The 50,376-nt window shown below is 37.3% G+C and carries 50 protein-coding genes and 1 other annotated feature; of the genes, 44 read left to right on the top strand and 6 right to left on the bottom strand.

Features of this window, described 5'->3' with window-relative positions; all coding sequences use genetic code 11:
- The first annotated feature begins 676 nt into the window (after positions 1–676).
- The 4 genes from N782_RS11835 to N782_RS11820 all read left to right on the top strand — a co-directional run bounded on the left by N782_RS11835 (position 677) and on the right by N782_RS11820 (position 3,045).
- Complete coding sequence (locus tag N782_RS11835) at positions 677–1,753, top strand: CAP domain-containing protein (protein WP_036820060.1); 1,077 nt, start codon at positions 677–679, stop codon at positions 1,751–1,753.
- A gap of 84 nt (positions 1,754–1,837) precedes the next feature.
- The gene (gene ylbD, locus N782_RS11830) at positions 1,838–2,302 is read left to right on the top strand and encodes a spore coat protein YlbD (RefSeq protein WP_052111309.1); all 465 of its coding nucleotides are present in this window, start codon (positions 1,838–1,840) and stop codon (positions 2,300–2,302) included.
- A gap of 12 nt (positions 2,303–2,314) precedes the next feature.
- On the top strand, positions 2,315–2,548 hold the full coding sequence (locus N782_RS11825; RefSeq protein ID WP_036820057.1) for a YlbE-like family protein: 234 nt from the start codon (positions 2,315–2,317) through the stop codon (positions 2,546–2,548).
- Between the two features lie 56 nt (positions 2,549–2,604).
- Positions 2,605–3,045 carry a YlbF/YmcA family competence regulator gene (locus N782_RS11820; RefSeq protein ID WP_036820055.1) on the top strand — a complete coding sequence of 147 codons (441 nt, stop codon included), beginning with the start codon at positions 2,605–2,607 and terminating at the stop codon, positions 3,043–3,045.
- A 1-nt stretch (position 3,046) separates the two neighbouring features.
- Here the strand turns inward: N782_RS11820 and N782_RS11815 are convergent, their stop codons facing one another.
- Complete coding sequence (locus tag N782_RS11815) at positions 3,047–3,367, bottom strand: hypothetical protein (RefSeq protein WP_036820053.1); 321 nt, start codon at positions 3,365–3,367, stop codon at positions 3,047–3,049.
- Between the two features lie 284 nt (positions 3,368–3,651).
- Between N782_RS11815 and N782_RS11810 the strand changes: the two genes are divergently transcribed.
- Entirely contained in the window at positions 3,652–3,930 is a 279-nt protein-coding gene (locus N782_RS11810; protein ID WP_036820050.1) for a YlbG family protein, read from the top strand.
- 649 nt (positions 3,931–4,579) lie between these two features.
- Here the strand turns inward: N782_RS11810 and N782_RS11805 are convergent.
- Positions 4,580–4,969, bottom strand: a complete 390-nt coding sequence (locus tag N782_RS11805) for a DUF7147 family protein (protein ID WP_036820047.1) — start codon at positions 4,967–4,969, stop codon at positions 4,580–4,582.
- 160 nt (positions 4,970–5,129) lie between these two features.
- Here N782_RS11805 and N782_RS11800 point away from each other — a divergent pair, with 160 nt between their 5' ends.
- The 3 genes from N782_RS11800 (at position 5,130) to coaD (ending at position 8,048) form a co-directional block, all read left to right on the top strand.
- A complete protein-coding gene (locus N782_RS11800) occupies positions 5,130–6,569 on the top strand; it encodes a hypothetical protein (protein WP_036820044.1) in 1,440 nt (479 codons plus the stop codon).
- 381 nt (positions 6,570–6,950) lie between these two features.
- Positions 6,951–7,505, top strand: coding sequence for a 16S rRNA (guanine(966)-N(2))-methyltransferase RsmD (gene rsmD, locus N782_RS11795; RefSeq protein WP_036820042.1), 555 nt, complete (start codon positions 6,951–6,953; stop codon positions 7,503–7,505).
- 51 nt (positions 7,506–7,556) lie between these two features.
- A complete protein-coding gene (gene coaD / locus N782_RS11790) occupies positions 7,557–8,048 on the top strand; it encodes a pantetheine-phosphate adenylyltransferase (protein ID WP_036820039.1) in 492 nt (163 codons plus the stop codon).
- Positions 8,049–8,056: 8 nt separating this feature from the next.
- Here coaD and ylbJ read toward each other — a convergent pair whose 3' ends face one another.
- Positions 8,057–9,277, bottom strand: a complete 1,221-nt coding sequence (ylbJ, locus tag N782_RS11785; RefSeq protein ID WP_152600765.1) for a sporulation integral membrane protein YlbJ — start codon at positions 9,275–9,277, stop codon at positions 8,057–8,059.
- Positions 9,278–9,453: 176 nt separating this feature from the next.
- Between ylbJ and N782_RS11780 the strand changes: the two genes are divergently transcribed.
- Together N782_RS11780 and N782_RS11775 are read left to right on the top strand one after the other, a co-directional pair.
- Positions 9,454–10,251, top strand: coding sequence for a patatin-like phospholipase family protein (locus tag N782_RS11780; RefSeq protein ID WP_036820037.1), 798 nt, complete (start codon positions 9,454–9,456; stop codon positions 10,249–10,251).
- Complete coding sequence (locus N782_RS11775) at positions 10,238–11,257, top strand: SepM family pheromone-processing serine protease (protein ID WP_036820035.1); 1,020 nt, start codon at positions 10,238–10,240, stop codon at positions 11,255–11,257. The genes N782_RS11780 and N782_RS11775 overlap by 14 nt, the downstream gene beginning before the upstream one ends.
- Before the next feature lie 59 nt (positions 11,258–11,316).
- Here the strand turns inward: N782_RS11775 and N782_RS11770 are convergent, their stop codons facing one another.
- On the bottom strand, positions 11,317–11,691 hold the full coding sequence (locus tag N782_RS11770; protein WP_036820033.1) for a hypothetical protein: 375 nt from the start codon (positions 11,689–11,691) through the stop codon (positions 11,317–11,319).
- A 151-nt stretch (positions 11,692–11,842) separates the two neighbouring features.
- Positions 11,843–13,069: a nucleotidyltransferase gene (locus tag N782_RS11765; protein WP_036820031.1), complete on the bottom strand. Its 1,227-nt coding sequence runs from the start codon at positions 13,067–13,069 to the stop codon at positions 11,843–11,845.
- A gap of 297 nt (positions 13,070–13,366) precedes the next feature.
- On the opposite strand from N782_RS11765, the gene N782_RS11760 reads away from it, so the two are divergent.
- The 4 genes from N782_RS11760 (at position 13,367) to N782_RS11745 (ending at position 15,697) form a co-directional block, all read left to right on the top strand.
- A complete protein-coding gene (locus N782_RS11760) occupies positions 13,367–13,882 on the top strand; it encodes a YceD family protein (RefSeq protein ID WP_036820027.1) in 516 nt (171 codons plus the stop codon).
- 48 nt (positions 13,883–13,930) lie between these two features.
- A complete protein-coding gene (gene rpmF, locus N782_RS11755) occupies positions 13,931–14,104 on the top strand; it encodes a 50S ribosomal protein L32 (RefSeq protein WP_036820025.1) in 174 nt (57 codons plus the stop codon).
- Positions 14,105–14,374: 270 nt separating this feature from the next.
- Positions 14,375–15,145 (top strand): enoyl-CoA hydratase/isomerase family protein, encoded by a 771-nt coding sequence (locus N782_RS11750; RefSeq protein WP_036820022.1) that lies wholly within the window; start codon positions 14,375–14,377, stop codon positions 15,143–15,145.
- A 60-nt stretch (positions 15,146–15,205) separates the two neighbouring features.
- On the top strand, positions 15,206–15,697 hold the full coding sequence (locus tag N782_RS11745; protein ID WP_036820019.1) for an RsfA family transcriptional regulator: 492 nt from the start codon (positions 15,206–15,208) through the stop codon (positions 15,695–15,697).
- A 51-nt stretch (positions 15,698–15,748) separates the two neighbouring features.
- Here the strand turns inward: N782_RS11745 and N782_RS11740 are convergent, their stop codons facing one another.
- Complete coding sequence (locus N782_RS11740; RefSeq protein WP_036820066.1) at positions 15,749–16,249, bottom strand: N-acetyltransferase; 501 nt, start codon at positions 16,247–16,249, stop codon at positions 15,749–15,751.
- A 275-nt stretch (positions 16,250–16,524) separates the two neighbouring features.
- On the opposite strand from N782_RS11740, the gene N782_RS11735 reads away from it, so the two are divergent.
- From N782_RS11735 to ileS, 30 genes are all read left to right on the top strand, one after another.
- Entirely contained in the window at positions 16,525–17,412 is an 888-nt protein-coding gene (locus tag N782_RS11735) for a 2-dehydropantoate 2-reductase (protein WP_036820016.1), read from the top strand.
- Entirely contained in the window at positions 17,409–17,792 is a 384-nt protein-coding gene (locus N782_RS11730) for a DUF3397 domain-containing protein (protein ID WP_036820014.1), read from the top strand. The genes N782_RS11735 and N782_RS11730 overlap by 4 nt, the downstream gene beginning before the upstream one ends.
- 90 nt (positions 17,793–17,882) lie before the next feature.
- On the top strand, positions 17,883–19,508 hold the full coding sequence (gene bshC, locus N782_RS11725) for a bacillithiol biosynthesis cysteine-adding enzyme BshC (RefSeq protein WP_036820012.1): 1,626 nt from the start codon (positions 17,883–17,885) through the stop codon (positions 19,506–19,508).
- 383 nt (positions 19,509–19,891) lie between these two features.
- A complete protein-coding gene (gene mraZ / locus N782_RS11720) occupies positions 19,892–20,323 on the top strand; it encodes a division/cell wall cluster transcriptional repressor MraZ (protein WP_036820010.1) in 432 nt (143 codons plus the stop codon).
- Between the two features lie 118 nt (positions 20,324–20,441).
- On the top strand, positions 20,442–21,422 hold the full coding sequence (gene rsmH / locus N782_RS11715) for a 16S rRNA (cytosine(1402)-N(4))-methyltransferase RsmH (RefSeq protein WP_036820007.1): 981 nt from the start codon (positions 20,442–20,444) through the stop codon (positions 21,420–21,422).
- Positions 21,419–21,799, top strand: a complete 381-nt coding sequence (gene ftsL / locus N782_RS11710; protein WP_036820004.1) for a cell division protein FtsL — start codon at positions 21,419–21,421, stop codon at positions 21,797–21,799. The genes rsmH and ftsL overlap by 4 nt, the downstream gene beginning before the upstream one ends.
- A gap of 18 nt (positions 21,800–21,817) precedes the next feature.
- A complete protein-coding gene (locus N782_RS11705; protein WP_036820001.1) occupies positions 21,818–24,052 on the top strand; it encodes a penicillin-binding protein in 2,235 nt (744 codons plus the stop codon).
- 85 nt (positions 24,053–24,137) lie between these two features.
- Positions 24,138–26,099, top strand: coding sequence for a stage V sporulation protein D (locus N782_RS11700; protein WP_036819998.1), 1,962 nt, complete (start codon positions 24,138–24,140; stop codon positions 26,097–26,099).
- Positions 26,100–26,174: 75 nt separating this feature from the next.
- Entirely contained in the window at positions 26,175–27,641 is a 1,467-nt protein-coding gene (locus N782_RS11695; RefSeq protein ID WP_036819995.1) for a UDP-N-acetylmuramoyl-L-alanyl-D-glutamate--2,6-diaminopimelate ligase, read from the top strand.
- Positions 27,642–27,656: 15 nt separating this feature from the next.
- Positions 27,657–29,024, top strand: a complete 1,368-nt coding sequence (locus tag N782_RS11690) for a UDP-N-acetylmuramoyl-tripeptide--D-alanyl-D-alanine ligase (RefSeq protein WP_036819993.1) — start codon at positions 27,657–27,659, stop codon at positions 29,022–29,024.
- 39 nt (positions 29,025–29,063) lie between these two features.
- Entirely contained in the window at positions 29,064–30,050 is a 987-nt protein-coding gene (gene mraY / locus N782_RS11685) for a phospho-N-acetylmuramoyl-pentapeptide-transferase (RefSeq protein ID WP_036819991.1), read from the top strand.
- The gene (gene murD, locus N782_RS11680; RefSeq protein WP_036819988.1) at positions 30,047–31,396 is read left to right on the top strand and encodes a UDP-N-acetylmuramoyl-L-alanine--D-glutamate ligase; all 1,350 of its coding nucleotides are present in this window, start codon (positions 30,047–30,049) and stop codon (positions 31,394–31,396) included. The genes mraY and murD overlap by 4 nt, the downstream gene beginning before the upstream one ends.
- 67 nt (positions 31,397–31,463) lie before the next feature.
- Positions 31,464–32,582 carry a stage V sporulation protein E gene (spoVE, locus tag N782_RS11675; protein ID WP_036819985.1) on the top strand — a complete coding sequence of 373 codons (1,119 nt, stop codon included), beginning with the start codon at positions 31,464–31,466 and terminating at the stop codon, positions 32,580–32,582.
- Between the two features lie 627 nt (positions 32,583–33,209).
- Positions 33,210–33,998, top strand: a complete 789-nt coding sequence (locus N782_RS11670; protein WP_036819982.1) for a cell division protein FtsQ/DivIB — start codon at positions 33,210–33,212, stop codon at positions 33,996–33,998.
- A complete protein-coding gene (locus N782_RS11665; RefSeq protein ID WP_036819979.1) occupies positions 33,982–34,683 on the top strand; it encodes a DUF881 domain-containing protein in 702 nt (233 codons plus the stop codon). Before N782_RS11670 ends, N782_RS11665 begins: the two co-directional genes overlap by 17 nt.
- 5 nt (positions 34,684–34,688) lie before the next feature.
- Positions 34,689–35,408, top strand: a complete 720-nt coding sequence (locus tag N782_RS11660; protein WP_036819976.1) for a DUF881 domain-containing protein — start codon at positions 34,689–34,691, stop codon at positions 35,406–35,408.
- Positions 35,408–35,776 (top strand): small basic family protein, encoded by a 369-nt coding sequence (locus N782_RS11655; RefSeq protein WP_036819974.1) that lies wholly within the window; start codon positions 35,408–35,410, stop codon positions 35,774–35,776. Before N782_RS11660 ends, N782_RS11655 begins: the two co-directional genes overlap by 1 nt.
- A gap of 224 nt (positions 35,777–36,000) precedes the next feature.
- Entirely contained in the window at positions 36,001–37,296 is a 1,296-nt protein-coding gene (ftsA, locus tag N782_RS11650; RefSeq protein ID WP_036819972.1) for a cell division protein FtsA, read from the top strand.
- Between the two features lie 75 nt (positions 37,297–37,371).
- A complete protein-coding gene (gene ftsZ, locus N782_RS11645) occupies positions 37,372–38,544 on the top strand; it encodes a cell division protein FtsZ (protein ID WP_036819968.1) in 1,173 nt (390 codons plus the stop codon).
- A gap of 575 nt (positions 38,545–39,119) precedes the next feature.
- The gene (spoIIGA, locus tag N782_RS11640; RefSeq protein WP_036819965.1) at positions 39,120–40,040 is read left to right on the top strand and encodes a sigma-E processing peptidase SpoIIGA; all 921 of its coding nucleotides are present in this window, start codon (positions 39,120–39,122) and stop codon (positions 40,038–40,040) included.
- A 30-nt stretch (positions 40,041–40,070) separates the two neighbouring features.
- Positions 40,071–40,790 carry an RNA polymerase sporulation sigma factor SigE gene (gene sigE / locus N782_RS11635; protein ID WP_036819962.1) on the top strand — a complete coding sequence of 240 codons (720 nt, stop codon included), beginning with the start codon at positions 40,071–40,073 and terminating at the stop codon, positions 40,788–40,790.
- Positions 40,791–41,311: 521 nt separating this feature from the next.
- Complete coding sequence (sigG, locus tag N782_RS11630; protein WP_036819960.1) at positions 41,312–42,091, top strand: RNA polymerase sporulation sigma factor SigG; 780 nt, start codon at positions 41,312–41,314, stop codon at positions 42,089–42,091.
- A 369-nt stretch (positions 42,092–42,460) separates the two neighbouring features.
- The gene (locus N782_RS11625) at positions 42,461–42,730 is read left to right on the top strand and encodes a YlmC/YmxH family sporulation protein (RefSeq protein WP_036819957.1); all 270 of its coding nucleotides are present in this window, start codon (positions 42,461–42,463) and stop codon (positions 42,728–42,730) included.
- 69 nt (positions 42,731–42,799) lie between these two features.
- Positions 42,800–43,621: a peptidoglycan editing factor PgeF gene (gene pgeF / locus N782_RS11620; protein WP_036819954.1), complete on the top strand. Its 822-nt coding sequence runs from the start codon at positions 42,800–42,802 to the stop codon at positions 43,619–43,621.
- Positions 43,622–43,642: 21 nt separating this feature from the next.
- Positions 43,643–44,323: a YggS family pyridoxal phosphate-dependent enzyme gene (locus N782_RS11615; RefSeq protein WP_202595694.1), complete on the top strand. Its 681-nt coding sequence runs from the start codon at positions 43,643–43,645 to the stop codon at positions 44,321–44,323.
- Between the two features lie 12 nt (positions 44,324–44,335).
- On the top strand, positions 44,336–44,788 hold the full coding sequence (locus N782_RS11610; RefSeq protein WP_036819950.1) for a cell division protein SepF: 453 nt from the start codon (positions 44,336–44,338) through the stop codon (positions 44,786–44,788).
- Between the two features lie 9 nt (positions 44,789–44,797).
- Positions 44,798–45,079, top strand: a complete 282-nt coding sequence (locus N782_RS11605; protein WP_152600766.1) for a YggT family protein — start codon at positions 44,798–44,800, stop codon at positions 45,077–45,079.
- A 231-nt stretch (positions 45,080–45,310) separates the two neighbouring features.
- A complete protein-coding gene (locus N782_RS11600; protein WP_036819947.1) occupies positions 45,311–46,084 on the top strand; it encodes a YlmH family RNA-binding protein in 774 nt (257 codons plus the stop codon).
- Positions 46,085–46,200: 116 nt separating this feature from the next.
- Positions 46,201–46,728 (top strand): DivIVA domain-containing protein, encoded by a 528-nt coding sequence (locus N782_RS11595; protein WP_036819944.1) that lies wholly within the window; start codon positions 46,201–46,203, stop codon positions 46,726–46,728.
- Between the two features lie 81 nt (positions 46,729–46,809).
- Positions 46,810–47,038: a binding site (T-box leader), on the top strand.
- A gap of 89 nt (positions 47,039–47,127) precedes the next feature.
- Entirely contained in the window at positions 47,128–49,884 is a 2,757-nt protein-coding gene (gene ileS / locus N782_RS11590; RefSeq protein ID WP_036819941.1) for an isoleucine--tRNA ligase, read from the top strand.
- Positions 49,885–50,376: the final 492 nt, after the last annotated feature.

Here is a 50,376-nt window from a genome sequence, read left to right as displayed (position 1 = left end):
AAGCCTCTTTTGGAGAGGCTTGCGGACATATGGTATCTTATTTGTGAAAAAACACACTACATTAAGGTGATTTAGGCCAAATAGCGTACTGGATGTCCGTCACGATTGCAAAATAGCCTTCAAATCGAAGAATAAGAGACAATATGTCCGCGAGCATAGCATCGCTTTGTGTCCTAAACCATTTTTCGCTTCGGGGATACCACGATTCAGAAAACGTCCCCTTCTAACCGGGCCATGTTTCCGTTCCTCCCTACAACAGCAAAGGTGGCCGTGGAACAAGGAGACTCCCGCCGGAGAAAGAGGTAGGCGAGACCCCGGAAAGCCCCGACCTTGGGCTTGAGGAGGCTTGGAAGGGGAAGTTCGACTAAGATCGTCACATCGTGTGACAACGTCGAACGACCCTACATCGTGTAGGGCCGCCGGCAGGACGCGAGTTGTTCCACGGCCAACTTTATTCCATTTAAAGAAACGGAAACATCTCTCATCCAAAACATATCTCGAATCCAAGTCTTCAATATAATGGTGCTATTATGGAGGAACATAAAACTTTTTCATTATTATATCAACACCAAACTTTAACACAGCCTTTTTCTAAGAAAGTAAAGAGATACATTCATTCATATTTGCTAGGTTGTCCTATTATAATAGAAATAATAGTAGGTAGGGGAGATAAAATATGAAACGATTAAACGTACTATTTTTAATTATAATTGTCGGTATAGCGTTATATCCATTTTTGAACCAAAAGGATAACGGTATAAATGTTTCTCCAACGATAGAAGAAAAACCAATCCCTAAAACAGCCGCAAAAGAAGCTAAAGCTATCAATTCTACATCGCCCTCTAATAATGTAATTGATTCCACAGATGATGTAACTTTATTTGATTATATGGGTGTGTCAGATAACGAACTCCTTAAACAAATGGGAGAACCTGTTAGAAGGGACGAAACCCCATATGGGTACACATGGTGGATTTATAAAAAAGATAATCAGTACATCCAAGTTGGAGTAGAAAAAGGAGAGGTAGTTACGGTGTATGGAGTTGGTTCTAACATCTCCATAAATCCTTATACTATAGGTCAGGCATACAGAGATATATCATTGCAATTGGATTTAAAGGAAGAAGTGCAGGTTTCTTACGATGGTGGAACATATGAATTTCACTTATCAAAGGAGGATCTACTTAAACGACCTATAGTGCATGTTGATAATGGCCAGTATATGCAATTGTATTTTGATAATTTTAAACAAGAGTTATCCTCTGTAAGACTTCTATCCTCAAGAGTATTACTGGAACACCGACCTTATGAAGTATATTACAGAGGGGAACTACCTGAAAAAGGCCTTATTCTAGAACAAGATTGGGCCACTATTGAAGATGGCATGGAAAAGCAAATTTTTGATATTACTAACATGATTCGTGAGCGGTTCTCCCAAAAGCAGGTAGAGTGGGATGAAAAAGTGTCTTCAGTAGCTTATGGTCATAGCAAAGACATGGCTATCCATAATTACTTCTCTCACATTTCTCCTCAAGGGGCTGGCCTTAAAGAAAGATTACAAGCAAAGGAAGTTCAATATTTTTCAGCAGGTGAAAACATAGCTGCTCAATATCCAGATGCTCCCTCTGTAGTAGAAGGTTGGTTGAACAGTGAAGGTCACAGGGAGGCTCTTTTAAGTGAGGTGTACACTCACTTAGGTGTAGGAGTTTATCGCTACTATTACACTCAAAATTTCCTTGAAAAACCTTTATAGAACTCAGTGTCTTTTTTGCACGTCAATTAGGTTACTGTCATATATGTATTGTATGACATGTGTGTAAAAAAGAGGTGAGTACCCATGGGTTCAAAAGAGTTACATCCATCTGTACAGCAGTTTAAAGAGTTTGTAAAGAAGTATCCAAAACTAATGGAAACGGTCAAAAAGAACGGTGAATCTTGGCAACCTTACTTTGAAAAATGGGTGTTACTTGGTGAAGAAGATGAATATTGGAGTAGTTTTAAGGGGGATGCGAACACAACGGATTCATCCAAAAAATCAACAGAATCTACCCAAGAAGACCAATCACAAGAGGATGCAGAAGAAGCCTCTGCAGAAGACAAAAGTCAGTTAATGGGCCAGTTAATGGGAATGATAGAGAATGTTGATTTAAATAAAGTTCAAGGCCATATAACGCAACTAAATGGTGCTATTCAAAATATACAGACATTAGTTTCTCAATTCCAGGATATGAAAAAATCCACACCTAATCAATCGAACTCCTCTTCAAATCGTCGTTCCCCATTTCAATTCGGTCGTGATTAAGGAGAGAGTACCATGCAACCAGGTGTATATCAGTATTTAGAAAGCCGAGAGGACTTACTCAAATTTATGAGGATGAATCCAAAGTGGTATCGAAAGGTAACAAGAGATCCAAGCGTTCTAAGCCAAATGGAACAAGAGTCCAAATATTACTTTGGGAAAACTACTACACAGCGTATAGAACGCTTTAACAATCAGTTACAAATGGTTCAAATGCTTATGCAAATGGCTCAAGCAATGAAAGATTAAATTCAATATTTCGCTTCTAGAATAAAATTTGATATGATAGAAGTGGAGGTGGATTTATGATAGCCACTAGCGAGTCTGTAGAAATTTTAGAACAAAGTGAACAGCTTGGGCAACTGGTATTGCAATCTGAAGTATATGAGCAATATTTACAGGCCAAGAAGGACCTTGAACAAAATAAAGAAGCACAACGCCTGATTAAAGCTTTTCAGGATAGTAAGGATCAGTATGAGGATGTTCAACGCTTTGGACGTTATCATCCTGACTATAATCAAATCATGAAGGCAGTCCGTGAGAAAAAGCGTGATATGGACATGAATGATATTGTTGCTGCTTATAAAGTGGCAGAACGTGAGTTGCAAAAACTTTTAGATGAAGTTAGTCAAATTGTTGCAGAAAGCGTTAGTCCACAAATAAAAGTCCCTAAAGACGGATTAGTATTTAAAGAAACAAGTCACGGTGATGGCTGTGGTAGTGGTGGAGGATGCGGTTGTTCGTAGGCTAACATTCAAGCCTAATACAATCAACACACATATTTCCACAGCAAAACATTTTTTGTTGAGGGACTAAAAACCTTACATGATAAACATAGTACGCCTCATTTTCTCTAACGTAGTACATGGAGAGAGTGAGGCGTTTTCCTTTCATTGCTTTCGCCGCAGCTAATTTCAATATCTCTTCCAATTCGTTACGACTTATGGATGTGACTTTAATATAAATAAAAGGAATGCCAGTAACATGCTTATAATAACAATATTCAATACTTGGGTGTTTTGACATATAGCGGATAAATTTATCCCATGCTTGCTCTAATTCAGACATGATTTCACCTTCCTTTAATTATACTTATGAGAATATAAGACATAGCGCTTACATGTCTATCACTAACGCCCAACGACTAATACGTCATACTCCTCCTAACCTAACCTTAAAGTTTAATAATGGACGCTTTCTATATCCATGATTCTTTTCAGGTTACGTCCCTTAGGAAGAAGCTTGTATGTTGTAAGCAGTAGGCTAGAGCTTTTGTTACGTATTTCCTTTATTGATGGAAATAGAAAAGTTTGCTAAACTTATCAAAAAGACGAAACGAAAGAGGATAACATATGTTTACGAATAGACAAGGTTTAATTATCTGGTTTCAGCACATGAAACATGTAAGACATATTAAGAGATATGGTCATCTCATTTATGTGTCAAAAAAGTTAAAATATGCTATGATCTATGTAAATCAAGATGAACTAGAAGATACTATGAATAAACTATCCCGTTTAAATTATGTTTCCAAGGTAGAGCCTTCTTATAAACCTTTTATTAAAACGGAATACGAGAATTCCAAACCTGATAAGGCGAAGGAATACGATTATAAATACGGTAGTTTATAAACAAAAATAGATAATACTAACAAAAACTTCCATAACCAAATACTAAAACTTATTCGCATGTGACTTCACATGCGAATTTTTTATTGTATAGCGTACAAATTATAAAATTCAATGATTGTGTATAACTAAAAAAGTGAAGTGGCCACGTTCAGCTCCAGCGCCTACCCCCTCGGGGTCTTAAGGCAAACCTCGATGTGTCAAAAAACGCCACTTCGAGGTTTGCCTTAAGCCTGTCGGGGGGTGACCAAGGCGCTTGCGCTTATGCATCGTCCAGCTCCAGCGCCCAGCGACTAGCAAACTTCCTGCTCCTCCTTACGATAAGTCAACATCGAATCGCTTACGCTCTTCGTGTTTCCTTTATCTCCTGAAACTTAAAGGAAGTTCGATTAAGAACGCTACATCACGTAGCAACATCGAACCAACCTACGTCGTGTAGGCCGCAGCATATACGTCGCTTATCTGGCGCTTGCGCTTTTGTTCGTATTAGTGAAAATGCCAAATCAATTCTTTAATCTCTTTAGTCAGATTGATATTTTTTGTCTATAGGCTTCGAATACACCTAAGCTTTTAATTCCTCAATAGCCTATAAGAGCCATTGCTTAAACTGATGGGGGCGATTTTGGCTAGTATCATTAATCATTCGTTTATATTATTTCATAGGTGGGATATAATTGTTCATCCTTAAGATTCCTGTTAAATGTTGGTAGTAAATGTCGGTTTCACCAAAATAGTTGCTTGGACGCACAGTTAGTTCAATTAGTTCCTTATCTAACTCAATAGCTAATTGAGAGATCAAATCAAACCGTTTATTTGGCTTTTCGTGTGGATAAGGGATTCCTTCTCTGCAAATATATATAGGTTGGAAATCTCCTGGCTGAGTTGGTTCCATTGCTATGGCAACGGAGGTTCTTTTCTCTTCCCCAATTACGGTATGAAACGCAAAAATATGTTTCACTCGGTGGGACATGCTTTGCCCAAGTGTGCGTAATTCATACAAATCTGAATAACCTTGGCCTAATTCAATAAAACGTTGTATCAATATTTTTCACCTCTATTGCATATTCTTTACGTTACTGTAGCATGAAGGAATAAGATTGTGAATGGTTACAACTTGGTTGATAATAAAATTCACCCTAATAAAAACTCCATAGGTTTGATAGAATAAAAGAAGTTGAGTTGGATAAGAGGGGGGAGGTCAAATGCGTCGTAGATTATTTGTTTGGGCTACTCCTATGTTGTTGCTGGTTACATTTCTTCTTACTTATCAATGGAGTATGTTTCAGTATGGTGATGCTGCTAAATCAAGCAGAACCTATCATCACCCCATAACCAATGTGGATGTAACCCATTCTCAAGGGATATTACATATCACCCAAACGATAGAACAATTAAACGAACAAGCCTACAAACTTGAATTTCCTAGCAATGCGAGGGATATATCTTGTCAGTATAATGAGAATGAAACGTGTTTGATAGAGAAGCGGGAAGGTAATCAATGGGTTACAGTTCGAAAAGATGAACCTCTTAAATTCCAATACTACCTAAATACTGCAGGAAAAAACATAGTACTTAGTAATTGGTTTATTCAACTCTCTGAACAAGACGCTATGCTTCCATATGACATGAATGTGAATTTCACTGAAAAGCAAAATCCATCTGTTCAATGGTCAGCTCCGGCTAATTTAGAAGCGGACATAAAAAAAGAATATATACGTTATTATCAATGGGAAAAGAATAAAACAACCAGCTTTCCTTTATTGCAATTCCAACCACAAGAGTACACACAAATAATTGCGAATGATTTGTACATTGTAAAAAATGGTGATTTCAATCTTTCAGTGGAATCAATCCAAAAAGAATGGAAGGATTCCATGTTTACAGGACCATATGTACTTGTATTGAATCATTCACTAAAAGACCAAACAGGAAATGACTATATGATACGTTCTAATGCTAACTTATCTACTATAAAAGCTGGATGGATGCAAAGCTATCTAACTTCTAACTATAAGATACCTGAAGATCAAACATGGCTTATACAGATTGTGCAACAAGTTTTTGAACCTCGCGAGGATGTTCCAGAGAAAGTGAAGTTTGCAGCCGATGAAATAACTTCTGTCCTATCTTCTGAACAAATTAAATTAATGAAGAACGAGATTTTCTCTTCTGGGAAGAGGGTAGACCCACTCGATGAGACATTAAATCATGTACTACAGAAAGTGTATGGTCACCCAACTCCTTATTTTGAAGAACTTAAACAGAATAGTAAGGAAACGCCCCCTTTATACTTTATTGATACAAGCTCTTTGTACAAGAATGATAAACCACTAAATGTTGAGTGGAGTCCTATCTTCCTGAATAACGAACGGTTTTTTCCGATAGCTGGAATTGCCCAACAGTTTAATATGGAACTTGTAGCACTCCCAACTGAGTCTATGTATATAATCCGTAGAGGTGGGGAATCTTGGCGTCTCTATCTTAATAAGAAAACATTTGTTCATAATGAAGAAAACTTCGGTGTTGCAGCAGAAGTACTTACGAAATTTAAGGGTGAAGTTTTTATTCAAGAAAAGTTTATAGAGGATTTATGGGGCATTTCTGTTAAAGATGTTAGCAGTAGTATATATCTACAGGAGTAAATAGCAAATCTCACACAAAAAAGCCTGCAGATTAGAAATCTGCAGGCACCTTTTTTGAATTGATTCTCATCAAAACAAAAAGGCAAAGGGAGAGGAGAAACCGGAGGAAGAACTTATGGGGAACGTAAGTCTTCTCCGTCTTCAAAGTAATCAGTGGAATACTGATCACTCGATAGTATTATGTACGTAGCTATAAATAGATATACATGAAATGGATAATCTTTTGGGAAAATAGTCTGTACTCTAAAAAAATAACAAAGTTAAGCTTAAAATAAAGCATAAGAAATCATGTAGGAGTGCTTTACTCGCAAAATGATTTTCGTTTTCTTTTTTTTGTGATAGGATTATGACGAAAAATGGATGTGAAGGAGGGAAAGCTTTATGAGAGTGATTTCTGGTACATATAAAGGAAGAAGTCTTCAACCTGTTCCACATAAGTTAACACGGCCTACTACAGACAAAGTTAAAGAAGCTTTGTTTCATATGATTGGACCTTATTTCGATGGTGGAATAGGATTGGATTTATTTGCTGGAAGTGGTGGTCTAGGCATTGAGGGATTGAGTCGTGGAATGGAGCGAGTTATCTTTGTAGACAAACATCCGAAAGCGATTTCAGCGATATATGAAAACGTAAAATCATTAAATGTAGAAGATCAAGTAGAAGTATTCCGGAATGACGCATTTCGTGCATTGAAAGCTGCTAGCAAGAGAGGACTTCAATTTAGCTATATTTTTTTAGATCCCCCGTATGAGAAAGTATCGTTTGAAGATTTATTTGAGTCAATTCATTCGTACAATCTTTTAACGGATGATGGGATGGTAATCTGTGAACATTCAGCCGACCAATCACTACCAGAAGAGATAGGTGAGTTTACCCAATTACGAACGGAAACTTATTCAAGTATAATAACGATTAGCCTTTATCAATACCAATGACTAGGATTATTTCTTATTGGTTAAGGTAGGGGGAAGAAAGGAGCCAATTCCATGTCCACATTAGCAATTTGCCCTGGAAGTTTTGACCCTGTAACATATGGTCACTTAGATATTATAGAAAGAGGTTCTAAAGTGTTTGATCATGTCATTGTAGCTGTATTCAATAATCGTTCAAAAGATCCTCTCTTTAGTGTTGAAGAAAGAATGGATCTACTGAAAGAAGTTACGAAAGATATGGACAATGTGACGATTGATTCAAGTAGTGGATTATTGATGGATTATGCTGCGGAGAAAGGTGCTAATGTTATTGTAAGAGGTTTGCGTGCAGTAAGTGACTTTGAATATGAGATGCAAATCACTTCAATGAATAGAAAGTTAAATGAGGATATTGAAACCTTTTTTGTAATGACAAATAATCAATATTCATTTTTAAGTTCTAGCATTGTAAAGGAAGTTTCGAAATACGAAGGTGCTGTTACAGATTTAGTTCCACAAGTTGTTGAAGAAGCACTTAAAACAAAATTTACTCAACAAGCCCGATGATCTATTGATCAAACGGGCTTGTTTTCCGTCAGTATTCGTCTAAAAAGAATTAGAACTGCTAACCCTAAGGATAGTACTGTAATAAGTGGTCCATAATCTGACAGCCATAATAAGCAATCATACCAGAATGAGGGTGTTTCTTTTGGTGAAAACACAGGTGCTTCATGATGTTTAAATGCTTGCCTATCTACATAAAGAGGTTTGAAGAGAAACAAAGCTAACATTGCAGCAAATACACCATGTAAAAGTCTTGCAAAAAAATAAGGTGCAAAGCGGATATCTGTTTCCGATAAAATGCTAGCTACTTGTGCCTGAACAGAAAAACCATTAAAGGCAAGTATGAAACTTACACAGATTACTTGTTGTAGTAATGTGGTATGTTCTACTTGAGAAGTTAATTGTGATCCTAACGTGATTTCAAATAAACCTGAAATGAATGGAATGGATAAATCACTTGGTAGGCTCAACATATTAAAGAATATGTTGAGAAAACTGGCTAAAACAGGTGTGATGCCTATTAGAAACAATAACTTATTAAAGACTGAAAATATTATAATAAATCCACCAATCATTAATAGAGTTTGAATCGATGTGAGTATTGCATCTCCAAATAGTTTCCCAAATGGTCTTCCATCATTAATTCTGGTCTCATGCAAGATTTGAAAGGCTCTGGTTATTGAAAAACCAGGCCTGTAACGTTCCGTTGTCTCTGTGCCTCTTCTTCCATAAAAACGCATGCATATACCTACTAGCGCATTACCAACGTAGTGACTTACTGCTAAGAGAACCCCTAATGTAGGGTTGTGAAAGAAACCAACAGAGATAGCACCAAATATAAATAAGGGGTTAGAAGCATTTGTGAAAGATACTAGCCTTTCAGCCTCGATTTTAGAGAGCTGACCTTCTTGTCTTAATCGAGCTGTTAATTTTGCTCCGGAAGGATATCCGCTTGCCATACCCATAGCCCAAACAAAACTACCAACCCCAGGTACTTTAAAGATAGGTCGCATAAAAGGCTCACAAAGTAATCCAATAAACCTTACTACTCCAAATCCAATCAGTAATTCTGCAGTTATAAAGAACGGAAGTAAGGATGGGAAAACAATCTCCCACCACATATTCAATCCTCTTATCGATGCCTCTAATGATTGATCAGGATAACGAATTAATGCAGAGGCTATAAAAAGTGCCATACAAGCAAGTACGATGGATTTAAACATAGATTTCATAATACAGCCTCCCAGACATATCAGTGCAGTCATGAGCCTGTACTTCTCATTATGTACATAGTAGAATGTTCATAAAAACGTCCAAAAGTACAAGCGTTTCTCTATCACTATACGCTCATGAGAAATGGATTTATGCCATAAAATGATAAAAGAATCACGTGAAGGGGGAGGCGTAAGTGGTAAAGCCAACAATTGGAATAGCATTAGGTTCAGGTGGGGCAAGGGGCTTTGCTCATTTAGGTGTTTTAAAGGCATTAAAAAAGGCAAACATCCCAATAGATGTGGTGGCTGGTAGTAGTATGGGGGCGTTAGTTGGATCACTTTATTGTGCAGGGCAAGACTTGTCTCACATGCATAAATTAGCAAGTACATTTAAACGAAAATATTACTTAGATTTCACTGTCCCAAAGATGGGATTTATTCAAGGGAACAGAATTAAAGAATACATGCGCATGTTTACGTATCGAAAAAATATAGAAGACTTGCCGACTCCACTCTCGATTATAGCTACAGATTTATATACAGGTGAGAAAGTTGTATTTACTAAAGGAAGTGTAGCAGACGCTGTGAGGGCCAGTATTTCTATCCCTGGAATTTTTGTCCCTGAAAAAATCGGAGAGAGACTGTTTATAGATGGAGGGGTCGTTGATAGAGTACCTGTCTCAGTAACAAGACAAATGGGGGCAGATATCGTAATTGGGGTGGATTGTGCCCATTTTAAAGCGCAAAATGAAGTTACCTCCATTTATGATGTGATTATTCAAAGCATTGACATTATGCAGGATGAATTTATTAGGCAAATAAAACTCGATGCAGATATTATGTTACGTCCAAATGTCGCACAATATAGTTCAAGGGCTTTTACAGATACAGAAGAAATTATCAAACAGGGGGAAGTGGAAGCTGAAGCTCATATAGACGACATTTTACAATGTATACACAATTGGAAGGAGCCCAAGGATGAATCAGAATAAAAGGTATTTACTTTTTGGGGCTATAGTTGCAGTACTTGTTTTTTTCTTATCTTTCTATAGGTTGCCCTATTACATTTATCAACCAGGTTCTGCTGATGATTTAAATCCGGTCGTTCAGGTAGAGGGGGGATATAAGAGTGCAGGTGAAATGCACCTAGTTACAGTACGGGGCGGGCAAGCCACCCTCTTACAATATGGAATGGCAAAACTACGTCCCTATCATGAAGTTTATGAAAAAGAAGACATTATTCCTGAGGGTGTAAGCCAAAACGAATATAGACATGCACAAATTCAAATGATGGAATCGTCTCAGGAAGCAGCGACTGTAGTAGCGTATGAAGCAGCAGAGAAAGAAATTGACATAAAATACGAAGGTGTATATGTCATGCATGTTATGGCAGACGTCCCAGCCAAGGATGTTCTAAAGGTAGGAGATCGAATCATTAAAGTAGATGACAAAGATATCGAAAAATCTGAGGATTTGTTGGAATATGTTAAGAAAAAGAACTTAGGTGATGAAATAACAATCACTTTTGAACGGAATGATGAAACTATAACCGAGACGGTGGAGATGGTGAAACATCCTGAAGAGGATCGTGCTATTATCGGAATTACCCTTGTAACTGACCGGAATGTTAAGGTTGATCCTCCAGTCAATTTTAAGAGTGGCGAAATAGGTGGTCCAAGTGCAGGGATGATGTTCTCTTTAGAAATTTATGATCAATTAACAGAACGTGATATTACCAAAGGATATCAACTTGCAGGGACTGGTGAGATGTCTTATGACGGAAAAGTAGGAAGGATTGGAGGCATCGATAAGAAAGTAGTTGCAGCTGATAATGAGGGTGTTGATATTTTCTTTGCACCTAATGAAGAGGGTGCTGAAGGTTCAAATTATCAGGTAGCCAAACAAACTGCTGAAGATATTGGAACAGATATGAAAATAGTTCCTGTTGATACATTTGAGGATGCTTTATCTTATTTGGAAGAGTTAGAAGCAAAATAAAAAAAGCGGAAGCGCGTATCGAGCGCTTCCGCTTTTGTTTATTCGTTTTGCCTTTGCTTTCAAGCAGTAACATCGAAGATATAATAATCAGAAGTGTACATGACTGTTTTAACAACTGTTTTGTTTTGATCTTTTGTAAATATCAGGTCATTTCCTAATTTTTCTTCAAATGTCCAGCCTTTGTCTCCCATATATCGTTTTACTTCGTTATAAGGCTGCTTTTCTTTGGGGTTGTTAGAAGCGATGTACCGGTTTTGTTTCTGATCAATAGGTACATATAAATCCTCCCCAATTTGAAGCTGGACGATTCCCTTTAATATAGGAATTGGATTCCCTTCCTGAAATAACGTATCAGAAAACTTAAAAGCAACAGCTCCAATGACAATCAAAAAACTTAGTAAAGGGACTAAGAACCATCGGAGTATCTTTTTCAACCTTATGTCTCCCCCTATTTCTAAAATACTACTGTCACTTAGTAGACGATTTCAGTTTGAGTTAAGTTTCAATTTTTTTCTAATCCAGTTTGAGCCTTATGAAAATTATATAGGCCCATGTTTATCCCTCCTTAGGAAGGTGTGACCAATATTAACGTTCAAGATGAACTGGTAATATAGGTGGCTTGAATTCCCTATTTCGAAATTCTTTTTTTAGAGAAGGGTGTAAGACAGAGTAATAGCTATCTATAGATTTTTCTTCTATATCTAAATAGATGTGATTTCCTCTTTGTGGTTGATTAATAAGAGGAGTGTCCATCTCTGATTTCACATGATGTAAATAGCTTTTTCCTGTTTCCGTCATCCCTAATATTCTAACATATGGTGCTTGATTTGTTTTAGTGATATTTTTAAGTTCTTGCTTTTTTGTGTTCGTTAATATATGGCTGATCATACGCTGTAAACGGGTCCATGTGTACCGTTTAGATTTCAGTAAATTCACCCATTCTTCAAATGTTGTAGCAGAATTTATTGTTTTTTTAATACGATACTCCAATCCTTCTTCAACACCATGTATGGCTTTTAGCTCATCTAATGACATTGTGTTTATTTTATATTGGAGGAGGGGGAAATATAGTTCCCAACCATGCCAAGTTCCAGTTTGGTTATAATAACGTTGCATGATTTCAGTAGACTCTGGTGGTAATGATTTTTTAGATTCCTCAGATAAACCTTTGTGTTGAAAGATAGATTTACGAATGCTAGTTGCACTTGCGATTTTGTGAGTTATCGTTTCATCATGATAGCCGCTTTGTTTTCGTTCAACGGTTAATGGTCGGATATTTAATTGATAGTCTAATATGGTTTTTACGTAGCTAAATCCCAATATATTGTTAGGCTGAGACAAATCAATTGCACCCGTAGTTAATCCGATGTGTTCATAAGCCATTCGACTAGCTTGGGGAAAAGCATTTCCCTCTTGTAAGTATTCTTTTAAAACGATATTGTACTGATCTGTTTGAGTAGAAAGCGTCTCATATGCATCTAAAAAGGGCTCTATATCCCCTTGTTCACTACCAAAACAAATCGATTCTACATTCATTGCATCCAAAGTAAGTACTGCACCTCTTGCAAACAGGTCACTATTCTGTACTGCATAGACATATGGCAATTCAATGACAAGGTCTACTCCTGCACGTAGTGCTATTTCAGCTCGATGCCATTTATCAATTATAGCTGGTTCCCCGCGTTGTAAGAAATTCCCGCTCATTACAGCAATCATACAATCAGCTTCCGAAGCAATCCTAGCTTGTTCTAAATGATAGAGATGCCCATAATGAAAAGGGTTATATTCTACAATCAATCCACTTGCTTTCATGTATAATCTCCTTTATACTTACTTTTCCATTGAATTCACTAGTGTAGGTTTAGCCATTCTACAACTTAGTTATACTGAACAATAGTACATTTGTTATATAAAACATATCTAGAACAAAGAGGAAAATCAACTGGTGCTATTGTATTTTTACAGATTAACTTGAAATCGTTTATTCTAATATGGCATGTTAATATATAGAGTACACTACTATTAATAAGATATAAGACTGTAAAGAAAAAATATTGACAAATTGTTATTTTCCTTTTAAAATAACTTTTGTTGCCTTGAGGTGATTACATGAAATTTCCCTTACAGAAATTGAAGGCTGCTACTGATGCAGAGCCCCTTCGATTTGAAAATGATGTTGATATTTCAGAGCTTGAACAAATGAACAACGATATTCGATCCATTCCACCTGTACATGTTAAAGGAAGTGCAGTGACACGTGGTGAAGAGATAACATTTACCTTCACGGTTGCTGGATCTATGACATTACCATGTGCACGTACGCTTACAGATGTGGAATATCCATTTTCCTTCGAAGTGAGCGAAGTCTTTTCCCTTTCTCGTTATCATCAAGAAGGAGAAGAAGAGATTCACGAAATTGATGGAGAAATCCTTGACTTAACGCCTTATATAAAGGAAAATGTAATATTGGAAGTTCCTTTGCAAGTATTTGCTGATGAAAAGGTGTTAGATAACGCACCTGAAGAAGGACAGGGCTGGCAACTGGTTACGGAGCAAAAGCAGGAAGAGAAAGTTGATCCGCGCCTTGCAAAGCTTCAGAACTTATTAAACGAAGAGAATGAGTAAGAGATCCATCACATAGAATCTGGATCGTGCAAGAAGGAGGTGTAAGACATGGCAGTACCAAAAAGAAGAACGTCTAAAAAGGTGAAAAACCAACGTCGTACTCACAAGAAACTACACTTACCAGGCTTGGTTGAGTGCCAAAACTGCGGTGAATACACTAAGCCACACCATGTTTGCAAATCTTGTGGACAATACAATGGTAAACAAGTGGTTGAACAATAAACCGTTATTAAAAAAACACCCTAACATGTTTAGGGTGTTTTTTATTTATATTGAAATTTTATAGAAGCCTCGTATAGTTCAAATCTTCAACCTCCTATTTCTCAATTCTTAATAACACTACTACGGGAAATTCATCCTTATATTGTTCTACACTATTTTTATGTTAAGACTAGCAACTGCGACAGAATCTTTTCTTATTTGAAGGCAGTAGAAGTAAGCATTTTCATGGTATACTTAAGACAACTTGTATTTTTGGGAAGGGGAAATGTTATGTATAATACTATTCGGTTTGATATACATGAGGCTGGGTATGCACAGATCACATTATCTAGACCTGAACAACGTAATGCAGTTTCATTAGAGATGGTAGAAGAATTGAAAGAGGTCCTAGATCAAGCTAAGGAAGCGGATATTAAGTGCTTAGTTGTAACTGGGGAAGGCTCAGATGCATTTTGCTCAGGAGGGGATCTGAATGATTTTCATGCGGACTTAACTTCTGAGGATGTTTTTAGCACGCTTTATAAAATGAAAGAGGTGCTATATGAGCTTGCACGTTTTCCATTACCTACATTAGCGATTATGAATGGTCATGCGCTAGGTGGTGGTTGTGAACTTGCAACAGCATGCGATTTTCGTTATGGGCCAGACTCCGCCTCTTATGGATTTATTCAAGGTAGATTAGGAATTATCCCTGGTTGGGGTGGTGGTGCTCTATTGTACAAACGACTCCCATCATTAGTTGCATATCGTATGTTAGTGGAGTCAAAGCCATATTCAGCTGATCAATGTCTCGAAATAGGATGGCTTCAAGATGTATATGATCAATCCTATATAAAAGAAGAGATGGAGCGTATTTTGCAACCCTTCCTATCAAAGTCAACAGACCAGATTAAAGAATTTAAACAACAATATATTCGATATGAATTACCAATCTCTCTTTCTGTAGAGATGGTTGAAGAAGTAAGGCGTTGTTCAGCACTTTGGGGAAATGATCAGCATAAACAGGCAGTAAATACCTTTTTAGCAGAAAAAAACAAGTGATCTAGTCTATCGCTCCTATTATACGCATACATTCATATTAAATGTGATAGGAGGGATAGAATGAACGCTACAAGACAAGATGCTTGGACTCAAGATGAAGATGTTCTGCTAGCGGAAACGGTATTGCGCTATATACGCATAGGTGGAACACAATTAGAGGCTTTTGAGGAAGTTGCAAAACGTTTATCGAGAACATCAGCGGCTTGTGGATTCCGTTGGAACGCAACAGTTCGTAAGCAGTATCAAAAAGGAATACAATTAGCCAAAGAAGAACGTAAGAAATCTGGAAAAGGGCAATTAGAAAAGGTGATACCATCATCGTCAAATAAAGAGAAGGAAGACGATCAATTCTCTATAGATGATGCGATTTCATTCTTGGAAAATATGAAACAAACTTATACCATTAATCCTGTTCAAACACAAGAAGAAAAAATGGAAGAATTAACAAAAGAAAATGAAGCATTAAAGGAGCAGATGAAACGCTATCGACAGGCTTGGGAAGAAATAGGTAAGGTTTGGCAATGGGTTTATACATCACAAGAAAAAGGCTGATCCCCATGGTTCAGCCTTTTTCTTGTGATATTTTATTTGTTTTGTTAAGTATTATACATTTTGAGAGTTGGTCGCTTCACTCTCTTGTTCTCCTACCCCTTCAGGTGTCCAAATTAATGGATTTTCTCCCAAATCCCTCTCCATATTGTATTTAGCTTTTTGAAAGCCCATTTTCTCCCAAAAACCATGAGAGTTAATACGTGGATTGGTTTTGATAGGTAGATTATAACTTTTGGCAAAGTCTACAAGCATTTTCCCAAACCCTTTACCTCGATAGTCAGGCAGAACCTCGAGCTTCCAAAGTTCTAAGTAATCTTGAGGAGGGTCGAAATAATGATCGTATTTCGCTTCCACTTTATAGAGGCTCATTCTAGCTACTAAAGCGTTTCCAAAATAAATCCCGAAAAAAGGGGAAACGCTATCATTTTCAATAATATTACTTTGGAGGTCCTCTAGCATGGATAGTTCTTGATTACCGTAATTCTTAAACTGTTTAAATTCTTCTAACGTTTTAAAATTGATGACTAATCTTTCAACCTTCATAGGCTCCATCATCATAACAAAATCCCCCTTGGCCTATACTCTTACTATAGTCATTATAATATAAAAATTTTCTGAATGAAATAAATAGTATAAGAATTGTTGCCAATGGTATTTAAAATAGTCGATAAATGGTACTAATGGGATTTGGACTGAATTGTAGCGAAATAGAGTGCTAACTTATGAGTGATTTTTTAGCTATGAGATTCAAGGAAGGAACGCAATTTTAAATAAATATTTGCTACAATAGTCTGAAAGCAGGATTTTTTGCATAAAGGGTGAAATAAGTGAGGATAGGAATTATTGGTGGCGGAGCAATTGGACTTTTTTTTAGTTTTGAATTAACTAAGATGGGTCATGACGTTACACTTTATGTTAGACGGAAAGAGCAAATGTTGAAGCTAGTCAAGGATGGCTTATCGGAAAAAAATCATAGAGCCCCTATTTTTCTTCGTACAAAGCTTATAAATGAATTAGAATCCCACGATATTTTAATTATTTGTACAAAGCAGCATGATATACAAGAAATCATTTCTTCAATTACACATCTCCCCTATACTACGAATGTTTTGTTTATTCAAAATGGAATGGGGCACGTGGAATGGTTTGACTACCTACAAATGCCTATCATAACTGGTGTTATTGAATACGGTGTTTTGAAACACTCTGATACGTGCTATGAATTAACAGGTGAAGGTAAGGTGAAATTAGCCCCTGTTACCATCACTAAAAATAGTCTTATAGAAATGATAAAAAGCTTTCATAACGAGTCATTTAAAGTGGAGATAGAGGAGAACTGGTTCAGGATGTTAGCAGAAAAGCTTATCATCAATACTGTTATCAATCCAGTAACAGCATTGTTTAATGTCCCGAATGGTGCGATTGTACATAATGAATATCTACTAGACATATCCCAATCATTGTGTATGGAAGCTTGTGAAGTCCTTGAACTACCATACACATATATGTGGGAGCGGGTTCAAAGCATAGCTACAAAAACAAGTGAAAACATTTCATCGATGGCTAAGGATGTTCAACTCAATCGGACTACAGAAATTAGAGGTATAACTGGTTATATTGTTCAAAAAGCTAACGAACCAGTTCCTTATACGGACTTTATTTACCGATGTATATTAGCGAAAGAAAAAGAGTCAGAAAGGAGAAATGAACAATGACGCAAGTGGTTGCCTACATTTTAGCTGCAATTATTACGTTGCCGATCCCTATGACATTTGTGACGTATTTTTTTGCTAGGAAGGTGTTGAAGAATAAAAAGCGATCACTGCATGTGACTGTTAATATTATGACAGCTTTTTATATCCTAGCAGTAAACGCGACCATCTTTGTCGTTTTTGAACAATCCTGGTTATCTTATATCTTTATACTGCTAATTGTATTATTAGGAATCTTTGTCGTCTTACAATGGAAGTATAAAGAAGAGGTAGTTTTTCATAGTGCTTGGAAAGGTTTTTGGCGATTTAGTTTTTTATTATTTAGTTTTGTTTATATTGGATTGACCATATACGGTTTAGCCGATCGTCTACTATCCATGTAAGCCTTTATGGATGAAATCCTTAAAGCTTTTCGATACAATACGTAGATGGATACATAGACAGATTATTTAGTATAAAGGAGAAGGTCATCCATGTGGATCCAACCTATCAATGTAACATCTCAAAATAAACTCATGACAGATTACCGTAATGAATCCTTAGAAGCTTTAAGGAATTTTCACTATAATCCATTTCAACAAGAGGAATATAATAAACGGCTCGAGGAATTAAATAACCGTGAATTTCAAAGAGAGGAATTATCTGCTCATCTTCACCATTTAAATAGGGAATGGGGCGCATCGGATGAAACGCTCCATAATATTGAACGTTTAAAAGATAACCAGAGTGTCGTGGTGGTTGGGGGTCAACAGGCTGGTTTGCTTACAGGTCCTCTTTATACAATCCACAAAATTGTTTCTATTATTGTAATGGCTAGAGAACAAGAGACCGAACTTGGGGTGCCGGTAATTCCTTTGTTCTGGATTGCTGGTGAAGATCATGATTATGATGAAATTAACCATATTTACATGCCTTATTCACCAAGGATGAAGAAGTTCCGTATTCTACAAAAACAACTAAACAAAAGTTCCATTTCAGATATGGAAATGGATCAACAAGCTATTAAAACATGGCTTGATCGTTTGTTTACTCAATTGGGTGAATCAAGCTACACAAATGATTTATACACTATGCTTAATCAAAAATTGGAATCCTCCGAAACATTTGTTGATTTTTTTGCTCGTATCATCTTTGCGTTATTCGATCATGAAGGGTTGGTATTATTAGACGCGCACCACCCTTCTCTTCGTACATTGGAATCCAATTATTTTAAACAAATGATTCATCAGCAACCAGCTATTAGTGAAGGGGTGACTCAAGCACTTCACCACACTGCCCAACAAGGCTATTCGGTTAATTTAGAAGCTGACATGCATGATGGCCATTTATTTTATACGTACAATCAAAATAGAGTTTTACTTGTACGTGGAGATGATGGCTCGTGGGAAGGAAAACAAGGGGAATGTAGACTAACGACTGATGAACTAATGGAAGTAGCTGACCAATCTCCAGAAAAATTGAGCAATAATGTGGTGACTCGTCCCATAATGCAGGATTTAGTACTGCCTACTTTAGCTTTTATTGGTGGACCTGGAGAAATTGGTTATTGGTCCACATTAAAACCAGCATTTGAAGCAATAGGGGTTCAAATGCCACCTGTTATGCCAAGACTTTCCTTATCTTTATTAGATCGAACCAGTGAGAAGTGGTTGGATCGTCACTTAATTGATGTTACATCGGCAATTAATAACGGCGTTTCAGAGGAAAAGAGTCAATGGATTTCCATGCAAAGTTATCCTCCCATTGAGCAATTGTCAGATGAAGTGAAGCGTGCTATTGAACGTGCTCATAGACCACTTAAGGAAAAAGCTCATGAAATTAGAGATGATCTTGGTCAGGTTGCTGAGAAGAACTTATTCTACTTGTTTAGAGATGTGGAATTTTTGCAAGAAAGAATGGAACATGCATTAGAAGAAAAACATTCTCGAGAGTTACAAGTATTTGATGAAATTGACCTGACACTTCATCCAGAAGGTGGGCTTCAAGAGCGTATATGGAATGTTCTTCCTTGGGTGAATCAGTACGGACCACAATTACCAAGTAGACTAACAGAATTAACCTATGATTTTAAGAAACCTCATCACGTGATTTATTTATAAAAGAATGATATTCATTCCTGTTTTGTGGAAGTTGATATCTTTACTGTATAGAGGCTATTACATGACGATAGGGAGTTAACTATATTAACCTCCAATTTATATTGCCCACCACTTTTTTACCAAAAGGGCTAGGTGTTACTCCTCATTAAATGTCTTCAAAAAGTTTATTAGGGTTCCCACATTCCTCCACTGTATAATCTGGTGAAGGATAAAAAAGGTGATGGAGACAAAAAAGCTATACAAACACATTTATATTAGAAAAAAATTATGTGAATCCTGCCTAATTAGGCAGGATTTTTTTTGTGGTGGAAGAATATTAAAGTTTAGGTGGTGGAAAGTGGAGGAATGTGGTACCCTAGAGTCAGAAAGTGGGGATGGTCTATATGTTCATGGGGGAGTACCAACATAATATAGACACAAAAGGGCGTATTATCGTTCCGGCTAAATTTCGAGAAGGGCTCGGTGAGACGTTTGTCGTCACGCGAGGGTTGGATCGTTGTTTATTCGCATACCCACTATCTGAATGGAAGTTGCTTGAAGAGAAGTTGAAAAAGCTCCCCTTAACTAAGAAGGACGCCCGAGCCTTCACAAGATTCTTCTTTTCAGGAGCAGTAGAATGTGAAGTGGATAAACAGGGGAGAATCAACCTCCCAGCACCACTAAGAACATACGCAGAATTAGATAAAGAATGCGTTGTTATCGGTGTATCGAATCGAGTAGAATTCTGGGCTAAAGGCCACTGGGATACATACTTCGAAGAATCTGAGGATTCATTCGCCGAAATTGCAGAGAACATGATGGATTTTGATATTTAAACTTTTAAAAGAAGATGAGCAATAAGACGTTTGTATTCGCTTTAGTGATTACAATCCAAAAACGAACTAATACTATGTACAAGACATCCAAGAATCATACATGTAAAGGGTGAAATCATTGTTTGAACACATAACAGTATTAAAAGATGAAACCGTCACTCAATTAGATATAGATCCGAAAGGTGTTTATGTTGATTGTACCTTGGGTGGTGGAGGTCACTCAGAGGAGATTGCCAAGCGCTTGACTGAAGGTGGGCGTTTGATTGCATTTGACCAAGATCTTGTAGCACTGAACCACGCTAAAGAACGACTTCATAACTATCAAGATCGTGTAACATTTGTTCACGCAAATTTTCGTGAGCTAAAAGCGGAACTTGAACAATTGGGTATTGAACAGATTAATGGGATAGTGTTCGACCTTGGTGTTTCATCTCCTCAATTAGATGAAGATGAAAGAGGCTTTAGTTATCATCAAGATGCACGACTAGATATGAGAATGGATAGAGAGCAAACGTTAAGCGCATATCATGTAGTAAATGAATGGCAGTTTAACGATCTTGTCCGCATTTTCTTTAAGTATGGAGAAGAGAAGTTCTCTAAACAAATAGCTAGAGGAATTGAAAAGCAAAGAGAAATTGCACCTATCGAGACAACCTCTCAATTAGTTGAAATATTAAAAGACGCAATCCCAGCTCCTGCTAGAAGAAAGGGTGGGCATCCTGCTAAACGGATTTTCCAAGCAATTCGAATTGCTGTAAATGATGAATTGGGTGCATTTGAAGATGCTCTTCATCAGGCAGCCGAAGTCATCTCTATGAATGGACGCATAGCTGTAATTACTTTCCATTCATTAGAAGACCGAATTTGTAAACAAGCCTTTAAGAAGTGGAGTAGCAACCCACCAATACCAAAAGAAATACCTGTAATACCAGAAGAACAGAAACCTCCATTTGAATTAGTGAATCGAAAACCCATTGTTCCAAGTGAGGATGAGCTGGAACAAAATCGTAGAGCACGATCTGCGAAACTAAGGGTAGTAGAAAAAATTCGTCCTTGGAAAGAAACATTTCGAGATGATGAAAGGTGGAAAAAGAGATGAGTTCAAATGCGAGAAAGTTACATGTTGAACAACCAGAGCGGAGTAATCAAAAACAAACGCAAGAACAAGTGAAGGTCCATGTACATAGAAAGAGATGGGTCTCCACAGGGGAAAAATTCTTATATTCACTTGTAAGTGCAGCTGCGCTTGCTGCTAGTGTGTTTGTTGTATCGCATGCTTCTACTACAGACCAATTGAACAGAGACCTTCAACAATTAGAGAATAAAATTGATAAACAGCAGGTTGAAAATGAAAATCTAAAGTATGAAATTAAAGAGCTTAGTAATCCTGAACGTATCTTAGAGATTGCTAAACAAAATGGATTGAAGGTTCGTCAATCAAAAGTGAAGCAAGCTAATACAGTTAATGGTAACTAGTTCAAGGAGCATACACGTATGAAGAAGAATCGTACGACCCATAGAATGGCAAAATTGTTCATGATGTTATTTACAATTTTGTTTGTCGTTCTTTTTGGCCGATTTTTCTATATTCAAGCCACAGGTGAAATTGAAGGTGTTAACTTAGAAAAATGGGCTGAAAAGAAGCGGACTAGCTCATATACAATTGATGCAGATCGAGGAAAAATTGTCGATCGCAATGGAATGACACTAGCCTATGACCGTCCGACGTATAGCATCTATGCCATTGTTGATAAAGCTTATTCAAAAGATTCAGAAGAAGCTCTACATGTTGAGAATGCTGAGCAAACAGCAGAAAAGCTAGCGCCTGTACTAGACATGAAACAACAAGAAATAGTAAATCAAATTGAAAATGGTAAAAGCAATAACCGCTTCCAGGTGGAGTTTGGCGCAAAAGGTAGATACCTTTCTCAAGATAAAAAAGAAAAGATTGAAAAAATGGATTTAGCAGGAATTAAATTCACTGAACAAGCGAAGCGCTATTATCCTAACGGAACTTTTGCTTCTCACGTTTTAGGATTTGCTCAAAACAAAGAGAATTCCGAGACAATTGAAGGTGTTATGGGTATTGAGAAGCAAATGGAAAAGCAATTACAAGAAGAAGACGGTGGCATTTCCTATCAACGTGATAAGTATAATATGAAACTCTTAAACCCTGAAGAAGTTATAAAGAAACCTCAGGATGGAGCAAACGTTCAATTAACACTCGATCAAAAGATTCAAACATTTCTAGAAGATGCTATGAATCAAGTTGACGAAGAATACTCTCCATCTCAAATGATGGCGGTTGTTATGGATCCAAAAACCGGTGAAGTGTTAGCACTCAGCAACCGACCTAGTTTTAACCCTAACAACAGAAAAGGGATTGATAATTGGTATAACGATGTTATTGCCTACCCTTATGAGCCAGGTTCAACGATGAAAATTTTCACGTTAGCAGCTGCGATGGATGCTGGTGTATATGACGGAGATGAAGTGTATCAATCTGGTTCCTATCAAGTAGATGGCGAAGGTCGTAGAATTTATGACCACAATCGAGATGGGTGGGGAGCAATCACTTATGACGAAGGTATTCAACGTTCTTCTAACGTAGCAGCAGCTAAACTTTTATGGGAAAAGCTAGGACCTGAGCGATTTGCAGAATATTATAAGGAATTTGGTCTAACTGAAAAAACTGGAATCGATCTACCAGGTGAAGAAGCAGGTCGACTTCTTTATAATTATCCTATTGAAAAAATTACAACTGCATTTGGTCAAGGATCAACGGTAACCCCTATTCAACAAATGATGGCTGCTACATCTATAGCGAATGATGGAAAGATGATGAAGCCTTATGTGATATCAAGTGTAACGGATCCTTCTTCCGGAAACATTCTTGAAAAGTCAGAACCTAAAGTAGCAGGAGAACCAATAGATGCTACTACTGCAAAATCAGTAAGGGAATTATTAGGGGAAGTAGTTACAGGAGAGCATGGAACCGGGAAAGCTTATCAATTAAATGGGTACTCAGTCGCTGGTAAGACCGGTACAGCACAAATACCTGATTCAGAAACAGGTGGCTATATGACAGGAAGAGAAAATTACATCTTTTCTTTTCTAGGTATGGCACCAAAAGAGGATCCGGAATTGATGATGTATGTTAGTGTGAAGCAACCTAGTTTAGAACCAGGTGAATTAGGTACTGATCCGGTATCTGATATTTTTAACACAGTTATGGAAAATAGTTTGCGTTACTTAAATATTCAGCCTGATAAAAATAAAGATGCTATCAACGTAGAGGCAAACAATCTTCAAGATTATGTTGGGGAATCTGCCTCGAAAGCAGCATCTGAATTAAAAGAGCAAGGTGCTGATCCGATTGTTCTTGGAAATGGTGAAAAAGTAATAAAAATGTTGCCTAAATCTGGTTCGGAGTTCCTGAAAAGTGAAAAAATATTCTTATTAACCAAAGGTAAAATTCAAATGCCAGATATGAATGGCTGGTCAATGAGGGATGCATTAAAATTAGCATCCATTTTAGACCTTAAAATGGAGAAGATAGGGAATGGATTCGTCTATAAACAGAGTGTCCAAGAAGGTTCTACTATTACTAAAGGGAGCTACCTTGTTGTGGAGCTTAAGTCCCCAAATCAGGAGGATACAGAGGGGAATTCTTCTGAAAATCAAAACGAACGATCTATGCAGCAATCAAACATAGATTCAGAGGAATAGGTGCAATAAAGAGACAGTGTTCTAATCATTTCTAACGTTACATAAAATGGATACAAGCATAGCATGGACAAAAAGGGGATGTACCATGAAACGAGTATCCAATGTTACGTTAAGAAAACGGTTGGTCACTGTTTTTCTTTTGGCCATTGTTGTATTTGCTGTTATCGATATCCGTTTAGGATATGTACAGTTTATTATTGGCGATCAGCTAATGGAAAAGGCGAAAAATTCTTGGAGCCGTGATATTCCTTTCGAACCTGAACGGGGAGATATTTTGGATCGTAATGGAGTAGTGCTCGCCGAAAATGTGTCTGCTCCTACGGTAATGGTTGTACCAAGGCAAATAAGCAATCCAGAAGAGACAGCCCAAAAGCTAGCAGAAGTGCTTGAAATGAATTATGAGAAAGCATTGAAGCATGTAACAAAACAAATTTCAATTGAACGTATTCATCCTGAGGGGAGAAAAATTACAGAGGAAGTGGCAGATAAGGTACGTCAATTAAACCTTGAAGGTGTTTATATAGCGGAGGACTCTAAACGTCACTACCCTAAAGATGAATATTTATCACATGTTTTAGGTTTCAGTGGAATTGATAACCAAGGTTTAATGGGGCTTGAGTTATACTATGATGAGCAATTAAGTGGTGAAAAAGGTCACTTATCGTTTTTTTCTGATGCAAAAGGACGTCGCATGCCAAAAATTGCTGATGTTTACGAATCCCCTAAAGATGGGTACAATCTAAAGCTAACAATTGATGATCGAGTGCAAACAATTATTGAAAGAGAACTTGATAACGCTGAAGCAAAATATAACCCAGATGGAGCAGTTGCTATTGCGTTAGATCCTGATACTGGAGAAGTCTTAGCTATGTCCAGTAGACCAACTTTTAATCCGGAAAATTATCAAAATGTAAAACAAGAAGTCTATAATCGTAATTTACCTGTATGGAGTACATATGAGCCGGGTTCAACGTTTAAAATTATTACACTGGCTAGTGCTCTAGAAGAAGGTTTAGTAGATTTAGAGGATGATCATTTTCATGATAGTGGATCAATAAAAGTTGACGGAGCTACGCTTCATTGTTGGAAACGTGGAGGACATGGTAGTCAATCTTATTTGGAGGTTGTGCAAAACTCCTGTAACCCTGGTTTCGTTTCATTAGGTGAAAAACTAGGAAAAGAAAAATTATTTTCATATATTAGAGACTTCGGTTTTGGAAAGAAAACAGGGATTGACCTTCAAGGGGAAGGGACAGGTATCCTCTTTAAAGAAGATCGTGTCGGTCCAGTAGAATTAGCAACCACCGCGTTCGGTCAAGGGGTGTCTGTTACTCCTATTCAGCAAGTAGCGGCAGTTGCAGCAGCTGTGAATGGTGGCAAACTTTATCAACCATATATAGCCAAAGAATGGGTAGATCCGGCATCTGGGGAAATTGTAGAACAATCAGAACCAATGTTGAAGGATCAAGTCATTTCTGAAGAAACTAGTGCTGAAATACGTAAATCTCTAGAAAGTGTTGTAGCTCAAGGAACAGGTCGTGGAGCTTATGTTGAGGGCTATCGTGTTGGAGGTAAGACAGGAACAGCTCAAAAAGTAGGAGAAGATGGACGTTATATGAGCAATAACCATATTGTATCCTTCATCGGTTTTGCGCCTGCAAATGATCCTGAAATTGTAGTTTACTTAGCCATTGATAACCCCAAAAATACTGTGCAGTTTGGTGGAGTAGTTGCAGCACCAATTGTTGGAAACATAATGGAAGATAGCCTTCGTGCATTAGGAGTAGAAAAACAGAAAGATGGTATAGAAAAGGAAGTCGCATGGCCAGACCAACCTTTAGTAGAAGTCCCAGATCTAATTGGTTTAGAAAAGAAGGATTTAACACAATACATGGTGAATCTATCCATTGAAACAAGTGGTTCAGGTAACTATATTGTAGACCAGGCACCAAAAGCTGGTGAGAAGGTGGAGCAAGGAGCGAAAGTTAGATTATACATGACAGATCAAGAACCAAAAGATGAATTAAAAAAGTCACATTCTCATTAAAGGAATAATCGCAGAGTAGTCTAGTCTTTGCTATAATAAGAGCGGCACATATACCAAAAGTAAGGAGTCGTCACAATGAAGCTAACAAACTTAATCAAGGCTCTTCGTGTTTATCGGACAACAAAATCAATTGAACATATAGATGTGACAGGCTTAGAAATGGATTCTCGAGCTGTCCAACGTGGTAATGTATTTATTTGCATTAATGGATACACAGTGGATGGTCATGATTTTGCTAAACAAGCTGAAGAAAAAGGGGCTACTGCCATTGTGGCAGAACGCCCTCTTCCTGTTTCTATACCTGTGATTATTGTAAACGATAGTCAACGTGCTATGTCTAAATTGGCAAATCATTATTTCAATAACCCCACTCAACAATTTCGCTTAATAGGGGTTACAGGGACAAATGGAAAAACAACAACCTCTTACTTAATTGACTCCATTTTTCAAACGAGTCAACAACAGACTGGATTAATTGGAACTATTCAGATGAAAATTGGCAACGAAGAATATGAGGTGAAAAACACTACCCCCGATTCGTTATTCTTACAAAAGAATTTCGCTAAGATGGCAGAACAAAAAGTGGATACAGCTGTTATGGAAGTTTCCTCTCATGCATTAGATTTAGGTAGAGTTCACGGTTGTGATTTTGATGTAGCAGTATTTACAAATCTATCACAAGATCACTTAGATTTTCATAAGGATATGGATGATTATTTGCGAGCTAAATCATTGTTATTCTCGCAATTAGGGAATGCATATAAGTCTAATGTAAAATACGCGGTATTAAATCAAGATGATCCTCACTATACATCTTTAATGAAAAGTACTGCGCAGGAAGTAATTACATATGGAATTGACAGTCATGCAGATATAACTGCTCAGCAATTATATGTAACAGCACAAGGTACTACTTTTATGTTAACCACTCCAGACGGTGAAATAGAAGTAAAGAGCTCTTTGATAGGCCGATTTAGTGTCTATAATATGCTCGCCGCTGCTAGTGCAGCTTGGATTTCTGGTATTTCTTTGGAAACTATAAAACAGGCTTTTGAAAATACTCCTGGGGTAAGTGGTCGTTTTGAACCTATATTGAGTGGGCAAGATTTCGGGGTGATAGTTGATTATGCTCACACCCCTGATTCACTGGAGAATGTGCTTCAAACAATCAAGAGCTTTGCCACAAAACGAATTTTTGTTGTAGTAGGCTGCGGCGGAGATCGAGATAAGAAAAAACGACCATTAATGGCACAAGTAGCTGTTAAATATGCTGATCAAGCAATCTTCACATCAGATAACCCCAGAAGTGAAGATCCTGCTAGTATAATAGCTGACATGGAGGCTGGTGTTGAAGAAGGGTCTTATATCGTTATACAGGACCGTAAAGAGGCAATTCATAAAGCAATAGAGCAGGCTGATAGTTCTGATGTAGTATTGATTGCAGGAAAAGGTCATGAGACTTACCAAGAAATAAATGGTCAAACATTACACTTTGATGATCGTGAAGTAGCAAGAGAAAGTATATTGGCTCATAACCAATAAAAGGAGATCATATTTATGAAGTTTACTACAAAATGGATGGCAGCATACTTCCCTGAATATAAAGGGGCTGCTGATACAGAGATCCCTATCCATCATATCTATACAGATACAAGACAAAAAACTGATAGAGGATTGTTTGTGCCTTTAGAAGGAGAAACATTTGACGGACATTCTTTTTTAAAGTCTGCTATAAATAATGGTGCAGTGGCAGCATTTTGGAATAAAGAAAAGCCTATTCCAGAATTTGTTCCTACTGATTTCCCGTTATTTTTGGTAGATGATACGCTAATTGCCTTGCAACAGTTAGCTCATACATTTAGAACAGAGATCAATCCTAAAGTGATTGGGGTAACTGGATCAAATGGTAAGACTACAACGAAAGATTTCATTGCTTCTGTCTTATCCCAAAACTACAAAACACATAAAACAAAAGGAAATTTTAATAATCACATTGGCTTACCATTAACCATTTTATCAATGGATCAGACTACCGAGGTGCTTGTATTAGAAATGGGAATGAATCATTTTGGTGAAATAGAGCGACTTTCTTTCATTTCTGAACCAGATGTAGCGGTAATTACAAACATTGGGGAGTCCCATATTGAAAATCTTGGTTCAAGAGAAGGTATTGCTCAAGCAAAGACTGAGATTCTAGCTGGACTGAAATCAAACGGTAAAGTAATCATAGATGGGGATGAGCCTTTATTAGCACCACTTCATACACGGGAGGGTGTTCTTTCCTGTGGGTTTGATGAAAAAAATAAATTTGTACTTTCTGATTGTAAAATGGATGACACGGGAACTCGCTTTACCATAAATCAGAATATAAATTATATGATTCAGGTTCCAGGGAATCACAACGTAAAAAATGCAAGCTTTGCGATTATTATTGGTGAGTTATTAAATATGAATCAAGAACACATTCAAGAGGGGCTATCTTCTATAGAACTTACAGGAATGAGACTCGAACGAATCACTGGTAAATATGGAACTACCATTTTAAATGATGCATATAATGCTTCCCCTACCTCAATGAAGGCCTCTATAGATGTTGTGAAAGAATTACCGAATTTTTCTAGAAAGATTTTAGTTTTAGGGGATATATTTGAATTAGGGGCACTTAGCGAAATGTTGCATCGTTCTATAGCTGATGCAATCTCCGAGCCTATTGATATGGTGATTGCCATTGGAGAAGAAGCTCCTTATATAGTGGAGGAGATGAAGAAGAAAGAACTTGCAATTGAAGCTCACTCCTTCAAAACAAAAGAAGAAGCAGTTGATATTTTAGAGTCAACTTTAAGTGAGGAAACGGTTATCTTGCTTAAAGCATCTCGACTAATGGAGTTTGAAACACTACTTGAACATCTTGTTGAGAAAGAATAATCATTTCGGACGGTTGTAAGCTATTAAAGGAGGAACACGATGAACACTACAGTTTTATTAATCACCATGGCAATCGCATTTTTAATTACCGTCCTCATCTCACCAATTTTTATACCATTCTTAAGAAGATTAAAATTTGGTCAATCGATTCGAGATGAAGGTCCAAAATCTCACATGAAAAAGCAGGGTACTCCTACTATGGGAGGCATGATGATATTAGTATCTGTAAGTATTACGACACTTATAATGACTTCTAAATTCAATCCTAATCCTATGAGTGTGGAAGTATTCTTATTATTATTCGTTATGATTGGTTATGGATTACTAGGTTTCTTGGATGATTTTATAAAAATAGCAATGAAAAGAAATCTTGGCTTAACATCAAAGCAAAAAATGATTGGTCAAATCATTATCGCTGCAGTATTTTACTATATTATTAATCGAAATGGATTTCCTACCTATATAGAAATTCCAATAGTAAACCAACAGCTAGAATTAGGCTGGGGCTACGCACTTCTAATATTAGTTATGCTAGTTGGTTCTTCAAATGCAGTGAATTTAACCGACGGACTTGATGGTCTTTTAGCTGGAACAGCAGCTATTGCATTTGGAGCATTTGGAATACTTGCATGGCATGGTCAGCCTCAGTTTGAAATAGGTGTGTTTTCTTTAGCTATTGTTGGAGCCTTATTAGGTTTCTTAGTATTTAATGCTCATCCTGCTAAAGTATTTATGGGTGATACGGGCTCTTTAGCTTTAGGAGGAGCTATTGCTGCAATTGCCATTTTAACAAAGCTTGAAATTATCCTAGTTATAATTGGCGGTGTTTTTGTTCTTGAAACGCTTTCTGTTATTATTCAGGTTATTGCATATAAAACAACTGGAAAACGAGTATTTAAAATGTCCCCACTTCATCATCATTATGAATTAATGGGTTGGTCAGAGTGGCGAGTAGTTACAACTTTTTGGTTAGTAGCATTTCTTTTTGCAGGACTAGGTATTTTTATTGAGGTGTGGATTAGTTGAAACAATTAATAAACTTTCAATATAATCATGTCCTTGTTTTAGGTTTAGCGAAGTCTGGGGAAGCTGCTGCGAAGCTATTGCATCAAAGTGGTGTTCAGGTTCGCGTAAATGATCAAAAGCCATATGAGGAAAACCCTCAAGCTAGAACATTAGGAGATTTAGGTATTGACGTTATAACAGGTAGCCATCCAATGTCTGTGTTAGATGATATAGATTATGTAGTTAAAAACCCTGGGATACCATATACCAATCCAATTGTTAAAGAAGCATTAAGAAGAGGGTTACCTGTTGTTACAGAAGTGGAACTGGCGTATAGACTGAATGGTGACAACATGATTGGCATTACCGGTTCAAACGGTAAAACTACTACCACGACACTTGTGTTTGAGATGTTAAAGGCTAGTGATAAAGCAGCTAAACTAGCTGGGAATATAGGTAAAGTAGCTTGTGAAGTGGCTCAAACCACAAAGGACCAAGAAACAATGGTAGTAGAACTTTCCTCATTCCAATTGATTGGAACAGAAATATTTAAGCCACATATTGCAGTGTTCTTGAACTTATATGAAGCTCATTTGGATTATCATAAAACAATGGAACATTATGGCTGGTCGAAATCCCAGCTATTTGCCCATCAACATGCTGATGATTATTTAGTTTTTAATGCAGATCAGGAAATAGTTCGAGAGCTCACTTCTTCTGCTGCCAGTCAGGCTGTCCCTTTTTCCTTGGAACGTAAAGAACCAAAGGGTATATGGTGTGATGAAGATTATCTTTTTTATAAAGAAGAATGCATAATTGCTCTTGATGAGATTATGCTGGCAGGTAAACACAATTTAGAAAATATTATGGCGGCAGTTGGTGCATCTAAATTAAGTGGTGCTACGAACGAAGGCATACAACAAGTGCTTAAAACATTCTCTGGAGTAGAGCATCGCATGCAATTTGTCAAAGAGGTTCAAGGAAGAAAATTTTATAATGATTCAAAAGCAACGAATATGCTAGCTACAAAAAATGCACTACAAGCATTTAAGCAACCAACGATTTTGTTAGCAGGTGGTCTAGATAGAGGCAATGCTTTAGATGATTTAGCACCTTATCTAAAAAATGTAAAAGCAATGATTTTATTTGGGGAAACAGCTCCAAAATTTAAACAGTTAGCAATAGAATATGGAATAGAGACATATGATGTGGTCGATAATGTTAAACAAGCGGCCGAAAAAGCCTATCGTATCTCTGAAGAAGGAGATGTCATTCTTCTCTCACCAGCATGTGCAAGTTGGGATCAATATCGCACATTTGAAGAGCGAGGGGACATGTTTATGGACGCGGTGCATACATTAAAGTAGGGGGCTTGTTTACATTCACATCATTCTACAGCCCCCTGGTCTAACGTTCGGATCAAGGGGGTTTTTTATGTTTCGTAATCGATCAAATTATCAGGCAAAAGACGCACCGGATTTACTATTAATGATCATTATTTTTTCACTACTTCTAGTAGGGGTAGTGATGGTCTATAGTGCATCAGCAATATGGGCGGATTATAAATTTGATGACTCATTCTTTTTTGCTAAGCGTCAGTTATTATTTGCAACGGTTGGAATTGTAGCGATGTTCGGAATAATGAATATCCCTTATTTAACTTGGAGAAATATATCCAAGGGGATGTTATTGGTTTGCTTCGTTCTGTTAATTGCTGTCCTAATTCCAGGAGTAGGGATGGTAAGAGGTGGAGCACAAAGTTGGATAGGTGTTGGTGCTTTTAGTATCCAGCCATCTGAATTTATGAAACTCGGGCTTATCATTTTTTTGGCTAAATACTTAGCAGAGAATCAAAAGAAAATTACATCATTTCGTAAAGGGTTTGTTCCATCTTTATCACTCGTATTTTTAGCCTTTGGTATTATTATGCTACAACCAGATTTAGGAACAGGTGTAGTACTTGTTGGTACTTGTATGCTAATGATCTTCGTATCTGGAGCTAGGATTTCACATTTTGCAGGACTAGCCTTACTGGGGGTTGTTGGTTTTGTAGCACTAATTGCATCTGCTCCTTATCGAATAGCCCGAATAACAGCTTTTTTAAACCCTTGGGAGGACCCTTTAGGAGCAGGCTTTCAAATCATCCAATCCTTATATGCAATAGGACCAGGTGGGCTTATGGGGCTAGGATTAGGACAAAGCCTTCAAAAATTCTTTTACCTACCTGAGCCACAAACCGATTTTATTTTTGCAATTCTAGCAGAAGAGCTTGGCTTTATTGGTGGTACATTCGTCATTTTATTATTCTTCCTATTATTATGGAGAGGAGTACGAGTCGCCCTCGGAGCTCCGGATATGTTTGGAAGTTTATTGGCTTTGGGGATTGTTGGTATGATTTCCATTCAAGTCATGATTAACATTAGTGTTGTAACAGGCCTCATGCCTGTTACAGGTATTACCTTGCCGTTCTTGAGCTATGGAGGTTCCTCATTAACACTTACCCTTTGCTCGGTTGGTATATTATTAAATATAAGTAAGTACGCTAGGTTATAACTATTCCCCCTCTGTTCATAAACAGGGGGGTTTTAAAATTCATGAAAAAATGGTTTTTATTAATGTGGCCATTATGATTGAAGGTGAGATACTTTATTTTCTAATAAAAACATTATTTAACAATATTACTTATTTTTGCATATGAAGAAAAACTTTCTAAAGCGATTTTGACATCACAAATCAAGATAGTAATGATAAAATTGAACTGAGAATTGGATGGTCGATTGTTATTTTGCAAAAATAAACAAGGGTTATTCTTAATAGAATGTTTTGACGCTAATTGAATCGGGTAAATGTTTTGAGGTTGATAATGAAGATGCTCCGGAAATAAGGGTTTTACTTACATAATTCAAAGTGAATTTGCTTAATCATTTAGAAACTTCCTTTTTTGTTTTTTAGCGCTTATTATTGCCCACTCTATAGATGAACAAATAGTAACTAAACCATTCCTATTATTTTGTGAGATTTTTCTTTAAAACAAAACTATTAATAGTTGATTTTGTGGCGATTTAATATGGAAAGATAACGAATTTTGTAAGTATATATGATATAATTCAGTTATGCATAAGAACGGCATCTAGTATGCCGTTTCCTTATGTAAAAATTGAATGGGCAGGGGAATTTTCCATGGCAGAAAAGAAGATAGTTTCGATTGAAGATCGAATACCCAAGCTAAAAGAGGCACGTAAGAAAAAAGCCAATCGTCGCTTGATCTTGTATTTGTCTTTATTCTTTTTGCTAATCGCCGTGATTCTTTACCTGCAATCCTCGTTAAGTCATCTCCAAACGATAAATATTAAAGGCAATGAGCATGTGGAAAAAGAAGATATACTTTCGATTAGTGGTGTATCGACAGAGGATAATTTCTGGAAAGTAAATGGAGAGACAGTAGCAAAAAAACTAGAAGAGCATGAGCAAATTCAATCGGTTAAAGTAGACAAGCAATTTCCTACAACAATTTCCATAAACATTAATGAGGTTGAACGAGTAGGTTACGTCCAAAACGATGGTAGTTATTACCCTATTTTAGCAAATGGGAACAGTTTAACTTCCTATGAATTAAAAACACCTACTGGAGATGCGCCGATTTTAGTCGGCTGGAATGGTCAAAAATATTTAGAAGAAATGACTAAAGAACTTAAACAACTTCCAGACAGCATCACCCAATTAATTTCTGAAATTCATTGGTCACCTACAGATCAAAATCCATATAAAATTCATTTGTATATGAATGATGGCTATGAGGTTGATGCTTCTATTAGGAATTTCTCTCAGAAGATGCGTTCATATCCATCAATTGTTTCGCAACTTGATTCATCTCAAAAAGGAATTATTCACATTGATGTAGGAGCATACTTCGAGGCATATTCTACTGACGAAGAAAAAGGAGAGAACGAGAATGAAAACGACGGGTAAACATGTCATTTTCTCCTTTGTTCTCCTATTATCCGGTTTTTTAGTAGCATTCAGTTATCAACAGACCAAAAAAGATCCACAAATAGTTCAACTAAGCGATCAACAATTAGAGAAAGATTATTATTATCGCCAACAACTAATTAATATTGAAAAGCAGAATAAAGAACTTAGAAATGAAGTAGAAGAAAAAAAGGATAAAATCCAATCTCTGGAAGAAAACTTAGCTACGCAAGAAAAAACTTTAGGCAATTACGTTGAAGATAAAAAGCAGCTTCAAAAATTAACCGGTGAAGTACCAGTACAAGGACAAGGGATAAAAGTCACTTTAAAAGATTCCGATTATATTCCTTCAGAAGAAAATGTTAATCAATATATTGTTCACGAAAGTCACATTCACAAGGTTATTAACGAATTACTATCATCAGGGGCTAATGCTATCGCAATAAATGGTCAACGTTTGTACCGAGATAGTTATATTGCTTGTACTGGACCTGTTGTTACTGTAGATGGTGTACAACATCCAGCACCTTTTGTGATTACGGCTATAGGTGATCAAGATGTATTGATGCCTAGTTTAGAATTGAAGCATGGAGTTGTTGATCAACTCGTGAATGATAATGTCGAAGTGAAGATGGAAAAACAAGCCAATATCTCAATGGGCTCAAAGGTTACAGGGGAAAGGTGAAATACATGAAGCTACGTAGTAAAATCATTTTTTCCTTCATATTTGCTTTAGTAGGTTTTATGGTTGCTATCCAATTTCAAAGCAACCAAATACCTGAAGAACGTGATACTAGAGACCTTTGGGAGGTACGTACTGATTTACAGGAACAACAGAAAATACAGCAACAATTATATAGTCGTATTTCTGAGTTAGATGAGATGATACAGCAGTATGAAGGCCAATCCCAAACAGAAAAGGTTGCTACTTTGAAACAATCCATCATTGAATTAAGAAAAAAGGCTGGTTTGACAGAGGTAGAAGGGGATGGAATTCGAATTACTGTTAAACCAATTTTTCAAGAATTAAATTCGTCTCAAACCTACCCCACGATTTCACCTAGTTTACTTCAAAGACTTATAAATGAACTGAATACATACGGGGCTACAGATATAGCGATTGGCAATGAGAGAATAACCAACATATCACCAATACGAGATGTTAATGGAAATACGTACGTTAACAATCATCCAATCCCTCCGTTACCGGTTGAAATTAAGGTATTAACACAAAGCCCTAAGCGTCTACTTGATTATATGCAAGTAAGTAAGTCTAAGGATGAATTTGCCATAGAAAACTTAGAACTATCCATTACAGCTGAGGATGAAATGTCCTTACCTAAATTTGAACAAATGCCTCGACTGAATTATTTAGAGGTAGATGAGAATGCAGAAACAGGTGAACAGTAATGTGGTTACCGGTGCTTTTTTTAATAGTAGGTGTCTTGCTCGGATTATTAACAGATATTCGAGTGCCTGAGGAATACGCGAATTACTTATCTATTGCGGTATTAGCAGCTTTTGATACACTCTTGGGTGGCTTGAGGGCACATCTGGAAGAAAAATTTGATCAGAAAGTGTTTGTTACAGGTTTCTTTTTTAACGTAACATTAGCTGCTTTCCTTGCTTTTCTAGGTGTCCAGTTAGGAATCGATCTCTATTTAGCTGCGGTGTTTGCTTTTGGTGTGAGATTATTTCAAAATATAGCTCTCATACGCAGGTATCTAATTGAGAGAGGGAGATATAGGAAGCAAACAGAAAAAAATCAGAGAAAATAAAAGGAAATCATAATAAATTTGTTGAATAACAAAATGAGTAGAAAGAAACAAATTGATTTCTGAGGCAATAGTCTCTATTTTCACTACAAAGTACAGTTTCAAAGTAAAAATCGAATGAATGAAAGAATTATTATAAAAATACTAGTCGAAAACTAAATGTTAACATGGTATAGTATCGGTATCATGTGAACTTTTAGTGGTCGTAGTTTAGGAGGTGCCTTGGATTGAACAACAATGATATATTGGTAAGCCTAGATATAGGTACATCAAAGATAAAAGTTATTATTGGAGAAGTCATGAACGACTCTTTAAATATAATTGGGGTTGGTACAGCTGCTTCTAATGGGATGAAGAAGGGTGCAATAGTAGACATTGACCAAACGGTAAATTCTATTCGTAACGCAGTAGAGCAAGCAGAGCGAATGGTAGGTATGCAAATTAATAAAGTTGTCGTTGGTGTCAATGGAAACCATGTACAATTACAGCCTTGTCACGGTGTTGTTGCTGTACAAAGTGAAAATCGTGAGATAGGCGAAGAGGATATTAACAGAGTGATTGATGCAGCTCAGGTTATGTCTATACCTCCTGAAAGGGAAATCATTGATGTTATCCCATCGCAGTTTATTGTTGATGGATTAGATGAAATTAATGATCCACGAGGCATGATTGGAGTTCGCTTAGAGATGGAAGGCACAATCATTACATGTTCGAAAACCGTTTTACATAATGCTCTTAAATGTGTAGAACGTGCAAATTTAGAGGTGTTAGATGTATGTCTTCAGCCTTTAGCTTCAGGGTCTGTAGCATTATCTAAGGATGAAAGAAATCTAGGTGTTGCTCTAATTGACATCGGCGGAGGATGTACCACGGTCTCGGTATTCGAACAAGGATATCTTCAGGGTACAAGTGTAGTTCCCCTTGGCGGTGACAATCTAACGAAGGACCTATCCATAGGTCTTAGAACTTCAACTGAAGAAGCAGAGGAAATTAAGAAGGATTATGGGCATGCTTTCTTTGATGATGCTCAAGAAGAGGAAACATTTGAAGTTTCAATTATTGGCAGTGATAGGAAACAATCATTTAATCAACTACAAATTTCTGATATGATTGAAGCAAGATTAGAGGAAATATACGCTTATGTGGAACAGGAAATCCGCAGAATGGGATATAAAGGATTGCCTGGAGGATACGTACTTACTGGTGGTGTAATGAGTATGCCAGGATGTCTTGATTTAGCACAAGACGTCTATCAGGCTAATGTTAGAATCGCAATTCCAGATTATATAGGTGTTCGCGAGCCTCAATATACAGCAGGAGTAGGTATCTTGCAGTTTGCATATCACAATGCAAAGATACAAGGTAAAGAATTATTCCCTTCAGTTACAATACAAGAGCAAGAACCGAAACAGAAGAAACAAAGGAAACAATCAAATCAGTCTAATCAAACAAATCAACAGGAAAAACCCAAGAAAGAAAAAGAATCAGGATTAGCTAATTTAATCAAGTATTTCTTCGATTAAAACCTAGCGTTCCTACGTTCGAATATAAAACTAGACACAGAAACTTGGAATCTTGCAAAGTGGGAGGAACGGAAAATGTTAGAGTTTGATACAAATATGGATCAATTAGCAACCATAAAGGTAATCGGATGTGGTGGCGGTGGAAGTAACGCTGTTAACCGCATGATTGAGCATGGTGTTCAAGGTGTGGAATTCATCGCAGTGAACACAGATGCTCAAGCTTTAAATCTATCAAAAGCTGAAGTGAAAATGCAGATAGGTGCAAAGCTAACAAGAGGATTAGGAGCTGGAGCTAACCCAGAGGTTGGACGAAAAGCAGCTGAAGAAAGTAAAGAGCAATTAGAAGAAGCATTACAAGGTGCAGATATGGTTTTCGTCACAGCTGGAATGGGTGGAGGTACTGGTACAGGTGCAGCCCCAGTTATTGCACAAGTAGCGAAAGAAGTTGGTGCCTTAACCGTCGGGGTTGTTACACGTCCATTCACCTTTGAAGGTCGTAAGCGCTCCTCACAAGCTGGTGGTGGAATAGACGCACTAAAAAGTAATGTAGATACGCTTATTGTTATCCCTAATGATCGCTTACTTGAAATAGTTGACAAGAATACACCTATGCTTGAAGCATTCCGCGAAGCTGACAATGTACTTCGTCAAGGTGTACAAGGTATCTCAGATTTAATTGCAGTACCTGGTTTAATCAACGTTGACTTTGCTGACGTAAAAACAATCATGGCAGATAAAGGTTCTGCATTGATGGGTATTGGAATTGCTACTGGAGAAAGTCGAGCAGGTGAAGCTGCTAAGAAAGCTATTTCTTCACCATTACTAGAAACATCGATTGATGGTGCTCATGGAGTTCTTATGAACATTACAGGCGGATCCAATTTAAGCTTATACGAGGTACAAGAAGCTGCTGATATTGTTACCTCTGCGGCTGATCAAGAGGTTAACGTAATCTTTGGTTCTGTTATTAATGAGAACCTAAAAGATGAAATTGTTGTTACAGTTATTGCTACAGGGTTCGATGAGTCACAACTTCAAGGTGATAAATCTCAAGGTAGACCTACTGTAAATACTCAGCAAGCACAGGAGAAGAAACGACCTGAACCTCAACACCAACAACAATATCAACAACAGCAACAACAGCAACAACAATCAAGAAGAGAGATGCCTTCTTCTAAGCCATCTCAACAAGAAGAGGAAACACTGGACATTCCTACTTTCCTACGAAATCGAAATCGCCGAAGATAAAGATGTGAAAGAGTCTCTGACTATCAGAGGCTCTTTTTTTATCGTCTAGCGTATTATAAAATTCAACGCTTGTGTATAACAAAAAAAGGGAAGTAGCCACGCCCAGGTCCAGCGCCAAGCGACTAGCAAACTTCCTGATCCTCCTTACTATAAGTCAACATCGAATCGCTTTCGCTCTCCGTGTTTCCTTTATCTGAAAACGATAAATAGGAAGTTCGATTAAGATCGCTGCATCCTGCAGCAACATCGAACCAACCCATGTCCTGTGGGCCGCAGTTTGTACGTCGCTACTCGGGTATTTAGTTTATGTTCTATATAATATAAAGTGAAAAATATAAGATTGTTGGATTTTGTTCTACAGGGGGGTACAAATACTATTCTTCTTGTTTGCGTTACCTTCTCGTTCTGAACTATGATGTCCAGCACCAGACCTTCGATTAATTCTCCGACAAAACCTGCCTTTATCTATAAAAATAAGTTTGTTCCACCAAACATAATATGACAGACTTCTTTTTCTATCTCCGTTATACTAACTTTCAACAGAGGAAGTTTTCAGGATAGAAGGGACTGAAAATGTGACCATTTATCTGGATGCGGTTTGGATGTTGAATTTTTTTCTAGACTGGATGATTCTAATGTTAACTCATAGTTTTGCTAAAGCATCGAATCATCGAGCTCGTTTAATGTTCGGAGCTATAGTGGCCTCTCTATTAGTTCCATTAACCATTTTTTATCCTACATCTTTGTGGGCTACACCTATTGGTAAAGCACTCTTCTCTCTTATTATCGTCTATACAGCCTTTGGGTTTAAGAATATTCGATTGTACACAAGGCAATTATTGTTATTTTACTTTATTTCTTTTGCGTTGGGGGGAGGATTATTTGGAATCTATTATTTATTAAATGAGCAGATCCATGTATCAAATGGCATGGTTGTTACGTATCAAACCGGTTTTGGAGATAGTGTAAGTTGGCTCTTCGTACTAGTAGGTTTCCCAATTATTTGGTGGTTTACGAAACAAAGAATGGACAACCTAGTGGTTCAGCAAATGAAGTACGATGAGATGGTCCCCATTACTATATGTATGCATAATCAAATTAATAACTCGAGAGCTTTAATTGATAGCGGCAACCAACTTGTAGATCCCATAACAAAACATCCAGTAGTTATATGTGATTCTACATTTATGAAGAAGTGGTTTAGTAACGAAGAGTGGTTGATGCTAAAAGATGTACAAGAAAATATGACCCTAGAACAGTTACCTGAGAAATGGATGGATAAATTTAGAATCATTCCATATCAGGGGGTAGGAGGAACAGGTAATTTCCTTCTCGTTTTGAAACCAGATTGGATTCAGCTAACTGTTCAGGAGCAGGAATTAACTATTACAAGAGCTTTAATAGGTTTGCAATTTGGTGAATTGTCCCCAGATGGTAGTTATCACTGTTTAATGCATCCCCATCTACTTAAATCCCTTGCAGTTCATTCTGCATAGCGCTACATATTATTCAGAAGGAGGAATTGTATGAGAAAGTGGAGGCTGAAGATTCAATTATGGTGGTATAAGCTTTTAATTAAATTAGGTTGGAAAACAGATGAAATTTACTACATTGGTGGAAATGAAGCACTCCCCCCTCCTTTGTCTAAAGAGGAAGAACAAGAATTATTAATTCGACTTCCAAAAGGGGATAAAGCAGCTAGAGCCATGCTGATCGAGCGTAACCTACGTCTTGTCGTTTACATTGCTAGAAAGTTTGAAAATACAGGCATCAATATTGAAGATCTAATAAGTATTGGGACTATAGGGTTAATTAAAGCTGTAAACACATTTAATCCGGAGAAAAAAATAAAACTAGCTACCTATGCATCTCGATGTATAGAAAATGAAATTTTAATGTATCTAAGAAGAAATAATAAGATTAGAAGTGAAGTGTCCTTTGATGAGCCTTTAAATATTGATTGGGACGGTAATGAACTGTTGCTATCAGATGTATTAGGGACAGATGAAGATATTATTACTAGAGATTTAGAATCTACAGTAGATAAGAAGTTGCTTAAAAAAGCGTTAGAGCAATTAAATGCTAGAGAGAAACAAATCATGGAGTTACGTTTTGGGCTAATTGGAGAAGAGGAAAAAACACAAAAAGATGTAGCAGATATGCTTGGCATTTCGCAATCTTATATCTCTAGATTAGAGAAAAAGATTATCCGTAGATTAAAGAAAGAATTTAATAAAATGGTATAGTAAGTCAAGACAAGAGACGACTCATTTGAGTCGTCTCTTTTTTACATATATGGGGATGGGGGTTCGAAAGTTATTTAAGTTAAGAGGCATAATGTGGAAGACTTGGATTCGAGATAATTGGAGTGGTCCGATGCTTAAAAAGGATTAGGAATGGAAGGACAACTCGCTTTCCTGAGGGCGAGTTGGTAATTCTCCTCTGCTAAAAAGCGGCCAGTTTTGCTGGACTAATTATGCAGAAGTTCGATTAAAACCGCTGCGTCATGAAGCAACATCGAACCAACCCACGTCGTGTGGGCCGAAAGGAAACACGGAAACATGGCCAGGTTAGGGGATTTTGCGCTTTTGTTCTTATCAAACACAATTCAGTATTATTTATTAGTGAAAAAATTTCTTGAATAAAACCCTGTTAATATGCGGTTTTTGCAATGTTAGCAAGAATCGTGTTTTTTTATGTCTGCATAAATTTCCCTTCCGCGGAGATACTGAACGTTGACAGCAGCTCCAGTAAGGAGGGGTAAAAAGTGACACGACATAAAGTTGAGATTTGTGGGGTAGATACCTCAAAGCTTCCAGTATTGAAAAACGATGAAATGCGAAAGCTCTTCAAACAAATGCAAAGCGGAGATATAGAAGCTAGAGAAGTTTTAGTTAATGGTAATTTACGCCTTGTATTAAGTGTGATTCAACGGTTTAACAATCGCGGAGAGTATGTTGATGATCTTTTTCAAGTTGGCTGTATCGGTTTAATGAAATCAATCGATAACTTTGATCTAAGCCAAAATGTGAAATTTTCAACCTATGCAGTACCAATGATAATTGGGGAAATTAGAAGATATTTAAGAGATAATAACCCCATTCGTGTTTCTCGTTCACTGCGAGATATTGCTTATAAAGCCTTACAAGTTCGGGAAAAATTAATGAGTAAAACATCCAAGGAACCAACACCAATGGAGATTGCTGAAGAAATGGGTGTTCCACATTCTGATGTAGTATTTGCACTAGATGCAATACAGGATCCGGTTTCTTTATTTGAACCAATTTATAATGATGGTGGTGATCCTATCTTCGTTATGGATCAACTAAGTGATGAGAAAAATAAAGACTCTATATGGATAGATGAAATTGCCTTACAAGAGGGTATGAGAAGGTTAAATGAACGTGAGAAGATGATTCTAAACAAACGTTTCTTTCAAGGAAAAACACAGATGGAAGTTGCTGAAGAAATTGGTATTTCTCAAGCTCAGGTTTCACGATTAGAAAAAGCAGCTATTAAAGAAATGAACAAACAAATGTATGATTGATTACTGAATTTTGTAAAAGAAAAATGCTATCAAATGTAACAATTACATTCTTAAGAACCTATGTTTACTCAAGCCTAGCACAATTCCAGTGCTAGGCTTATATTGTAAGTAAAGAAAGCATTTCTGACGCTTACGTGTCTAGCTCCAGCGCCCAGCGACTAGCAAACTTCCTGCACCTCCTTACGATAAGTCAACATCGGATCGCTTGCGCTCTCCGTGTTTCCTTTATCTCATACGGAGCCGTCCAGTTTGTACGTCGCTTAACGGGCGCTTGCGCTTTTCTTATGTACTTGAATTGCAGAAAAGCTTTATTATATGAAAAATAATCTTCGGAGGTGCATATAGTGTTAAAAAGGGCGGTGTTTATGAATGGTAACTATAACAGAATTGCAAGTCAAAGAAATTATCTCTGTGGAAAATGGACAAAAGCTTGGTCATTTAATCGATTTAGAGATTGATGTAGACCGTGGAAGAATTACAGCCATTGTGTTAGGGAATAAGGGAAAAATGATGGGCTTGTTTGGAAAAGAGGAGGAAGTAATCATTCCATGGGAGTCAATATTAACCATTGGGGATGATGTCATTCTTGTGAAACACGGACAAAAACCACAATTATATCCGCCAAAAAAGGAAGAATAAGTGAGCATCCCAAGAATTTTGTCGGAAAGTATGATAAAATAGTGAAAACTTATATTTTGGAGGAAAAAGATGTCTGAGAGCTTTCATCACACACATCCTTCTTATTTAGAAATTAGTAAATGGACATATTCTAACCCAAATTTAGTTGCTGGAATGACAACTAGGCTTGGAGGCGAAGGAATTGCACCATTCGATTCTTTTAATTTAGGCTGGCATGTGCCAGATGTGAAGGATACAATAAGAAAAAACCGAGAGACTTTAGCTGATTTATTGCAATTTCCACTAAAACATTGGATTGGTGGAGAGCAAGTACATGATACAGAAGTTTATACGGTTAAGAAAAAGGATATCGGCAAAGGAGCGTTTTCTCAAGATAACGCTTTACCTAACTGTGATGGTTTGATTACAAATTTACCAAATGTTCTCCTTACAGCATTTTATGCTGACTGTGTCCCTTTATTTTTTTATGATCCTGTAGAAGAATGGGTTGGGATTGCACATGCTGGGTGGAAAGGAACAGTTGCAGGTATGGGACCAAAGATGATTCGTGCCCTTGAAGAAAAAGGAGTAGACTCAAACCATATCAAGGTAGCAATTGGGCCGTCTATAAGCGGGGATGTATATGAAGTGGATGAGAACGTCATTCAGCATATTCCACATGAACTGAGGATAGAACCTACTGTTTTAAACAAAGGAAATGGGAAATACTTATTATCTCTACAGAGTATGCATAAACACTTGCTTCTTGAAGCTGGAGTGCAAGAGAAAAATATTGAAGTTTCTGAGTACTGTACATATCAAAATGATCACCTATTCTTTTCGCATCGTAGAGACAAGGGAAAGACAGGTAGAATGTTAGGATTTATTGGTTTAAAACGACGTGGGGACTAAGTTGGAAAGGAGTTTCGTTTGGTGAACGTAGAAGAAAATTTCACATCGATAAAACATGAAATACAACAAGCCTGTCAGCGTGTTAATCGGAAACAACAGGAAGTCTCGATTATTGCTGTAACCAAATACGTATCTGTAGAACGTGCTCAGGAGGCGATTGAATCTGGTATTCAACATCTTGGTGAAAATCGTCTCGAAGGCTTCCTAAATAAATATGAAGCAATCGGAGATCAAGCCACTTGGCATTTTATTGGTACACTTCAAACCCGAAAAGTGAAGGATTTAATTGATCATGTTACGTATATTCATTCGCTTGACCGAAAATCTTTAGCTAAGGAAATAAATAAGAGAGCCAATCGGAAAGTGTCATGTTTTGTACAAGTAAATATAAGTGGGGAAGATTCTAAACATGGATTACCTCCCGAGGAAGTGGTGTCATTCGTTAAGAACCTTTCGTCTTATACAAATATTGAAGTGGTTGGATTAATGACAATGGCACCTCATTCTGAAGATTCTTCAGTTGTACGAGCTATCTTTTCTAGATTGCGTGAGGTAAAAGAAGAAATTGAAGGGAAAGAATGGCCACATGCTCCTTGTCATTATCTGTCCATGGGGATGAGCAATGATTTCGAGATAGCTATTGAAGAGGGCGCTACACATATCAGGATTGGTTCAAAACTAGTTGGCCATGAATATGATTAAAGAGGTGAAACAATGGGATTTAAAAACAAATTGAAAAATTTCTTTGTTTTAGATGATGATGAATATGAATATGTAGAATCCGATTCAGAAGAGGAAGATTATGAACAGCCCAACCAATATTCATCCAAAGAAGAAAAAAAGCAAAATGTGGTTAGTCTGAAAAGCATGCAACCCTCTTCAAAGGTTGTATTATGTGAACCTCGAACGTATAATGAGGCTCAAGAGATTGCGGACAACCTGGTTAATCGAAAAGCAATAGTCATAAACCTACAGCGTGTAAATCACCAACAGGCAAAAAGAATAGTAGATTTTTTAAGTGGAACCGTTTATGCTATTGGTGGGGACATTCAAAAGTTAGGCTCTCAAACATTTTTGTGTACGCCTGATAATGTAGATGTTTCTGGGACAATTTCAGAAGTAATGAATGAACATGAAGAAGATGATGAATACCAGCAAAGGTGGTAAATAACGTTGATGTTAATCGACTCGATTTTTGATTTTTTACGATTTTTATTTCAGGCATATTTCTTTGCACTAATTGGTTATATTTTAATGTCTTGGTTCCCTGGCGCACGCGATTCTTCAATAGGGAAATTCTTATCAACGATATGTGAACCTTATTTAGAACCGTTTCGTAAAATCATTCCGCCTCTAGGAATGATTGATATCTCACCAATCGTTGCAATTTTTGCATTAGAGTTTGCATCTAGCGCAGGTTTATTTGCGTTAGAAAAGCTAATATATAGTTTATTTTAAAAGGTGATCATGATGTGCATGATCTCCTTTTTATTTAAAGTAAAGAAAGTATAAATTTCTGGCGCATACATGTCTAGCTCCAGCGCCTACCCCCTCGGGGTCTTAAGACAAGCCTTGATGTGGCAAGAAACGCCACTTCGAGGCTTGTCTTAAGCCTGTCGGGGGTGACCAAGACGCTTGCGCTTTTCTTATCGTCTATTTATATCCAATTTTGTGAATGGAGGATAAAATTTGGAGATATATCAACATTTTCGAAAAGAAGAACAGCCCTTTATTGATCAGGTTATCAATTGGAAAGAAGAAGTAGAGCGTATGTACAAGCGTAAATTATCTGATTTCCTTGACCCTAGAGAACGATTTATCTTTCAATCGATTATTGGGAATGATGAGGAACTCTCATGGGAAACCTTCGGTGGTTATGAAGGAGCAGAAAGGCAACGCATAGTTCTAGCCCCGTTTTATGAAACAATAGAACAAGATGAATTTAATGTAACTTTGCTAGAGGCTACCTACCCTAGTAAATTTGTAACCTTAGAACATCGTGATGTGTTAGGTGCTTTTATGTCCCTGGGGGTTAGGAGAGAGAAGGTTGGAGACTTGATTGTAACTGATAACCAAATACAAATCCTTGTTGCTACAGAAATTGCCTCTTATGTTATGATGAACTTAACTGGTATCAAAAAAGCTGGAGTAGAATTTAAGGAAAAAGACTTTTCGAATCTTCTACCTAATAACGAAGAGTGGGTGGAGCAAAGTGGGACAGTGTCCTCGCTTCGTTTAGATGCTATTTTAAAAGAAATCTATAATGTATCGCGTCAAAAAGCAGCTTTACATATTCAAAAAGGTCATGTGAAAGTAAACTTTCGTACTGTAGAAGATCCCTCATTTATACTTGAATCAACAGACATGATCTCCTTAAGAGGTAAGGGACGTAGTCAGTTGGTAAATGTTGATGGCAGAACAAAAAAAGATAAATGGAGAATTACCACTGCTGTTTTAAAATAATTCTTAAATTTAGAAGGAATTTGTGTAAGATTGTCGAAAAAAAGAATAGTACCAAAGAGCGATTGTTTTCTATACGGACTGGTTCATAACTAATTACTTCTGAGGAGGTGGCCATTTTGGCATTAACACCATTGGACATTCATAATAAGGAATTTACTAGAGGTTTTCGCGGATATGATGAAGATGAAGTAAATGAATTTTTAGATCAAGTTATTAAAGATTACGAAATGGTAATTCGAGATAAGAAAAATCTTGAGGAAAAAGTAACGCAGTTAGAGGAGAAATTAGGTCATTTCAGTAATATTGAAGAGACGCTTAATAAGTCCATTCTAGTTGCTCAAGAGACAGCAGAAGATGTAAAAGGTAGTGCAAATAAAGAGGCTAAGTTAATTGTAAAAGAAGCTGAAAAGAATGCAGACCGTATTATTAACGAAGCATTATCCAAATCACGTCGTATTTCCCTTGAAGTGGAAGAACTTAAGAAACAGGCAAAAGTTTTCCGTACTCGATTAAAGATGATGGTAGAAGCGCAACTGGACATGATTGAAAATGATGACTGGGATGAGTTGTTTAATCAAGAAATAGATGAAGAAACAGAGTTTGAAACGGAAAATGAAAAGGAACTCGCTGAAAATAAATCTTGACGCTGTAGCTATTTTTACATATAATTCTTTAACAGACCGAGTTCTATAGAGTACACAAATAGGTAACAATTCTACTGATATACTTATATGATGACAGGGCTTGTTCATAGGACCGCTCTTCACTAGCGAATCAGGGATGGTGGAAGCCTGATTGAAGATGTTTTATGAAAGATCACCCTAGAGTACTTTTGTCGAACCTTTAGTAGATAAAAGCGCTTCATTCACGTTACGAGTGCTTGAGTGGATTTGATAGGCGTGATGGCCTTCTAAATCTATAAGGGTGGTACCGCGAGACCTTCTCGTCCCTTTCTAGGGATGAGAAGGTCTTTTTTCTATGGAAGGTGTGTATTACTTTAAATAATATGACCAAGATGGGGTTGAAAAGGAGGAACGGTTCTGATGAACTACAAAGAAACCTTATTAATGCCGAAGACTGAATTTCCAATGAGAGGAAATCTTCCAAATCGGGAACCTAAGATGCAAGAAGATTGGGAAAATATGGATATTTATAAACAAGTACAAGAACGTACTCAAGGACGTCCATTATACGTTCTTCACGATGGCCCTCCATATGCAAATGGTGACTTACACATGGGTCATGCATTAAATAAAATTTTAAAAGACTTTATTGTTCGATATAAATCGATGGCTGGTTTTCATGCTCCGTACGTACCTGGTTGGGATACGCACGGACTCCCAATTGAACAAACATTAACCAAAAAGAAAAAAGTTAACCGTAAGAAAATGACAGTTGCTGAATTTCGTCAAAGGTGTGCAGATTATGCAATGCAACAAGTTGATAATCAACGTACACAATTCAAGCAGTTGGGAGTACGTGGTGACTGGGAAAATCCATACATCACCCTTGATAAAGATTACGAAGCTGCACAAATTGAAGTGTTTGGAGAGATGGCGAATAAAGGGTATATCTACAAAGGGAAAAAGCCAGTTTATTGGTCTCCCTCCTCTGAGTCTGCTCTTGCTGAAGCAGAGATTGAATATCACGATAAACGCTCTCCATCCATCTATGTTGGATTCAATGTAAAAGATAGTAAAGGTGTAGTTGATGGTGATGAGAAGTTTATCATTTGGACGACAACTCCTTGGACGATTCCTGCTAATATGGCAATTGCACTTCATCCAGAGCTAAATTATGTAACTGTAGAAGCTAATAATGGGAAGTATATTATTGCTGAGAAGCTCATTGATGAAGTCACAGAAGCATTAAGTTGGGAAAAACCTCAAATCGTTAAAACATACAAAGGGTCAGAACTAGAATACGTTGTAGCACAGCATCCATTGTATGATCGTGATTCAATAGTGACATTAGGTGATCACGTTACAACAGAAGCAGGTACAGGATGTGTACATACTGCTCCAGGACATGGTGAAGATGACTTTGTTCTTGGTCAGCGATATGGTTTAGAGGTGTTGTGTCCTGTTGATGAAAAGGGATACTTCACAGAAGAAGCTCCAGGATATGAAGGCCTATTTTACGATGAAGCGAATAAGGACATTACAGAAAAGCTAGAAGAGGTTGGGGCGTTATTGAATTTAACTTTCATGACACACTCCTACCCTCATGACTGGCGTACAAAAAAACCAACGATTTTTCGAGCTACATCGCAGTGGTTCGCTTCCATTAAAGATTTTCGTGAAGAGTTACTAAATGAAATTCAAAACGTAAATTGGACGCCAAAATGGGGAGAAACACGCCTTTATAATATGGTTCGTGATCGCCAAGATTGGTGTATATCTCGTCAGCGTGCATGGGGGGTACCAATTCCTGTTGTGTATGGCGAAGATGGTACACCAATTATCACAGAAGAGACAATAAATCATATATCTGAATTAATTCGTGAGCATGGGTCTAATGTTTGGTTTGAGCGAGAAGCAAAAGACCTGTTACCTGAAGGTTTCACTTCTGAGCACAGCCCGAATGGTACCTTCTCGAAAGAAGAAGACATCATGGATGTATGGTTTGATAGTGGTTCATCCCATCAGTCTGTATTAAAAGAGCGGAATGATTTACAACGCCCTGCAGATATGTATTTAGAAGGTTCTGACCAATATCGTGGTTGGTTTAACTCCTCTCTTTCTACCTCAGTAGCAATTACTGGTAAAGCACCATTTAAATCAATCTTAAGTCATGGCTTCACGCTTGATGGCGAAGGACGTAAGATGAGTAAGTCACAAGGAAACGTAATTGTTCCAGATAAAATTATGAAACAATATGGTGCAGACATCTTACGTCTGTGGGTTTCCAGTGTAGATTATCAATCTGACGTTAGAATTTCAGACAATATCCTTAAGCAAGTTTCTGAAGTTTATCGTAAAATTCGAAACACGTTCCGTTTCCTATTAGGAAACTTACACGACTTTGATCCAAGCAAGCATAAAGTGAGTGAAGAGAACCTACAAGAAGTAGATCGTTACATGCTTCTTCGTCTGCAAGAACTCACAAGTAAAGTACGTGGTGCTTATGATGACTATGAATTTGCTACTATTTATCATGCAGTTCATAACTTCTGTACAATTGATTTAAGTGCATTCTATTTGGATTTTGCGAAAGATATTCTATATATTGAAGCAAAAGATAATCCACGTCGTCGTAGCATCCAAACAGTGTATTATGAAATGCTAACATCTTTAACACAATTACTTGCGCCAATTTTAGCTCATACAACGGATGAAGTATGGGAGCATATCCCAGGTGTTGAATCAAAAAGTGTTCAGCTAACAGATATACCAGAAGCGCAAGAAGTGAAGAATCATCAGGAGCTTAAAGCGAAATGGGATCACTTCATGAATGTTCGTGATGACGTATTAAAAGCGTTAGAAGAAGCTCGTAATGAAAAAGTAATTGGTAAATCACTAGAGGCGCATGTAACTATCGTGCCAAAGGATAATCAAACCAAAGAGCTATTAGAAAATGTGTCACACCTTGAGCAATTATTGATTGTATCAGGAGCGGAAGTGGCTGTTGAAGAACCTCAAGCAAAAGAATACGATCATGTTAATGTATATGTAAAAGCTCATTCAGGTGAGAAATGTCAACGTTGCTGGGTTGTAACAGAAGAACTGGGCTCTAGCAACGAACACCCAGAACTTTGCCCGCGTTGTGCATCTATTGTTGAAGAGCATTACAAAGCATAATAATTAAAGAAGAATAAATCTATAAAGGTCTATTACGTATTTTCGTAATAGACCTTTGTATTTTACAACTTTATTCCTATATAGCCCCATTATCTTGAAGACTTGGGTTCGAGATATTATGGAAAGTATTGGGTCCGATACTTAAATAGTGGAGGGGGTTACGGTGGAACAACTCGCTTTCCTGCAGGCGAGCTGGTGAGCCTTCTCACTCGCTCCGCTCCCTCCGGGGTCTCACCAACCTCTTTCTCCCGCGGGAGTCTCGCAGTTCCCCCTTCACCCCCATCAGGGTAATAGCTATCGGACCCCCGGTTAAATGTAGTCTCCTCGAACCGAAAAGCTTTATTTTCAGTGGAAATCTTCTTATGTTACCTCTTGGGAGTAATATGATTTTGCATATATGGTCCTGTATATGGAAGGGACTCTGATCTAGTACTAATAGTGAGTTTTCTGAATTACCATTTTGTTATGACTACATTTTGATACTAGAACTTA

The sequence above is a fragment of the Pontibacillus yanchengensis Y32 genome (assembly GCF_000770635.1).
GTDB classification, from domain to species: domain Bacteria; phylum Bacillota; class Bacilli; order Bacillales; family BH030062; genus Pontibacillus; species Pontibacillus yanchengensis.
The sequence above is the reverse complement of the archived record's forward strand: the minus strand, read 5'-3'. Positions and strand labels throughout refer to the sequence as shown.

What these genes read in the sequence shown, in the direction of transcription:
- N782_RS11835 (WP_036820060.1), top strand. Translation starts at nt 677, where the DNA reads ATGAAACGATTAAACGTACTATTTTTAATTATAATTGTCGGTATAGCG.
- ylbD (WP_052111309.1), top strand. Translation starts at nt 1,838, where the DNA reads ATGGGTTCAAAAGAGTTACATCCATCTGTACAGCAGTTTAAAGAGTTT.
- N782_RS11825 (WP_036820057.1), top strand. Translation starts at nt 2,315, where the DNA reads ATGCAACCAGGTGTATATCAGTATTTAGAAAGCCGAGAGGACTTACTC.
- N782_RS11820 (WP_036820055.1), top strand. Translation starts at nt 2,605, where the DNA reads ATGATAGCCACTAGCGAGTCTGTAGAAATTTTAGAACAAAGTGAACAG.
- N782_RS11815 (WP_036820053.1), bottom strand. Translation starts at nt 3,367, where the DNA reads ATGTCTGAATTAGAGCAAGCATGGGATAAATTTATCCGCTATATGTCA.
- N782_RS11810 (WP_036820050.1), top strand. Translation starts at nt 3,652, where the DNA reads ATGTTTACGAATAGACAAGGTTTAATTATCTGGTTTCAGCACATGAAA.
- N782_RS11800 (WP_036820044.1), top strand. Translation starts at nt 5,130, where the DNA reads ATGCGTCGTAGATTATTTGTTTGGGCTACTCCTATGTTGTTGCTGGTT.
- rsmD (WP_036820042.1), top strand. Translation starts at nt 6,951, where the DNA reads ATGAGAGTGATTTCTGGTACATATAAAGGAAGAAGTCTTCAACCTGTT.
- coaD (WP_036820039.1), top strand. Translation starts at nt 7,557, where the DNA reads ATGTCCACATTAGCAATTTGCCCTGGAAGTTTTGACCCTGTAACATAT.
- ylbJ (WP_152600765.1), bottom strand. Translation starts at nt 9,277, where the DNA reads ATGAAATCTATGTTTAAATCCATCGTACTTGCTTGTATGGCACTTTTT.
- N782_RS11775 (WP_036820035.1), top strand. Translation starts at nt 10,238, where the DNA reads ATGAATCAGAATAAAAGGTATTTACTTTTTGGGGCTATAGTTGCAGTA.
- N782_RS11765 (WP_036820031.1), bottom strand. Translation starts at nt 13,069, where the DNA reads ATGAAAGCAAGTGGATTGATTGTAGAATATAACCCTTTTCATTATGGG.
- N782_RS11760 (WP_036820027.1), top strand. Translation starts at nt 13,367, where the DNA reads ATGAAATTTCCCTTACAGAAATTGAAGGCTGCTACTGATGCAGAGCCC.
- rpmF (WP_036820025.1), top strand. Translation starts at nt 13,931, where the DNA reads ATGGCAGTACCAAAAAGAAGAACGTCTAAAAAGGTGAAAAACCAACGT.
- N782_RS11750 (WP_036820022.1), top strand. Translation starts at nt 14,375, where the DNA reads ATGTATAATACTATTCGGTTTGATATACATGAGGCTGGGTATGCACAG.
- N782_RS11745 (WP_036820019.1), top strand. Translation starts at nt 15,206, where the DNA reads ATGAACGCTACAAGACAAGATGCTTGGACTCAAGATGAAGATGTTCTG.
- N782_RS11740 (WP_036820066.1), bottom strand. Translation starts at nt 16,249, where the DNA reads ATGGAGCCTATGAAGGTTGAAAGATTAGTCATCAATTTTAAAACGTTA.
- N782_RS11730 (WP_036820014.1), top strand. Translation starts at nt 17,409, where the DNA reads ATGACGCAAGTGGTTGCCTACATTTTAGCTGCAATTATTACGTTGCCG.
- bshC (WP_036820012.1), top strand. Translation starts at nt 17,883, where the DNA reads ATGTGGATCCAACCTATCAATGTAACATCTCAAAATAAACTCATGACA.
- mraZ (WP_036820010.1), top strand. Translation starts at nt 19,892, where the DNA reads ATGTTCATGGGGGAGTACCAACATAATATAGACACAAAAGGGCGTATT.
- ftsL (WP_036820004.1), top strand. Translation starts at nt 21,419, where the DNA reads ATGAGTTCAAATGCGAGAAAGTTACATGTTGAACAACCAGAGCGGAGT.
- N782_RS11705 (WP_036820001.1), top strand. Translation starts at nt 21,818, where the DNA reads ATGAAGAAGAATCGTACGACCCATAGAATGGCAAAATTGTTCATGATG.
- N782_RS11700 (WP_036819998.1), top strand. Translation starts at nt 24,138, where the DNA reads ATGAAACGAGTATCCAATGTTACGTTAAGAAAACGGTTGGTCACTGTT.
- N782_RS11695 (WP_036819995.1), top strand. Translation starts at nt 26,175, where the DNA reads ATGAAGCTAACAAACTTAATCAAGGCTCTTCGTGTTTATCGGACAACA.
- N782_RS11690 (WP_036819993.1), top strand. Translation starts at nt 27,657, where the DNA reads ATGAAGTTTACTACAAAATGGATGGCAGCATACTTCCCTGAATATAAA.
- mraY (WP_036819991.1), top strand. Translation starts at nt 29,064, where the DNA reads ATGAACACTACAGTTTTATTAATCACCATGGCAATCGCATTTTTAATT.
- spoVE (WP_036819985.1), top strand. Translation starts at nt 31,464, where the DNA reads ATGTTTCGTAATCGATCAAATTATCAGGCAAAAGACGCACCGGATTTA.
- N782_RS11670 (WP_036819982.1), top strand. Translation starts at nt 33,210, where the DNA reads ATGGCAGAAAAGAAGATAGTTTCGATTGAAGATCGAATACCCAAGCTA.
- N782_RS11665 (WP_036819979.1), top strand. Translation starts at nt 33,982, where the DNA reads ATGAAAACGACGGGTAAACATGTCATTTTCTCCTTTGTTCTCCTATTA.
- N782_RS11660 (WP_036819976.1), top strand. Translation starts at nt 34,689, where the DNA reads ATGAAGCTACGTAGTAAAATCATTTTTTCCTTCATATTTGCTTTAGTA.
- N782_RS11655 (WP_036819974.1), top strand. Translation starts at nt 35,408, where the DNA reads ATGTGGTTACCGGTGCTTTTTTTAATAGTAGGTGTCTTGCTCGGATTA.
- ftsZ (WP_036819968.1), top strand. Translation starts at nt 37,372, where the DNA reads ATGTTAGAGTTTGATACAAATATGGATCAATTAGCAACCATAAAGGTA.
- sigE (WP_036819962.1), top strand. Translation starts at nt 40,071, where the DNA reads ATGAGAAAGTGGAGGCTGAAGATTCAATTATGGTGGTATAAGCTTTTA.
- N782_RS11625 (WP_036819957.1), top strand. Translation starts at nt 42,461, where the DNA reads ATGGTAACTATAACAGAATTGCAAGTCAAAGAAATTATCTCTGTGGAA.
- pgeF (WP_036819954.1), top strand. Translation starts at nt 42,800, where the DNA reads ATGTCTGAGAGCTTTCATCACACACATCCTTCTTATTTAGAAATTAGT.
- N782_RS11610 (WP_036819950.1), top strand. Translation starts at nt 44,336, where the DNA reads ATGGGATTTAAAAACAAATTGAAAAATTTCTTTGTTTTAGATGATGAT.
- N782_RS11605 (WP_152600766.1), top strand. Translation starts at nt 44,798, where the DNA reads ATGTTAATCGACTCGATTTTTGATTTTTTACGATTTTTATTTCAGGCA.
- ileS (WP_036819941.1), top strand. Translation starts at nt 47,128, where the DNA reads ATGAACTACAAAGAAACCTTATTAATGCCGAAGACTGAATTTCCAATG.